Annotated in this window: 41 protein-coding genes and 4 pseudogenes (1 of these 45 cut by a window edge); 20 read left to right on the top strand and 25 right to left on the bottom strand. The window is 72.9% G+C overall.

All coding sequences use genetic code 11. The features are described 5' to 3' along the window. The 7 genes and pseudogenes from Srubr_RS08830 to Srubr_RS08800 form a co-directional block, all read left to right on the top strand. Positions 1-1053: pseudogene (locus Srubr_RS08830) on the top strand (extracellular solute-binding protein); the annotation flags it as partial. Between the two features lie 103 nt (positions 1054-1156). Further along, positions 1157-2157 (top strand): annotated as a pseudogene (locus tag Srubr_RS41830) (carbohydrate ABC transporter permease). A 19-nt stretch (positions 2158-2176) separates the two neighbouring features. Next, a pseudogene (locus tag Srubr_RS08820) lies at positions 2177-3081 on the top strand (sugar ABC transporter permease). A 119-nt stretch (positions 3082-3200) separates the two neighbouring features. Beyond that, positions 3201-4886: a glycoside hydrolase family 13 protein gene (locus Srubr_RS08815; RefSeq protein ID WP_189996455.1), complete on the top strand. Its 1686-nt coding sequence runs from the start codon at positions 3201-3203 to the stop codon at positions 4884-4886. Between the two features lie 180 nt (positions 4887-5066). After that, on the top strand, positions 5067-6443 hold the full coding sequence (locus Srubr_RS08810; RefSeq protein WP_189996456.1) for an alpha-amylase: 1377 nt from the start codon (positions 5067-5069) through the stop codon (positions 6441-6443). Between the two features lie 11 nt (positions 6444-6454). Then, positions 6455-11854: a pullulanase-type alpha-1,6-glucosidase gene (gene pulA, locus Srubr_RS08805; RefSeq protein ID WP_189996457.1), complete on the top strand. Its 5400-nt coding sequence runs from the start codon at positions 6455-6457 to the stop codon at positions 11852-11854. 31 nt (positions 11855-11885) lie between these two features. Continuing rightward, positions 11886-12248, top strand: a complete 363-nt coding sequence (locus Srubr_RS08800) for a 5-carboxymethyl-2-hydroxymuconate Delta-isomerase (protein ID WP_189996458.1) — start codon at positions 11886-11888, stop codon at positions 12246-12248. Positions 12249-12258: 10 nt separating this feature from the next. Here Srubr_RS08800 and Srubr_RS08795 read toward each other — a convergent pair whose 3' ends face one another. The 5 genes from Srubr_RS08795 to Srubr_RS08775 form a co-directional block, all read right to left on the bottom strand. Next, positions 12259-12948, bottom strand: a complete 690-nt coding sequence (locus Srubr_RS08795) for a TetR/AcrR family transcriptional regulator (protein WP_189996459.1) — start codon at positions 12946-12948, stop codon at positions 12259-12261. A 36-nt stretch (positions 12949-12984) separates the two neighbouring features. Beyond that, positions 12985-14043 (bottom strand): PDR/VanB family oxidoreductase, encoded by a 1059-nt coding sequence (locus Srubr_RS08790; RefSeq protein ID WP_189996460.1) that lies wholly within the window; start codon positions 14041-14043, stop codon positions 12985-12987. After that, positions 14043-14921, bottom strand: coding sequence for a metal-dependent hydrolase (locus Srubr_RS08785; protein WP_189996461.1), 879 nt, complete (start codon positions 14919-14921; stop codon positions 14043-14045). The genes Srubr_RS08790 and Srubr_RS08785 overlap by 1 nt, the downstream gene beginning before the upstream one ends. Before the next feature lie 121 nt (positions 14922-15042). Then, positions 15043-16995: a hypothetical protein gene (locus Srubr_RS08780; RefSeq protein ID WP_189996462.1), complete on the bottom strand. Its 1953-nt coding sequence runs from the start codon at positions 16993-16995 to the stop codon at positions 15043-15045. Positions 16996-17044: 49 nt separating this feature from the next. Continuing rightward, positions 17045-17563, bottom strand: coding sequence for a tetratricopeptide repeat protein (locus Srubr_RS08775; protein ID WP_189996720.1), 519 nt, complete (start codon positions 17561-17563; stop codon positions 17045-17047). Between the two features lie 97 nt (positions 17564-17660). On the opposite strand from Srubr_RS08775, the gene Srubr_RS08770 reads away from it, so the two are divergent. Next, positions 17661-18059, top strand: coding sequence for a hypothetical protein (locus tag Srubr_RS08770; RefSeq protein WP_189996463.1), 399 nt, complete (start codon positions 17661-17663; stop codon positions 18057-18059). A 75-nt stretch (positions 18060-18134) separates the two neighbouring features. On the opposite strand, the gene Srubr_RS08765 is transcribed toward Srubr_RS08770, so the two are convergent. The 7 genes and pseudogenes from Srubr_RS08765 to Srubr_RS08735 all read right to left on the bottom strand — a co-directional run bounded on the left by Srubr_RS08765 (position 18135) and on the right by Srubr_RS08735 (position 25577). Continuing rightward, on the bottom strand, positions 18135-19616 hold the full coding sequence (locus tag Srubr_RS08765) for a DUF1996 domain-containing protein (protein ID WP_189996464.1): 1482 nt from the start codon (positions 19614-19616) through the stop codon (positions 18135-18137). A gap of 138 nt (positions 19617-19754) precedes the next feature. Next, positions 19755-20409: pseudogene (locus Srubr_RS08760) on the bottom strand (LuxR C-terminal-related transcriptional regulator). Continuing rightward, positions 20394-21671: a sensor histidine kinase gene (locus tag Srubr_RS08755; protein WP_189996465.1), complete on the bottom strand. Its 1278-nt coding sequence runs from the start codon at positions 21669-21671 to the stop codon at positions 20394-20396. The pseudogene Srubr_RS08760 and the gene Srubr_RS08755 overlap by 16 nt, the downstream one beginning before the upstream one ends. Before the next feature lie 51 nt (positions 21672-21722). After that, the gene (locus tag Srubr_RS08750) at positions 21723-22745 is read right to left on the bottom strand and encodes an NAD-dependent epimerase/dehydratase family protein (RefSeq protein WP_189996466.1); all 1023 of its coding nucleotides are present in this window, start codon (positions 22743-22745) and stop codon (positions 21723-21725) included. A 61-nt stretch (positions 22746-22806) separates the two neighbouring features. Beyond that, positions 22807-23397, bottom strand: coding sequence for a winged helix-turn-helix domain-containing protein (locus tag Srubr_RS08745; protein ID WP_189996467.1), 591 nt, complete (start codon positions 23395-23397; stop codon positions 22807-22809). A gap of 527 nt (positions 23398-23924) precedes the next feature. Continuing rightward, entirely contained in the window at positions 23925-24956 is a 1032-nt protein-coding gene (glnII, locus tag Srubr_RS08740; protein ID WP_189996468.1) for a glutamine synthetase, read from the bottom strand. Positions 24957-25208: 252 nt separating this feature from the next. Continuing rightward, positions 25209-25577: an arsenate reductase family protein gene (locus Srubr_RS08735; protein ID WP_189996469.1), complete on the bottom strand. Its 369-nt coding sequence runs from the start codon at positions 25575-25577 to the stop codon at positions 25209-25211. 220 nt (positions 25578-25797) lie between these two features. Between Srubr_RS08735 and Srubr_RS08730 the strand changes: the two genes are divergently transcribed. Continuing rightward, positions 25798-26112 carry a hypothetical protein gene (locus Srubr_RS08730; protein ID WP_189996470.1) on the top strand — a complete coding sequence of 105 codons (315 nt, stop codon included), beginning with the start codon at positions 25798-25800 and terminating at the stop codon, positions 26110-26112. A 47-nt stretch (positions 26113-26159) separates the two neighbouring features. On the opposite strand, the gene Srubr_RS08725 is transcribed toward Srubr_RS08730, so the two are convergent. Then, complete coding sequence (locus Srubr_RS08725; protein WP_229926733.1) at positions 26160-26900, bottom strand: alpha/beta hydrolase; 741 nt, start codon at positions 26898-26900, stop codon at positions 26160-26162. Positions 26901-27073: 173 nt separating this feature from the next. On the opposite strand from Srubr_RS08725, the gene Srubr_RS08720 reads away from it, so the two are divergent. Next, positions 27074-27349, top strand: a complete 276-nt coding sequence (locus tag Srubr_RS08720; RefSeq protein ID WP_189996472.1) for a hypothetical protein — start codon at positions 27074-27076, stop codon at positions 27347-27349. Positions 27350-27458: 109 nt separating this feature from the next. Here the strand turns inward: Srubr_RS08720 and Srubr_RS08715 are convergent, their stop codons facing one another. Beyond that, complete coding sequence (locus Srubr_RS08715; protein WP_189996473.1) at positions 27459-27716, bottom strand: SCO2583/SCO2584 N-terminal domain-containing protein; 258 nt, start codon at positions 27714-27716, stop codon at positions 27459-27461. 151 nt (positions 27717-27867) lie between these two features. Then, positions 27868-29277, bottom strand: a complete 1410-nt coding sequence (glnA, locus tag Srubr_RS08710; protein WP_189752547.1) for a type I glutamate--ammonia ligase — start codon at positions 29275-29277, stop codon at positions 27868-27870. Between the two features lie 210 nt (positions 29278-29487). Between glnA and Srubr_RS08705 the strand changes: the two genes are divergently transcribed. Next, complete coding sequence (locus Srubr_RS08705) at positions 29488-29955, top strand: RDD family protein (protein WP_189996474.1); 468 nt, start codon at positions 29488-29490, stop codon at positions 29953-29955. 215 nt (positions 29956-30170) lie between these two features. Here the strand turns inward: Srubr_RS08705 and Srubr_RS08700 are convergent, their stop codons facing one another. Next, positions 30171-31829, bottom strand: a complete 1659-nt coding sequence (locus Srubr_RS08700) for an FAD-dependent oxidoreductase (RefSeq protein ID WP_189996475.1) — start codon at positions 31827-31829, stop codon at positions 30171-30173. 202 nt (positions 31830-32031) lie between these two features. Here Srubr_RS08700 and Srubr_RS08695 point away from each other — a divergent pair, with 202 nt between their 5' ends. The 7 genes from Srubr_RS08695 to Srubr_RS08665 are packed head-to-tail and all read left to right on the top strand — an operon-like array spanning position 32032 to position 37208. Next, entirely contained in the window at positions 32032-33114 is a 1083-nt protein-coding gene (locus Srubr_RS08695; protein ID WP_189996476.1) for a SchA/CurD-like domain-containing protein, read from the top strand. A 31-nt stretch (positions 33115-33145) separates the two neighbouring features. Beyond that, on the top strand, positions 33146-33586 hold the full coding sequence (locus tag Srubr_RS08690; RefSeq protein WP_229926734.1) for a cupin domain-containing protein: 441 nt from the start codon (positions 33146-33148) through the stop codon (positions 33584-33586). Next, positions 33583-34842 carry a beta-ketoacyl-[acyl-carrier-protein] synthase family protein gene (locus Srubr_RS08685; RefSeq protein WP_189996477.1) on the top strand — a complete coding sequence of 420 codons (1260 nt, stop codon included), beginning with the start codon at positions 33583-33585 and terminating at the stop codon, positions 34840-34842. Before Srubr_RS08690 ends, Srubr_RS08685 begins: the two co-directional genes overlap by 4 nt. Before the next feature lie 9 nt (positions 34843-34851). Next, positions 34852-36096 carry a ketosynthase chain-length factor gene (locus tag Srubr_RS08680; RefSeq protein ID WP_189996478.1) on the top strand — a complete coding sequence of 415 codons (1245 nt, stop codon included), beginning with the start codon at positions 34852-34854 and terminating at the stop codon, positions 36094-36096. Between the two features lie 22 nt (positions 36097-36118). After that, the gene (locus Srubr_RS08675) at positions 36119-36373 is read left to right on the top strand and encodes an acyl carrier protein (protein ID WP_030783119.1); all 255 of its coding nucleotides are present in this window, start codon (positions 36119-36121) and stop codon (positions 36371-36373) included. A 1-nt stretch (position 36374) separates the two neighbouring features. Further along, positions 36375-36854 (top strand): SRPBCC family protein, encoded by a 480-nt coding sequence (locus Srubr_RS08670; protein WP_189996479.1) that lies wholly within the window; start codon positions 36375-36377, stop codon positions 36852-36854. Positions 36855-36875: 21 nt separating this feature from the next. Continuing rightward, positions 36876-37208 (top strand): TcmI family type II polyketide cyclase, encoded by a 333-nt coding sequence (locus Srubr_RS08665; RefSeq protein WP_189996480.1) that lies wholly within the window; start codon positions 36876-36878, stop codon positions 37206-37208. A gap of 76 nt (positions 37209-37284) precedes the next feature. Here the strand turns inward: Srubr_RS08665 and Srubr_RS08660 are convergent, their stop codons facing one another. The 6 genes from Srubr_RS08660 to lipB all read right to left on the bottom strand — a co-directional run bounded on the left by Srubr_RS08660 (position 37285) and on the right by lipB (position 42719). After that, positions 37285-38280: a methyltransferase gene (locus Srubr_RS08660; RefSeq protein WP_189996722.1), complete on the bottom strand. Its 996-nt coding sequence runs from the start codon at positions 38278-38280 to the stop codon at positions 37285-37287. Positions 38281-38392: 112 nt separating this feature from the next. Next, complete coding sequence (locus Srubr_RS08655; protein WP_189996481.1) at positions 38393-39478, bottom strand: right-handed parallel beta-helix repeat-containing protein; 1086 nt, start codon at positions 39476-39478, stop codon at positions 38393-38395. 122 nt (positions 39479-39600) lie between these two features. Beyond that, complete coding sequence (locus Srubr_RS08650; protein WP_189996482.1) at positions 39601-40305, bottom strand: DUF4191 domain-containing protein; 705 nt, start codon at positions 40303-40305, stop codon at positions 39601-39603. A gap of 80 nt (positions 40306-40385) precedes the next feature. Beyond that, positions 40386-40586, bottom strand: a complete 201-nt coding sequence (locus Srubr_RS08645) for an SCO2195 family GlnR-regulated protein (RefSeq protein ID WP_030616762.1) — start codon at positions 40584-40586, stop codon at positions 40386-40388. A 255-nt stretch (positions 40587-40841) separates the two neighbouring features. Then, positions 40842-41807, bottom strand: coding sequence for a lipoyl synthase (gene lipA, locus Srubr_RS08640; RefSeq protein WP_189996483.1), 966 nt, complete (start codon positions 41805-41807; stop codon positions 40842-40844). Between the two features lie 114 nt (positions 41808-41921). Continuing rightward, positions 41922-42719, bottom strand: coding sequence for a lipoyl(octanoyl) transferase LipB (gene lipB / locus Srubr_RS08635; RefSeq protein WP_189996484.1), 798 nt, complete (start codon positions 42717-42719; stop codon positions 41922-41924). 238 nt (positions 42720-42957) lie between these two features. On the opposite strand from lipB, the gene Srubr_RS08630 reads away from it, so the two are divergent. Further along, positions 42958-44223, top strand: a complete 1266-nt coding sequence (locus Srubr_RS08630; protein WP_203854918.1) for a regulator — start codon at positions 42958-42960, stop codon at positions 44221-44223. 25 nt (positions 44224-44248) lie between these two features. On the opposite strand, the gene Srubr_RS08625 is transcribed toward Srubr_RS08630, so the two are convergent. Together Srubr_RS08625 and Srubr_RS08620 are read right to left on the bottom strand one after the other, a co-directional pair. Continuing rightward, complete coding sequence (locus tag Srubr_RS08625) at positions 44249-45700, bottom strand: NAD(P)/FAD-dependent oxidoreductase (protein ID WP_189996486.1); 1452 nt, start codon at positions 45698-45700, stop codon at positions 44249-44251. Positions 45701-45882: 182 nt separating this feature from the next. Next, on the bottom strand, positions 45883-46776 hold the full coding sequence (locus tag Srubr_RS08620) for a TIGR01777 family oxidoreductase (protein ID WP_189996487.1): 894 nt from the start codon (positions 46774-46776) through the stop codon (positions 45883-45885). Positions 46777-46850: 74 nt separating this feature from the next. Between Srubr_RS08620 and Srubr_RS08615 the strand changes: the two genes are divergently transcribed. Then, complete coding sequence (locus Srubr_RS08615; protein WP_189996488.1) at positions 46851-47339, top strand: GNAT family N-acetyltransferase; 489 nt, start codon at positions 46851-46853, stop codon at positions 47337-47339. Positions 47340-47367: 28 nt separating this feature from the next. Here Srubr_RS08615 and Srubr_RS08610 read toward each other — a convergent pair whose 3' ends face one another. Continuing rightward, a protein-coding gene (locus Srubr_RS08610; RefSeq protein ID WP_189996489.1) for a MarP family serine protease crosses the window boundary here: on the bottom strand, positions 47368-48119 show its 3' portion. The gene runs 430 nt beyond the window's last position; the window shows 752 of its 1182 coding nt (coding positions 431-1182); its start codon lies off the right edge, out of view; it ends in the stop codon at positions 47368-47370.

Genomic DNA, 48119 nt, shown 5'->3' with positions numbered 1-48119 from the left:
GTACGTCAACGTGCCCTTCGACCAGGCGCAGAACAAGTTCGACACCGCGGCCGGCGCCACCGGCGCCCCGGACGTGCTGCGCTCCGAGGTCGGCTGGACCCCGCCTTCGCCAAGAAGGGCTTCTTCCTGCCGCTGGACGGCACCGAGGCCCTCGCCGACCAGGCGAAGTTCCAGCCGAGCCTGATCAAGCAGGCCCAGTACGGAGGCAAGACCTACGGCGTCCCGCTGGTCACCGACACCTCGCGCTGGTCTACAACAAGGCCCTGTTCCAGAAGGCCGGCCTCACCGAGGCCCGGGGGACCTGGACGAGCTGAAGGCCGCCGCCGCGAAGATCAAGGACAAGACCGGGGCCGACGGCTACTGGGGCTCCGTCCAGGCCTACTACGCCCCGCCATTCCTCTACGGCGAGGGCACCGACACCGTCGACGCCCGCCGCCAAGAAGATCACCGTGACCTCGGCCGCCGCCAAGAAGGGCTACGGCACCTGGCAGAGCCTGTTCTCCGGCAAGGGCCTGCACAAGGCCGACACCACCGCCGACGCCTACGCCCACTCCAGGACGCGTTCGTCAACGGCAAGGTCCCGCGATCATCCAGGGCCCTGGGAGATCACGAACTTCTACAAGGGCAGCGCCTTCAAGGACAAGAAGAACCTGGGCATCGCCACCGTCCCGGCCGGCTCCACCGGCAAGGCGGGCGCCCCGACCGGCGGCCACAACCTGTCGGTGTACGCCGGCTCGGACAAGGCCCACAGGCGCGGCCCTGAAGTTCGTGAACTTCATGACCTCCGCCAGGCGCAGGAGACCATCGCCCTGAAGAACTCACCCTGCCCACCCGCTCCGACGCCTACACCGCGCAGGTCAAGGCCGACCCGGCATCGCCGGCTACCAGGGCGTCCTGGCCGCCGCCCAGCCCCGCCGGCACTGCCGAGTACAGCTCCCTGTGGGTCCCGCTCGACACCGAGCGGCCAATGTCGCCGGCGGCAAGGAGTCGCTGGACAAGGGCCTGGGCACGCCGACTGGCCTCTCCGAGCTGCTGGACGGCTTCGGCAAGTGAGCCCGGGTGGCCGTCGGCCGCTCCCGCCGCGCGCGTGGGAGGAGACCGGCGGCCACCGCCCTGTGCCCGGCCCGCCCCCCTGATCCAATGAAGGTGTCGAACCATGACAGTCGCCATCGACCGAGCCACCGGCAAGCGCCGCGGGGACCGCGCGCCTCGTCCCGGCTGGGGCAGCGCGTCAAGAACGGCCTCCAGAAGTACTGGTACGCCTACGCGATGATCGCCCCGGTGGTCATCGTGCTCGGCGTCCTCGTCGGCTACCCGCGGCCCGCGGCTTCTACCTCACCCTCACCGACGCACACAGCCTCAACTCGGCGCGGACGATCGGCGTCAACCACATCGACGCCACCTACGAGTTCATCGGCCTGGACAACTACCAGGACTCCTGTTCGGCCCGACGGCCTACGACCGGTTCTGGTCGCACTTCCTGTGGACCGTCTTCTGGACGGCCGCCTGCGTCGCCCTGCACTACGCCCTCGGGCTCGGCCTCGCGCTCATGCTGCACCAGAAGCTGCGCGGCCGCACCGTCTACCGGCTGCTGCTCGTCCTGCCCTGGCCGTGCCGACCTTCGTCACCGTCTTCTCCTGGCGGGATCATGCTCGCCGACTCCGGCGCGCTCAACCAGCTCCTCGGCGCCCTCCACCTGCCCCAGCCGGCCTGGCTGGAGGACACCTTCTGGCAGCGGTTCGCCGCGATCATGGTGAACACCTGGTGCGGTGTGCCGTTCATGATGCTCTCGCTGCTCGGCGGGCTGCAGTCCATCGACTCCACGCTCTACGAGGCCGCCGAGATGGACGGCGCGAGCGCCTGGCAGCGCTTCCGCCACGTCACCTTGCCCGGACTGCGCGCGGTCAGCTCCACCGTGGTCCTGCTCGGCGTCATCTGGACCTTCAACCAGTTCGTCATCATCTTCCTGCTGTTCGGCAAGAACTCCGCCCCGGACGCCCAGATCCTCGTCACCTGGGCCTACCAGCTGGCTTCGGCCAGCAGCCGCGCGACTTCGCCCAGTCCGCCGCCTACGGCGTGCTGCTGCTGTCGATCCTCACCGTCTTCACCTCCTTCTACTTCCGCTGGCTGAAGCGCAATGACCAACTCGCCGTCTGACGCCGCAGGAGCCGCCGCCATGAGCACCACGACCCTGGACACCACGAAGACCGCGCCGGCCCCCGCCGCCGTACCCGTCCGCCGCACCCGCCGGCGCGGCGAGCGCGGACCGCTCGGCACCGCCCTGCTGCACGGCGGCCTCGCCCTGGCCAGCCTGATCGCCCTCGCCCCGGTGGCCTGGCTGTGCTACCTGTCCCTCGGCCCGGACAAGGACGACTACCTCCACCCGGGCGGCATCGCGGGCAAGCTGACCTTCTCCAACTACAGCTTCGTGCTCCAGCACACCGGCTTCCTCGACTGGTTCAAGTCGACGCTGATCGTGGCCCTCGGCACCACCGTGATCGGTGTCCTCGTCGCCGCCACCACCGGCTACGCGGTCTCCCGGATGCGCTTCTCCGGCTACAAGCAGCTGATGTGGGTCCTGCTGCTCACCCAGGCCTTCCCGATCGCCATCCTGATCGTGCCGATGTACGAGATCTTCAGCGAGCTCGGCCTCATCGACACCTACTGGGCGCTGATCGCCATCAACTGCTCCACCGCCGTGGCCGTACAGCGCCTGGCTGCTGAAGGGCTACTTCGACACCATCCCGTTCGAGATCGACGAGGCCGGGCTGGTGGACGGCTCAGCCCTTCGGCACCTTCTTCCGGCTGATCCTGCCGCTGGCCCGCCCGGGGCTGGCCGTCGCCGCGTTCTACACCTTCATCACCGCCGTCGGCGAGGTCGCCTTCGCGACGACCTTCCTGCTGGACGACTCCAAGTACACCTTCGCCGTCGGCCTGCAGACCTTCGTCAGCGAGCACGACGCCCAGTGGAACTACATGGCCGCCACCGCGGTGCTGATCGCGATACCGGTGACGGTGTTCTTCTACCTCGTGCAGAAGAACCTGGTCACCGGCCTCACCGCCGGCGGCACCAAGGGCTGACGCCCGCACCGGCCGGGCGGGCCGCGGTGGCCCAACCGACCCCGCCGCCACCGCGGCCCGCCTCGTACTCCGGCCATCAACGACCGCCCACCATGCACCAGTTACGTATCAAGGACGCCATGAGCCAGCAGCACTCCGCCGCACCGGCCCGCCACTCCAGCGCCGTCACCGTCGCCGACCGCCGCGACTGGTGGCGGGACGCGGTCATCTACCAGGTCTACCCGCGCAGCTTCGCCGACGGCAACGGCGACGGCATGGGCGACCTGGAGGGCGTACGCTCCCGCCTGCCGTACCTGCGCGACCTCGGCGTGGACGCGGTGTGGCTCAGCCCCTTCTACGCCTCCCCGCAGGCCGACGCCGGCTACGACGTCGCCGACTACCGCGCCGTCGACCCGATGTTCGGCTCCCTGCTGGACGCCGACGCGCTGATCCGCGACGCCCACGCGCACGGCCTGCGCGTCATCGTGGACCTGGTCCCCAACCACTCCTCCGACCGGCACGAGTGGTTCAAGCGCGCCCTCGCCGAGGGTCCCGGCTCCCCGCTGCGCGAGCGCTACCACTTCCGCCCCGGCAAGGGAGACAACGGCGAACTGCCGCCCAACGACTGGGAGTCCATCTTCGGCGGACCGGCCTGGACCCGGGTGACCGAGCCGGACGGCACCCCCGGCGAGTGGTACCTGCACCTGTTCGCCCCCGAGCAGCCCGACTTCAACTGGGAACACCCGGCCGTCGGCGACGAGTTCCGCTCGATCCTGCGCTTCTGGCTGGACATGGGCGTGGACGGCTTCCGCATCGACGTCGCCCACGGCCTGGTCAAGGCGGCGGGCCTGCCCGACCTCGGCACTCACGACCAGGTCAAGCTGCTGGGCAATGACGTCATGCCGTTCTTCGACCAGGACGGCGTGCACGCCATCTACCGCCAGTGGCGCCGCATCCTCGACGAGTACTCGGGTGACCGCATCTTCGTGGCCGAGGCGTGGACCCCGACCGTCGAGCGCACCGCGAACTACGTGCGCCCCGACGAACTCCACCAGGCGTTCAACTTCCAGTACCTGGGCACGGCCTGGGACGCCGAGGAGCTGCGCACGGTCATCGACCGCACCCTGGACGCGATGCGCCCCGTCGGCGCCCCCGCCACCTGGGTGCTGTCCAACCACGACGTCACCCGGCACGCCACCCGCTTCGCCAACCCGCCCGGCCTCGGCACCCAGATCCGCACGGCCGGCGACCGCGAGCTGGGCCTGCGCCGGGCCCGCGCCGCCACCCTGCTGATGCTCGCCCTGCCCGGCTCGGCCTACCTCTACCAGGGCGAGGAACTGGGCCTGCCGGACGTCGTGGACCTGCCCGACGAGGTCCGCCAGGACCCGGCGTACTTCCGCGGCGCGGGCCAGGACGGCTTCCGCGACGGCTGCCGGGTGCCGATCCCGTGGACCCGTACGGGCTCCTCCTACGGCTTCGGCGACGGCGGAAGCTGGCTGCCCCAGCCGCCGGCCTGGGCCGAGCTGAGCGTGGAGGCGCAGACCGGGACCCCCGGCTCCACGCTGGAGCTGTACCGGTCGGCGCTGCGGGTCCGCCGGGAGCGGCCGGACCTGGGCGCGGGCGAGTCGGTGGAGTGGCTGCGCGCGCCGGAGGGCGTCCTGGCCTTCCGGCGGGGCGACTTCGTGTGCGTGGCCAACACCACCGGCGAGTCCGTGACGATGCCGTCCCACGGCCGGGTGCTGCTCGCCAGCGGCGAGGTCACCGAGGCGGACGGCGAGACGAAGGTGCCCGCCGACACCACGGTCTGGTGGTCCGCGGAGCGCTGACGCCCGCACCGGAGCGGCCCCCTGACGCTCCGTCGGAGAACTTTCCCGCATCACCTTCACTCCGGCCCGCTGCCTTCCGGGCAGCGGGCCTTTACCATCTGCGTCACCGCAAGCTTGCTGAAAAGTTTCAGCAAACCGCTTCAGCGGCCCCCACCCCCTTCACCGTCGAAGGAACCCCACATGGCACGCAGCGCACTCCCCACGGCGGTCGCCCTCACCGCCGCCGCCCTGATGGGCATGACCCCGACTACCGCAGAGGCCGCCCCGCCCGGCACCAAGGACGTCACCGCCGTCCTCTTCGAGTGGAACTACGACTCCGTGGCCAGGGAGTGCACCACCGCCCTCGGCCCCGCCGGCTACGGATACGTCCAGGTCTCCCCGCCCGCCGAGCACATACAGGGCGCCCAGTGGTGGACGTCGTACCAGCCGGTGTCGTACAAGATCGCCGGCCGGCTCGGCGACCGCACGGCGTTCCGGAACATGGTGGACACCTGCCACGCGGCCGGGGTGAAGGTCGTCGCCGACGCCGTCGTCAACCACATGTCGGCCGGCTCGGGCACCGGCACCGGCGGCTCGTCGTACACCAAGTACGCCTACCCGGGCCTGTACTCGTCCTACGACTTCGACGACTGCACCGCCCAGATCTCGGACTACTCCGACCGCTGGAACGTCCAGCACTGCGAACTCCTCGGCCTGGCCGACCTGGACACCGGCGAGGAGTACGTCCGCAAGGCGATCGCCGGTTATCTGAACGACCTGCTGAGCCTGGGCGTGGACGGCTTCCGGATCGACGGGGCCAAGCACATACCGGCCGCGGACCTGGCGGACATCAAGAGCCGGCTGACCAACCCGTCGGTCCACTGGAAGCAGGAGGTCATCCACGGCGCGGGCGAGGCCGTCCAGCCCTCCGAGTACACCGGCAACGGAGACGTCCAGGAGTTCCGCTACGCCTACGACCTCAAGCGGGTCTTCACCGCCGAGAAGCTGGCGTACCTGAAGAACTACGGCGAGGGCTGGGGCTACCTGAGCGGCTCGGCCGCGGGCGTCTTCGTGGACAACCACGACACCGAGCGCAACGGCAGCACGCTCTCCTACAAGAGCGGCGCGAACTACACCCTGGCCAACGTCTTCATGCTGGCCTGGCCGTACGGCGCCCCCGACGTCAACTCCGGCTACGAGTGGTCGGACGCCGACGCCGGCCCGCCGAACGGCGGCCGGGTGGACGCCTGTTGGCAAAGCGGCTGGAAGTGCCAGCATGCCTGGCCGGAGATCAAGTCCATGGTCGCCTTCCGCAACGCGACCCGGGGCCAGGCGGTCACGAACTGGTGGGACAACGGCAACGACTGGGTCGCCTTCGGCCGGGGCGCCAAGGGATACGTGGCCATCAACCACGAGCCGGGCAGCATGACCCGCACCTACCAGACCTCCCTGCCCGCCGGGACCTACTGCGACGTGCAGGGCAACAGGCCGGTGACGGTGAATGCCGGCGGTCAGTTCACCGCCACCCTGGCCCCCGACACCGCCCTGGCGCTGTACGCCGGCAAGCCGGACTGCTGAGGAGCCACCCAGTGACACCACGATGGCCGGCGCCGCCCAGGCGCCGTACCCGGCGGCGCGCCGGTGCCGCGGCCGTCAGCGCCGCGGCCCTCGCCGCCACGCTGCTGTCGCCCCTGGCCGCCCACGCGGCCGGCCCGCCCGCGCCTCCCTCGGACGCGAAGCTGGCCGCCGCACCCGCCCGGCACGACGCCACCCGCGAGCAGTTCTACTTCGTCCTGCCGGACCGCTTCGCCAACGGTGACCCGTCCAACGACCGCGGTGGTCTGACCGGTTCGCGGCTGCGCACCGGCTACGACCCCACGGACAAGGGCTTCTACCAGGGCGGCGACCTCAAGGGCCTGACGCAGCGGCTGGACTACATCAAGGGGCTCGGCACCACGGCCATCTGGCTGGCGCCGATCTTCAAGAACCGCCCCGTGCAGGGCACCGGAAGCAACGCTTCGGCGGGCTACCACGGGTACTGGATCACCGACTTCACCCAGGTCGACCCCCACTTCGGCACCGACCAGGACCTGAAGAACCTCATCTCCAAGGCCCACGCCAAGGGCATGAAGGTCTTCTTCGACGTCATCACCAACCACACCGCCGACGTCGTCGACTACGACGAGAAGACCTACGACTACCTCTCCAAGGGCGCCTTCCCCTACCTCACCGAGGACGGCCGCCCCTTCGACGACGCCGACCACGCCGACGGCACGGGGAAGTTCCCGCCCGTCGGCACCGGCTCCTTTCCCCACACCCCGAGGGCGACCAGCCAGGCCAAGGTCCCGGCCTGGCTCAACGACCCGGCGATGTACCACAACCGGGGCGACTCCACGTACACCGGCGAGTCCACCACCTACGGCGACTTCTCCGGCCTGGACGACCTGTGGACCGAGCGCCCCGAGGTCGTCCGCGGGATGGAGCGGATCTACCAGCGCTGGGTGCGGGACTTCGCCGTCGACGGCTTCCGGATCGACACCGTCAAGCACGTGAACATGGAGTTCTGGACCCAGTGGGCCACCGCGCTGGACCGCTACGCGGCCGAGCGCGGCCGGAAGGACTTCTTCATGTTCGGCGAGGTCTACTCCGCCGACCCCGCCGTCACCGCCCCGTACGTCACCCGGGGCCGGCTCGACGCCACCCTCGACTTCCCCTTCCAGGACGCGGCCCGCGCCTACGCCTCCCAGGGCGGCAGCGCCCGGAAGCTGGCGGCCGTCTTCGGCGCCGACCACAAGTACACGACTGACAAGGCCAACGCCTACGAACAGGTCACCTTCCTCGGCAACCACGACATGGGCCGCATCGGAACCTTCCTGAAGCAGGACAACCCGAACGCGACCGACGCCGAGATCCTGGCCAAGGACCGGCTCGCCAACGAGCTGATGTTCCTCAGCCGGGGCAACCCGGTCGTCTACTACGGCGACGAGCAGGGCTTCACCGGCTCCGGCGGCGACAAGGACGCCCGCCAGACCATGTTCGCCTCCAAGGTCGCCGACTACCTGGACGACGACGAGATCGGCACCGACCGCACCCACGCGAGCGCCGCCTACGACACCGGCGCCCCGCTGTACCGGCGGATCGCGGACCTGGCCCGGCTCCGCAAGGCCGAGCCGGCCCTGACGGACGGGGTGCAGACCGAGCGGTACGCGGCCGACGGCCCCGGGATCTACGCCTTCACCCGCACCGACGCCGCGTCCGGCCAGGAGTACGTCGTGGCCTTCAACAACGCCGGCTCGGAGCGGACGGCGACCTTCGCGACCGGGTCGCCGGACATGACGTACCGGGGGATCCACGGCGCCACCGGCCCGGTGCGCTCCGACGGCGACCGGCGGCTCACCGTCACCGTCCCGGCCGGGTCCGCCGTCGTCTACAAGGCGGCCGGAAAGCTCGCCGAGCCCACCGCCGAGCCCACGATCACCCTGACCGCCCCGGCCGCCGGAGCCACCGGAACGGTCGACCTCAGGGCCGACGTCGATGGGGGACAGCTCAACCGGGTCGTCTTCGCCGCCCAGGTCGGCAACGGGAAGTGGCGGACGCTCGGCTCCGCCGACCACGCCCCCTACCAGGTCACCCAGACCCTCGGCACCGACGTGCCCGCCGGGACCGCCCTGCGCTACAAGGCCGTCGTCATCGACTCGGCCGGGCACACCGCGAGCGCCACGGCGAGCAGCACCACCGGCACCCCGCCCGCGCCCGAGGTCCCCAGGGCCTCCTCCCGGGACTACGCGATCGTGCACTACAAGCGCCCCGACGGCGACTACGACGGCTGGGGCCTGTACGCCTGGGGCGACCTGGCCGACGGCGAGGCCACCACCTGGCCGGCCGGCCACCCCTTCATCGGCCGGGACGCCTACGGCGCCTTCGCCTACGTCAAGCTCCGGCCGGGCGCCTCGAACGTCGGGTTCCTGGTCGTCGACAAGGACGGGAACAAGGACATCTCCGCCGACCGGTTCATCGACGTCACCCGCACCGGCGAGGTGTGGATCGAACAGGGCGAGGCCGACGTGCGCACCGAGCGGCCGGACCACCCCGCCCAGGACCCGGCCAAGGCCGTCCTGCACTACCACCGCGCCGACGGGGACTACGACGGCTGGGGCCTGCACGTCTGGACGGGCGCCGCGCACCCCACCGACTGGTCGCGGCCGCTGGAGCCGGTGAAGACTGATGCCTATGGCGCGGTCTTCGAGGTGCCCCTCACCGCGGGTGCCACCAGTCTCGGCTACATCATCCACAAGGGCGACGAGAAGGACCTCCCGGCCGACCGGAGCCTTGACCTCACGGCCGACGGCCACGAGGTGTGGCTGGTGAGCGGCCAGGAGAAGCACCTGCTGCCGCAGCCGGCCGGCACCGCCGCCGCGCTCGACCTCACCACCGCCGAGGCGGTGTGGATCGACCGGGACACCGTCGCCTGGAACGGCGTGGCGGGTGCCGCCTCCACCCAGTTGCTGTACTCCCTCGACGGCTCCCTGACCGTCCGGGACGGGACCCTGAGCAGCGACGACGAGCGCTGGATCAGGCTGGGGAAGACGGCCCTGACCGACGCGCAGAAGGCGAAGTTCCCCCACCTGAAGGACTACGCCGCCTGGTCCGTGGACCCGCGCGACCGGGACCGGGTGCGTGAAGCGGTCAAGGGGCAGCTGGTCGTCTCGCAGCGGGCGGAGAACGGGGCCGTGCTGGCGGCGACCGGTGTGCAGACCGCCGGTGTGCTGGACGACCTCTACCCCGGTGCCACGAAGGCGCACCTCGGACCGGTGTTCCGCGACGGAAGGCCCACGCTGTCCGTGTGGGCCCCGACGGCGCGGAGCGTGTCGCTGGAGCTGGACGGTTCGGTCAGGAGCATGCGGCGGGACGACTCCACGGGCGTGTGGTCCGTGACGGGGCCGGCGTCCTGGAAGGGCAAGCCGTACCGGTACGTGGTGAAGGTGTGGGCGCCCAGCGCGGGCAAGGTGGTCACCAACAAGGTCACCGACCCGTACTCGCTCGCGCTCACCGCGGACTCCGAGCGCAGCCTGGTCGTGGACCTGGACGACAGGTCCCTGGCCCCGGCGGGCTGGTCGGACCTGCGCAAGCCGAAGGCCGTGCCGCTGCGGGACGCGCGGATCCAGGAGCTGCACATCAGGGACTTCTCCGTCGAGGACCGCACCTCCAGGCACCCGGGCACCTACCTGGCGTTCACCGACAAGGACAGCGACGGTTCCCGGCACCTGAGGAAGCTGGCCGAGTCGGGGACGTCGTACGTGCACCTGCTGCCCGCCTTCGACATCGCCACGATCCCCGAGCGCAAGGCGCACCAGGCGGTCCCGGACTGCGACCTGGCCGCGTTCCCGGCGGACTCCGAGCGGCAGCAGGAGTGCGTGGCCGAGGCGGCCGCGAAGGACGCGTACAACTGGGGATACGACCCGTACCACTACACCGTCCCCGAGGGCTCCTACGCCACCGACCCCGACGGTACGGCCCGGACGGTCGAGTTCCGCCGGATGGTGCGGGCGCTGAACCAGGCCGGGCTGCGCGTGGTGATGGACGTGGTGTACAACCACACGGCGGCGAGCGGGCAGGCGGACACCTCCGTACTGGACCGGATCGTGCCGGGCTACTACCAGCGTCTGCTGGCGGACGGGTCGGTGGCGAACAGCACCTGCTGCGCCAACACCGCGCCGGAGCACGCGATGATGGGCAAGCTGGTGGTGGACTCGGTCGTCACCTGGGCCAGGCAGTACAAGGTCGACGGGTTCCGGTTCGACCTCATGGGCCACCATCCCAAGGCCAACATCCTGGCCGTCCGCAAGGCCCTGGACGCGCTGACCCTCGCCAAGGACGGCGTGGACGGCAAGGAGATCATTCTGTACGGGGAGGGGTGGAACTTCGGCGAGGTCGCCGACGACGCCCGGTTCGTACAGGCCACGCAGAAGAACATGGCCGGAACCGGCATCGCCACCTTCTCCGACCGGGCCCGGGACGCGGTGCGCGGCGGTGGCCCCTTCGACGCCGACCCCGGCGTGCAGGGCTTCGCCTCGGGGCTGTACACCGACCCCAACACCTCCGCCGCCAACGGCACGAAGGAGGAACAGCGGGCCCGGCTGCTGCACTACCAGGACCTGATCAAGGTCGGGCTCACCGGGAACCTCGCCGGGTTCCGTTTCACGGACACCGTGGGCAGGCGGGTCACGGGCGCGGAGGTGGACTACAACGGCTCACCCGCCGGGTACGCCGACGCCCCCGGCGACGCCCTGGCCTACGCGGACGCGCACGACAACGAGTCGCTGTTCGACGCGCTGGCCTACAAGCTGCCCCAGGGCACGTCCGCCGGTGACCGGGCCCGGATGCAGGTCCTGGCCATGGCCACGGCCGCCCTCTCCCAGGGGCCGGCGCTGTCGCAGGCGGGCAGCGACCTGCTGCGCTCGAAGTCCCTGGACCGCAACTCCTTCGACAGCGGGGACTGGTTCAACGCCATCCACTGGGACTGCGCCGACGGCAACGGCTCCGGCCGCGGGCTGCCCCCGGCGGCCGACAACCGGTCCAAGTGGGACTACGCCAGGCCGCTGCTCCGCACGGTCCGGGTCGGCTGCCCGGAGATCACCGGGGCCTCGGCCGCCTACCGGGACCTGCTGCGCATCCGGACCACCGAGCGGGCCTTCTCCCTGGCCACCACCGCCGAGGTCCAGGACCGGCTCTCCTTCCCGCTGTCCGGCAGCAACGAGACCCCGGGTGTGATCACCATGAAGCTCGGCAACCTGGTCGTGGTCTTCAACGCCACCCCCGAACGGCAGGACCAGCGCGTCGGCGCCCTCGCCGGCACCTCCTACACCCTCCACCCCGTGCAGGCCACCGGCGCGGACGACACCGTGAAGTCCTCGTCCTACGCGGAGGGTTCGGGCACGTTCACCGTCCCGGCGCGGACCGTCGCGGTGTTCACCCGGGCGGGGAACTAGGGTGAGGCCGTTGCCTAGGACAGGAGTGCGCATGCCGCAGATCACCATCGACTACTCCGGCCTCATGGAGGACGCCTTCGACCGCGCGGGGTTCGCGCGGGCGCTGCACGAGGCCGTCGTGGAGATCGCGGCGGCGAAGCCGGAGGCGTGCAAGACGCAGTTCCGGCCGAGCGCGTTCACGGCGTTCGGGTACGAGGACCCCGGGGCGCGCGGGCACGCCGTCGCGCACGTGACCATCGGGCTGCTCGCCGGGCGCCCCGACGAGACGAAGGCACGGCTGACGCAGCGGGCCGTGGAGCTGCTGCGGGAGCATGTGGCGGGCGGGGCGTTCACCCTGCACGCCTCCGCGGAGATCCGCGACCTCGACCCGTCGTACCGGAAGGCCGACGCGTAGGGCGCCCCGCTCAGGAACCGAGCGCGATGAGCCGGCCGGCCAGCACCGCGAAGGGGCCGTCGGCCGGCTCGTCCTTCACCAGCGTGCGCACCAGCTCGGCCATGCCCTCGTCGTGGGCGGCGCTGACGGCGGCCAGCGCGGCGAAGTCGTGCACGAGCTGCGCCTCCAGCTCGGCGCGCGGCACCCGCCTGCCCTCCAGCCAGATCAGGGCCGTGGACTCGGCGAGCGAGATCCAGGAGCGGACCACCAGCTCCAGCCGCGGCGACGCCTCGGTCACGCCCAGGTGCGACAGGATCTGGTCGTAGGCGGCCTGCCGTACGGAGTCGATGAGCGCGTTGGTCGCCGACGAGCCGACCGCCGGGCCACCGCGCAGCAGCGCCGAGAAACCGGGGCCGTGCTCGTCCACGAAGTCGAAGTAGCGGCCCATCACCCGCAGCAGCCGGGCGCCGAGCGGTCCCTCGCGCGGCTCGTCGAAGCGGCTCGCCAGATCCTCCGCCGCCCGCTTCAACGCCGCCTCGTACAGGCTGAGTTTGCCCGGGAAGTAGTGGTACACCAGCGGACGGGAGATGCCCGCCGCCGCGGCTATCTCGTCGATCGAGACCTCGTCGGGCGAGCGTTGGCTGAACAGCTCCAGGGCGACGCCGATCAGCTGCTGCCGACGCTCCTCGACGCCCATCCTGCGGCGAACCCCGGTCCTCATGCGAACACCTTACCGAGCGGATTCGGCCGCCGGTGATCACATGTCGAGCACCAGCCGGTCGCCGCGGGCCCGGGACACGCAGATCAGCATCGAGTCGTGCCGTTCGGCATCCGTCAGCAACTCGTCCCGGTGCTCGACCTCGCCCTCCAGCACCCGCTGCTGACAGGTGCCGCAGAAGCCCTGCTCGCAGGAGTACGCGGTGCCGGGCAGTTCCCGGCGTACGGCGGCCAGCACGCTGGAATCCGCCGGGACCGTCACCGTGCGTCCGCTCCGGCGCAGTTCCACCTCGAAGGCGGCGTCCGGGCCGGCCGCCGTACGCGGCGCGAACCGCTCCAGGTGCAGGGTGGCCCCCTCCGGCAGCGCCCGCTCCACGGCCGCCATCAGGCCCTCGGGGCCGCAGCAGTACACCGCCGTGCCCTCGGCCGTCCCCGCGAACAGCGCGGCCAGGTCCGGCCGCCCCTCCTCGTCCTCGGCGACGACCGTCAGCCGGTCGCCCGCGAGCTTCGCCACCTCGTCCAGGAACGGCATCGAGGCCCGCGTCCGCCCGCCGTACAGCAGCCGCCACTCGGTGCCGTCCGGCAGGGCCCGCAGCATCGGCAGGACGGGGGTGATGCCGATGCCGCCGGCGACGAAGACGTAGGCGGGCGCCGCGACCAGGGGGAAACGATTCCGCGGTCCGCGCACCTCCAGCTCCATGCCCTCGGTGAGCTGCTCGTGCACCTCGCGGGAGCCGCCCCGGCCGTCCGGCACCAGCCGGGTGGCGAGGGTGTACGCGGAGGTGTCCCCGGGGTCCCCGCACAGGGAGTACTGCCGGACGAGCCCCGAGGGCAGCACCAGGTCGACGTGCGCCCCCGGCTCCCAGCGCGGCAGCCCGCGGCCCTCCAGGCGCAGCCGTACCACCCCGTCGGCGATGGTCTCGTGCGCGGTGAGCAGCAGCCGCGGGGGCCGGGTCCGGGCCTGGCCGGAGACCGGCGGGTCCAGGGCGGGCAGCGGCCACAGCGGCGAGGCGCTCACCCGGCGGCGCAGCGCCCGCCGGGTGAGCAGGGCGGCGGCCGTGGCGCCCGCGACGAGCGCGGCGGTGCGCGGCTTCGGCATCACGCGGCCCTCCGTTCCGCCGCCGTGGCCGCGGGGGAGACGGCCAGGTAGGCGAGGGCCTGCGCGGTGTCGCCCTCCCGCGCGGGGTGGTAGGCGCGGCTCAGATAGCGGGGTATGGACCGCAGCATGTCCCCGGTGCCGGGCAGCAGGCCCCGCTTGCCCCGGTCGTGGAAGTCCTTGAGCGTGGCCCTGCCATCGGTGAGGGTCGGGTCGTTCGCCATGAAGAACCGCGCCCCGCGCTGCCACAGGAACACCAGTGCCGTGAAGGCGGTGGCCCAGGTCCGCACCCGTCGGCGGTAGCTTCCGTCGAGGTGCGTGAACAGCTCGAAGGCGACCGAGCGGTGCTCCACCTCCTCCGCGCCGTGCCAGCGCAGCAGGTCCAGCATGACCGGGTCGGCGCCGCGCCGGTCCAGCTCCCCGGCGTTCAGCACCCAGTTCCCGAGGAACGCCGTGTAGTGCTCGATGGCCGCGATCAGCGCCACCCGCTCCAGCAGCCACCATCTGCGCGGCCTGCCCGGCGGCAGGGTCCGGTCGCCGAGCAGCTTCTCGAAGAACCAGTCGACCTGCGCGGTGTACGGCGTCGGGTCGAGCCCCAGCTCCTTCAGGCGGGGCAGCACCTCGTCGTGCGCCTGGGAGTGCACGGCCTCCTGCCCGATGAAGCCGATGACGTCCTCGCGGAGCCGGTCGTCCCGGATCAGCGGCAGCGCCTGCTGGTACACCCGCACGAACCAGCGCTCCCCGGCGGGCAGCAGCAGGTGCAGCACATTGATGGTGTGCGTGGTGAAGGGATCGCCCGGCACCCAGTGCAGCGGCGTGCCGTCCCAGGAGAAGGACACCTGGCGTGCCTTGAGCGGCACCCGGGCCTGCGTATTAGACATGGCGTCAATGTACTGACGGGTAGCGCGGCTGAGAACCCCCCGCGCCCCACCTTCGCGGCTGCGAATCCCCGCGCCCCCCTTGTCGACGCCGGTGCCGCTACGGCAGACCTCGCCGACGTCGCTACCGCAGGCCGCTGATCTCCCGGCCGTCCGCCGACACGCCCTTCAGCTCGGCCCGCGCCCCCTGCTCGGCCCGCGCCACCAGCAGCGGCCCCGGCCCGGACGCGGTGACCCCGCCCGTGGCCTCGATCGACGCCGTGTCCTTGCTGCCCGCCGCCAGCAGGTACCAGTTCCCGGCCGCCGACTTCCACAGCACCCCGGCCAGCACCCGGGGGTCACGCGGCCCGCAGGCCGGCACGTCCGCGCCCTTGGCGACGACCGCCCCGGCCGCCCCGCCCGGAGCCCGGAACTGGGCCAGCGCGATCGTGCCGTCCCCGCGCCAGGTCTCCGCCCGGGTGCACACCCAGGTAGCGGACCCTCCCCCACCCTCCGGGCGGGGGGACCCCCATCTCGCTTCGCTCGCGTCGGGCAGCGGCTGCTCGGCGAACACCCAGGCGTTCACGCTGCGCACGCCCGCGGAGCGCTCGGCCGCCAGCGAGCAGGCGAACGGCGCCCAGGTGCGCAGCCCCCGCGGACTAGAGGCGTCCTCGGCCGCGCCGGGCCGCCCGGCCGTCAGCCGGGCCGGGACCAGCTCGCCGAGGTCGGTGCCCAGGTGCGTGCCGGAGGCGTCGGTCAGCTGGAGCACGGTCCACGAGGCGCAGCCGCCGGACTGGAGGGCGGGGCCGGCCAGCGGCCCGGTCACGCCGTCGGCGAGGGGGAGCGGGACGGCGGCCGAGTCCGGTTTCGTCAGGTCCCGCTGGGCCGCCTTCGTCACCCAAGGAGCGGTCAGATAGCGGACGTTGGCGTCGGAGCGGCCCAGCACCAGCGCGCTCGCCTCCGCACCCGTCGCGCCGTCGACCCGGGCGAAGTCCAGGGCCGCGCCCTGCGTGCCGTCCTTCGGCTCGGCGTAACGGGCGATGCGCAGGCCGTCGTGGAGGAGCACCACGCGGGCGGCGTCGACCTCGCCGGCGTACAGCAGCTGCGGCGGGCCGGCCGGGCCGCCGGTCGGGGTGCCGGGGGTCGCCGAGACCCGGACGCTCCTGCCGGGGCGGGCCCACACGGCCAGGGCACGGCGCAGCAGCTCCTGGTCACCGGTGAGCGGGCCGCGCGCGGGCCACACGGAGAAGTCGGTGCGGTCCGCCGTCCGCCAGGCGTCGGGGGCGGCCCGGGTCAGCCGGCCCGGGTCGAGGGCGGCCTCGGCGGCGGGGTTCTGGGCGTACACGGGCGCGGCGGCGCCGTCCGGGCCCCAGCCGCCGCCCGGCAGGGCCACCAGCGCGCCGCAGATCGCGAGCGCGGCGGCGGCGGCGAGGGCGGCCTTGGTGTGCTGGCGGCGGCGCACCAGATCGGTGGGCCGGGCCTGGAGCGTGCACGGGTCGAACTCGGGGGAGGAGAGCAGCCCCGGATGCGCGGGCACACCGTTCGCCGAGGCCAGCGCGCCTCCCGGATCGGACACCCCGGCTGCCTTCAGCAGCTTGCGGATGTCCGCGTCGGGCAACTGCTCCAGGCCGCGCAGCACATAGGCGGCGCGGGCCGGGCCGGAGAGGGCGGACAGCCGCTGGTCCAAGGCGAGTTCGTCGGCGCCGCCGGAACGCGGGAACAGCCTGAGCCCCCACACCTGCGGCAGCGGCGGCGGCAGCTGGGCCAGGCGGGGCAGGCCCCGGCGGGGACGGGCCGCCGCCAGGGCCATGCGCAGCACCCGCTCGCGCAGATAGGCGTACCCCGGGTCGTCCGCCCGGCCGCCGCCCTGGGCCGGGATCGGGGCCGGCTGCTTGCGGCCCCGGGGCAGCGCGCGCTGGGCGAGGGCGTGTGCGGTCAGCACGCGGCGGCCGCGGCCGAGGCCCGGTGGCAGCACGAGGTAGGCGAGCCGGACCAGCCGGGGGTAGTGCTCGGCGAGCACGGCCTCGGCCTGCTCGGCGTCGACCGGCCCGGGACCGGCGGAGGGTGCGTGGCGCTGGGAGAGATCCTGTGACTGCACGCCCGGAAGAACGAGCGAGCCGGTGGACGGTCACCGCCGCGCGCCCGGTTCAGACCTCCGGATCGACCAGGGCGCGCGCATAGTTGGCCATCGACCGCTGGTAGCGCGGCAGATGCGGGGCGAGCGCGCCGAGCACCAGGGACAGGCCCTCGCGGTCGCGGCCGAGGCTGGACAGGCACAGGGCGAGGACCGCCCGTACCGCGTCGTCCAACTCGTCCGACGGGGCGTCGAGTTCGGGGGTGAGCAGCTTGACGCCCTCCTCCGGCTGCCCGATGTTCCGCAGCGAGCTGGACAGTTGGATCTTCGCTTGGCGGCGCTCGGAGCCCGTGAGGCCGCGGGCCAGCGCCTCCCGGTACAGCGGTACCGCCTTGTCCGAGTGCCCGGTCGAGTCCCAGGCGCAGGCCCGCTCGAACGGGCCGAGCGGGCTGTCGGCGGGCAGTTCGGCGACGAGGGTGTCGATCAGCGCGCGGAACTCGTGCGCCCGCTCCGGCGGATAGTCGTCGAACGAGCCCCAGGCGGCGGCCACGCGGTCTTCCCAGTCTTGGTTCACCGCGCCACCCTCGCACACGCGTGCGTGCCCGGTCACCGGTTTTGAGCGCACCGGGCCCGGGGGCCGTATCCGTGGGGGCCGGGGCCTGCCCGGTACACCAGGACCGGAGGGACAGATGAGGGTGACGCGACTCGCGCCCGTCGCGGCCGTACTGCTGGCGCTGGCGTCGGCGGGCTGCGGCTCGGGCGAGGACACCGGCCGGGTGCCGCCCGCCGCGACCGGCAGCCTGGAGGAACTGGCCGCCGAGGTGGAGTGCGAGCCGGACGTGCAGACCGACGCCGACGAGATCCGCCAGGCCGTCTGCAGCACGGCGGAAGGGCGGTTCGTCCTCGCCACCTTCGCCACCGACCGGGGCCGGCGCGAGTGGACCGACGCAGCCGAGGACTACGGCGGCCACTATCTGGTCGGCCGCAAGTGGGTCGCCGTCGGCGACGAAAGGGTGGTCCGGGCGCTGCGCGGCACGCTGGGCGGTGAGCTGGAGGCGGGCGCCGGCCACCACGCGCACGGCGGCTGAGCCGGTAGCGGGCAGGGCGAAGGCCGGTGACGAGGGGGACGTCACCGGCCTTCGGTCAGCTGCCCGCGGTGGGGGTCACGCGCAGCTGAGACCGCGGTTGAGGCAGTCGGCGATCCTGTCGGCCAGTCCGTTCTTGGTGACGCTGATGAAGTCGTCGTGGTCCGTGGCCGCCTTGTGCAGCTGCTCGGGGAAGCCGTCCACCGCATAGGCGTTCCTCACCCGTCCGTTCCGGATCACCGGCGGGGGAACGGCGTACACGAGCCGCATGGTCAGCTGCGGGATCGCCGTGAACCCGTCCGGGCAGGCGCCACTGGCCGGGTCGGCGAAGGCCACGTGCGTACGGTGGTTGGCGCTGTCGGTGTTCCGCCCGTCCCAGCAGCTCTGGAAGGCGAAGGAGCGCACCACCTCGCTGCCCCGCGGACAGATCGGGTACCGGTCGGTGAGCTGCACCTTGTCCTCGAAGCCGGTGCAGCTCCAGTGCGCGTTGGCGTTGGCCGGGCCGTTGGTGGTGGCCTTGGCGTCACCGGTGATGACGCGCAGGAACCGCGGCATCGCGACGACCTTGCCCACCGGGCTGCCGACGTACTTGATCTCGGCCCGGACCGGGGTCAGGATGCGGCCGACGTTGCCCTCCTTGCCGCCGCCGTCGGCGTTCTGGTCGAAGTCCCGGGTGCCGTCCTGGACGCGGACCACCGGCCAGTAGTACGACGACAGGTCAGCGCGGTTGCGGCAGCTGGTCCCGCCACGCAGGAGCGTCCGATCGCTCGCGAAGGCGTCGACCTTCTGGTTGCCGACGTAGTCGTGCAGGTGGTGCGCGCCGTTGGTGACACCGGGGGCCACGATCACGTTGTCGGTGTTGTGGTTCTTGTTGGCGTTCACCCCGCAGCGGGTGGTGAACGTGCCGGTCGAGGCGTTGCCGGTCCGGCGCGGTCCGCCCCGGACGTTCGGTGCGACCTCGGTGATGTCCACGAAGTCCGCCGCGACGGGGCCGTTGCCGGCCTGCCCGCCGATGCCTCCCCGCTGCCCGCCGTCGTCCCGCCGCCCCCCGTCTCGCGGCCCGCCGGCCGCGTCGGTCCGGTTCGTGCTCCGCGTCGTGCAGGGGGCGAGCCGTTCCAGCGCGGTGTCGAAGGACCCGCCGGCCCGCTGGATGCCGGTCCGGATCCGGTCGATCGTCGCCGCGCGTTTCTCGCCGAGAGGACCGACGATCGCGTTCCGCACGAACCCGGGGTCCTTCGCCTGTGCGTCCCGGGTGCCGGCGAGCCGGGCGTACGCCTCGGTGATCTGCCGGTCCAGGGTGGCCAGTTCACGGGCGACGCCCTGCCGGGCCGGCTCCGGCACGTCCGTCAGCCGCTGGCCGACGTCCGGGCAGGAGACGGTCGCGACCCGGGCCGTGGCGGCCTTGGTCCGGTTGTCGCCCCAGGCCCGCTGGTCCGGCTCGTGCGCCGAGGCGTGGACGTTCGCCCAGACCAGCCCGCCCCCGCCGAGCGCCAGGGCCGCCACCGCGGCGAGGGCCTTGGCGGCCGGCGGCGTACGGCGTTTTCGAGTGTTGCGTCCCATGGAACTCCTCTGACGTCCTTCTGGGGGCGGCACCGAGGCGCCCGGCAGGAGTGAAGCGGCGCCCTTCCATACGGACGCCGCCCCAGAGGTGTTCACCGGTCTCGTGAATTCCCCGACGAATCAGCGGGGGCCGGCGGATCAGCGGTCCCGGTCCAGATAGGCGAGCACCGCCAGGACGCGCCGGTTGTCGTCGTCCGAGACCTCCAGGCCCAGCTTGGCGAAGATGTTGGAGGTGTGCTTGGCGATCGCCCGTTCCGTCACCACGAGCTGGGCCGCGATGCCCGCGTTGGACCGGCCCTGGGCCATCAGCTCCAGCACCTCCCGCTCCCGCGGGGTCAGCCGGGCCAGCGGCCGGTCGTCGGCCGACCGCCGGGACAGCAACTGCTGGATCACCTGCGGGTCCATGGCCGTACCGCCCGCCGCCACCCGTCGTACCGCGTCCACGAACTGCTCCGCGTCGAACACCCGGTCCTTGAGCAGATAGCCCGATCGCCCCGGCGCCGTCGGCGAGCAGCTCGCGCGCGTACAGCTGCTCCACGTGCTGGGAGAGCACCAGCACCGGCAGCCCGGGCCGCGTCCGGCGGGCGGCGAGCGCGCACTGCAGGCCCTCGTCGGTGTGCGTGGGCGGCAGCCGTACGTCCACCACGGCCACGTCCGGCGTCAACTCCTCCAACGCCTCGGCGAGTTCGGGACCGGTCTCCACGGCCGCGGCGATCTCGAAGCCGTAGGCCGTCAGCATCCGCACCAGCCCGTCGCGCAGCAGGAAGAGGTCTTCGGCTAGGACAACACGCACGGGATCTCCATGGTCACCATGGTGGGGCCGCCGGCGGGGCTGCTGACGGCCAGGACGCCGTCGAATGTACCGAGCCGGCGCTCCACCCCCGCGAGCCCCGAGCCGGCCCCCACCACCGCGCCGCCCCGCCCGTCGTCGGTGACGGTGAGCCGCAGCCGGCCGTCGGTGTGGTGCACGTCGATCCAGACCCGGTCGGCTCCGGAGTGCTTGACCGCGTTGGTCAGCACCTCGTTGACCGCGAAGTAGGCGGCCGACTCCACCGGCGCCTCCGCCCGGCCGGACAGCTCCACGCTCACCTCGGCCGGCAGCGGCAGCCGCAGCGCCAACGCCCGTACCGCGTCGCCCAGTCCGCGCTCGGCGAGGACCGGCGGATGGATGCCGCGCACCAGGTCGCGCAGCTCCTCCAGGGCCTCGGCGGAGTTCCGGCGGGCCTGCGCGATCAGCTTCTTCGCCGCGGCCGGGTCCCGTTCGACCAGCATCTCGATGGTGCCGAGGTCCATGCCCATGGCGACCAGCCGGGCCTGCGCGCCGTCGTGCAGGTCCCGTTCGATCCGGCGCAGCTCGGCGGCCGAGGTGTCCACCGCGTCCCGCCGGGTCTCGGTCAGCACCCGCACCCGCTCGGTGAGGTCGCCCCGGCCGCCGCCGAGCACGGCCCGGGTGAGCCGGAAGTGCGCGGTGAGCAGCCGCGGGGTGAAGCGGTGGGCGACCACCAGCAGCACGGCCGCGAGGGCGGCGGCGAGCAGCGCGGTCGCCTGCCCGGTGACCGGCACGAACGCGTACCAGTAGATGTCGCCCGGTTCCCGCACGTACGCCCGCCACAGCCCGGCCGCCACCAGGAACCCCTGGACGGGGAAGAACAGCAGCACGGCCGGGAGCAGCGCGGTGACCGTGCCCGCGGTCATGTCGGTGAGCAGCCACAGCAGGTCCCGCCAGGTCTGCGGGTCCCGGAGCAGGGTGACCGTGCGCGTCCACGGGCCCGCCCCCGGCGGCACCGGCCGGTACACCACCGGTATCACCACCCCGCCCCACTCGGCGGCCAGTTGCCGCCGCACCTGCGCGTACCTGCGGACCGCGCCGAGCACCGGAGGCACCAGGAACAGGCCGAGGCCGAGCGGGAGGAGTTCGAGGGACATGACGGTGAAGGCGAAGCACAGCACCGTCACCGGCGGCATCGCCAGGGCCAGGACCAGCCCCTGTACGGCGGCCAGCACCGCCTGCCGGGTGCGGGCGCGGAAGTCGTCCCGCTGGACGTCGGTGTTCATGGCGCCAGTCTGGCCGGTCCGCCGGGCCCGGTCACGGGGCGGAGCCCCACGTCAGGGGGTGGTGCCAGGTACACCCCCGGCCAGGCCCAGCACCTTCGCCTCCACCTCGGGGTCCAGGCCCGGACGGGTGCGGTCGGTACGCAGCGGCCCGGTGCCGCCGAGCCCGCTCAGCCAGCGCCAGGTGTCCTCGACCGTCTGTGCCACCGGGCGGCACACCAGCCCGGTCGCCACCGCCCGCGACACGTCCGCGCCGTGCACGGCGCCGTGTGTCTCGCCGCCCGGCGGCACCCACACCGGCAGCTCGGTCCACGGCTCGATCCCGGCGGCCAGGATCGCCTCCGGAGCGGTCCAGCGCAGCTCCGCGTCCGCGCCGGTCGCCCGTACACAGGTGGCGAGCAGCTCGCCCATGGTGGTGTGGCCGGGCGGGCTCACCAGGTTGTACGGCCCGCCCAGGCCGCGTTCCAGGGCGCCGAGCAGCCAGTCGGCGAGGTCCCGGGCGTCGATGTACTGGAGGGGCAGCTCGCGCGGGCCGGGCGCCAGGACCGGGCCGCCGCGCGCGATCCGGGTCAGCCACCAGGGCAGCCGGCCCACGTTCTCGTACGGGCCGAGGATCAGCCCGGCCCGCACCAGCAGCGCGTCCGCCGCGCCGAAGGCGCCGACGACGGCCAGTTCCCCGCCGCGCTTGTCGGCCGCGTAGTCCGTGGCCCCGGCGTCGGCGGCGCCCTCGACCAGCGGGGCGTCCTCGGCGGCGCCGGGCGGCCAGGGCCACACGTACACCGACCGGCTGGAGACGTACGCGTACCGCCCGGCCCGGCCGCGCAGCAGCCGGGCCGCCTCGTGCACGGCGCGCGGGGCGGCCGACCAGGTGTCCACCACGGCGTCCCAGCCGGCCCGCTCCGCGGCGAGCGCGGCGAGGCCGTCGGGCGCGGTGCGGTCGCCGTGCAACGACCGCGCTCCGGGCGGCGGTTGGTGACGTCCCCGGTGGAAGACGGTCACCTCCCAGCCGCGCCCGAGCGCGGCCTGGACGACGGCCCGCCCCACGAACTCCGTACCGCCCAGCACGAGAAGTCTCATGCCGGTGATCCTGCCCGGTCCGGGGCCGTGGGCGCGCGGGGCTCTGCCGAGGGCAGAACGGTCAGCGGGCGGTCGCCGGGGTGTACTTGTAGCCGACCCGGCGCACGGTCTGGATCGACTTGCGGTGCCGGTCGCCCAGCTTGCGGCGCAGCCGGGCGATGTGCACGTCCACGGTGCGGCCGTCGCCGACGTGCCCGTAGCCCCATACCGTGGTGACGAGCTGGTCGCGGGTGTGCACCCGGTGCGGGTGCGCCACCAGGTGGGCCAGCAGCTCGAACTCCAGGTAGGTCAGGTCGAGTTCGCGGCCCTCGACGCTGGCGGTGCGCCGCACCGGGTCGATCCGCACCAGCGGCTCGGCGCCGGGGTCCGGCTCGGTGCGCCCGGCCTGGTCCTCCGGCTGGTCGGGGACGGCGACCGGCGGGAACGGGGGCCGCTGGTCGGCGGGGACCAGCACCAGGTAGCCGACCATCGGCGGCCGGCCCGGCAGGGTGGGCAGGGTGTGCTGCGGCGCGGGCAGCCAGGTGGCGCCCGGCGGCAGGAAGTCCGCCACGTGGACCGCCTCGTCCCGGTCTACGGCGCGCAGCCGGTGCCGGGTGCCGTTCGGGGCGGGGGCGGGCAGGGTGGCGGTGGAGAGGGATCGGGTGGTCGCCATGAGAGGTCAGCTCTTTCGCGCGAGGAGTTCGTCGGGAGGGTGCGGCGGCCCGGTTCGTGGTCGGGCGTCGCCGGCGGACGTACGTCGTTTCGCGCTGGCCGAAGGCCGGGGGTACGGCTTTAGAGGGCCCGCGCGTTCATCGCGGGGCGACACACACGGTCGAAGTCGTGGTGCTGACGGGAAGGCCAGAACGGCTGGAGGTCGTAGCGACCCGTCGCGGTGCTCTGCTGGATGCCGGCCATGCTCTTATTGAAGCAGAGCCGTGCGGCGGGCAGGAGCCTCCTCTCACTGCTTGGACGCTTCCTTGGTGTGACATTGACGTGACAAACGCGCCGGACCCCGGATTACGGGCCTGTTCAGCGGCCTGGAGCGGGCCGGGGGAGTCCGGGAGGCCGTCTCACATTCCGGACGGCGCCGAGGGTCGGCCACCGTGGCACGGGGTCAACGGCCGCCCCCCGAGGCGGCTTACGGGATACGCGACGGGGGCGCCCGCCGTCACGGCGGGCGCCCCCGAGGTGCGGGACGGATCAGACCTGGCCGGCCTTCTCCAGCGCGGTGCAGCAGGTGTCCACCAGCAGGCGGGTCACCACGTACGGGTCGACGTTCGCGTTCGGGCGGCGGTCCTCGATGTAGCCCTTGCCGTCCTTCTCGACCTGCCACGGGATGCGCACCGAGGCACCCCGGTCGGAGACGCCGTAGGAGAACTTGTCCCACGGGGCCGTCTCGTGCAGGCCGGTCAGGCGCTCGTCGATGCCGGCGCCGTAGTTCTTCACGTGGTCCAGCGGCTTCGAGCCCTCGCCGAGCGACTCGCAGGCGGTGATGATGGCGTCGTAGCCCTCGCGCATGGCCTTGGTGGAGAAGTTGGTGTGCGCGCCCGCGCCGTTCCAGTCGCCCTTGACCGGCTTGGGGTCCAGGGTCGCGGAGACACCGAAGTCCTCGGCGGTGCGGTACAGCAGCCAGCGGGCCACCCACAGCTGGTCGGAGACCTCCAGCGGGGACAGCGGGCCGACCTGGAACTCCCACTGGCCGGGCATGACCTCGGCGTTGATGCCGGAGATGCCGAGGCCCGCCTTCAGGCAGTTGTCGAGGTGGGCCTCGACGACGTCCCGGCCGAAGATCTCGTCGGCTCCGACACCGCAGTAGTAGCCGCCCTGCGGGGCCGGGAAGCCGCCCTCGGGGAAGCCCAGCGGACGGGAGCCGGCGAAGAAGGTGTACTCCTGCTCGATGCCGAAGATCGGCTCCTGCGCGGCGAACCGCTCGGCCACCTCGGCCAGCGTCGCGCGGGTGTTGGTCGGGTGCGGGGTCAGGTCGGTGTCCAGCACCTCGCACAGCACCAGGATGTCGTCGCCGCCGCGGATCGGGTCCGGGCAGGTGAAGACCGGCCTGAGCACGCAGTCCGAGGAGTTGCCCGCGGCCTGGTTGGTGGAGGAGCCGTCGAAGCCCCACAGCGGCAGCGTGTCGAGACCGGCCGGGGCGCCCGTGATGACCTTCGTCTTGGAACGGAGCTTGGCCGTCGGCGAGGTGCCGTCGATCCAGATGTACTCAGCCTTGAAGGTCACGGGGGCCACATCCTTCGGGGTGGGTCGGGCGCATCCGCCTGGGCGGTTGCCGCGGCGCTGCGGCACTGGGGCGCCGCTCGAACTGCGGGCAGCCTGTCAACAGGCGGTTTCCCGGCCATTGCCCGAATGTGAACGCCGTGTTACCCGACGCCTGTGTGCCGAGGCTCACGTCGTGGGACCACGCGGTGAGAGGGAGCGGTCCCGGCCGTGCGGATTGCGTACGACCGGGGTTCCCCGGCACGACGGCAGGGGTCAGTGCTCGCTGCGGGCCAGGGCCTCCCGTACGGCCTCCTCGCTGCGGGCCACCAGCGCCGTCCCGTCGTCCGCGGTGATGATCGGCCGCTGGATGAGCTTGGGGTGCCCGGCGAGCGCGGCGATCCAGCGGTCCCGGGAGCCCGCGTCGCGCGGCCACTCCTTGAGCCCCAGCTCCTTGGCCGCCGCCTCCTGGGTGCGGGTGATGTCCCACGGTTCGAGACCCAGCCGGTCCAGCACGGCCCTGATCTCGTCCTCGCCCGGCACGTCCTCCAGGTACCGCCGCACGGTGTACTCGGCCCCCTCGGCGTCGAGCAGGGTCAGCGCGCTACGGCACTTCGAGCAGGCGGGATTGATCCAGATCTCCATGCGCGACACGGTACGCGGTACCGGCTCTGTTCGAATTCACGACACCTCGGCAGCCCCATCCCCACCACCGGTGACGGAACGCCAATTTCCCATGTGAGCTGCGGATTCACTCGCTTCCGTGACCGACCGATTGTCAGTGGCCGCCGGTAGACTGGAAGCAGTGTTCGAGACCGGGCGCCGGGTCGCCGGCGACCGGTCTGACCGCGACAGGAGGATGCCTGTGCCCGCTGCCGCCCTCAAGCCGAAGCCGTTGCCGACCCAGTCCACCGCCCAGCACCCCGTGCTGTTCGACTCGCCCTACCAGCCCGAGGTGAAGCGACCGCTGCCGGCCGGACGGCCGCGCCAGTGGTATGTCACGCACAACCGGCGCCTGAAGGCCATGCGCCTCGCCATAGCCCTGCTCGACTCCGGGATCTACCTGCCGGAGCAGGCGCGGAACGAGACGATCCGCGGGACGGCCGAGCGGATCGGCATGCGGCCGCCCTCCGACACCACGTGTCACATGGTGCGGACGCTGATGCGCTACTCGCGGTGAGCCGTGTGCCGGGTGCCCTCGCGCAGACGCGGGGGCACCCGGCACCGTCACCGAAGGGGCGCCTCCGAGTGCCCGTCCAGGCCCGCCAGCAGCCGCGTCACGAACTCCCGCCGGTCCTCGGCGTGGTCGCGGAACCACAGGCCCAGCATGTGTTCGGCGTCCGGGAGGTCGAAGCGGGAGAACCGGGCCCGCTCCGACAGCGCCTCCTGTATGGCCTCGGTGACCGCCGCAGGGATGACCGTGTCGTGGCCCGGCACCGCCAGCACCGCCCGGCCCGCGTACGCGCGGAACACCTCCAGGGCGGGGGAGTCCCGCCAGCTGTCCGGCGTGCGGATCAGCTCCGAGAAGCGGCTGTCGCCGTTGCCGAACGGCACGTCCCAGGCGTCCTGGCCGTACACGGCGGGCGCGCACAGCCCCACGGCCGCGACCCGGCGCCCGTAGTGCCGCATGAGATCGGCGACCGTCTGCCCGCTCATGCTGAAGCCGACGATGACCAGCGGATCGCCCGCCGGAGCGTGCGCGTCGAGCACCGCCACCGCCTGCTCGTACCGGCGGCGCAGACTCAACTCCGCCAGCTCGCCCGTGCTTTCACCGTGCCCGGAGAAGTCGAGGGCGAGGGCGCGGCAGCCTTGGCCGGCGAAGTCGGCGAGGAACGGCAGCAGCCGCTCCTTGCTGCCGTTGCCCGCGCCGTGGAGCAGCAGCGCCGTGGCCCGGCCGGCCGGTCCGGCACCGGCCCCGCTGAGCCGTTCACCGTCGTACGCGTGCGTGAAGGGGGAGATTCGGTCCATGCGGGCCATTCACTCACGGCGCCCCGCCGCGCCCGCGCGAACCCCTCGCACACCGCCCCAGGGGCGCGCGGAAAACGGGATGCGCCGGTGATCGCGCCCTTCCTACGCTGTACGTACGGAGACGGCACAGACACGCTCCGCTTCCCCCCCAACTCACCCCACGGAGGTCCGTCATGCGTGGCATTCTCGCGACCGGGACCGTGGTCCTGGTGATCCTCGGAATCGGAAACCATCTCTGGTGGCTCGCCGCGGTGGCGCTGCTGTACCTGTACGCGACACACGGCCGCGGCTCCCCCGGCACGACCCCGCCCGCCCCCACCTCCAGCGCTCTGCCCGACACCTACCGGGCGTACCGCGAGCGCCGCGACCGCCAGGCCCGCTGGGAGCGCCGCTACCGCCGCGAGCGCCCTTTCGAGGCCCGCCGGCAGGAGCGGGAGAAGACCCGGTAACCCGGTGGTCGGGGCTGCCACCGGCCGGCACAGGCCGGCGGCGCCCCAGGCGCCCCGCTGTCCGGTGCGCACCCCCGGCCCCCGTGGCCCTCGTGGCCCCGTGGGGAGATCAGTAGCCGGACCGCAGCTGCGCGTACCCCAGCAGCACGATCACCGCGGCCACGCACCCGAGCACCACGGCCGTCGACACCCAGGAGGACCGGCGTGGCCCCACCGGGTCCGGGTCGGCACGGAAGGGCGCCGGCTCCGGCGGGTTCTCCTTCCACCGCGCGGCGAGCATCCGGGCCCGCGCGGAGGGCTCCTTGTGCTCGGCCGAGTTCACCCACGCGTGATCGAACTCGCGCTCCCAGTCGTCCTGTTCCGCCATCCCCGTGCAACCTCTCTCGTCCGGCACTGCGGAGGCATGATCCTCCGACAATAGGAAGTTCGAGAAGCGAGAAAGGTTGCACAGCCATGGAAAGCCCGAGGCCCCGCCGCTCACGGGGAGCGGCGGGGCCTCGGGTGTGGTGCGGGGGCCGTCACACGTCGAAGTACAGCTCGAACTCGTGCGGGTGCGGGCGGAGCTGGAGGGGGGCGATCTCGTTGGTGCGCTTGAAGTCGATCCACGTCTCGATCAGGTCGGACGTGAACACGTCGCCCTGGAGGAGGAACTCGTGGTCGGCCTCCAGCGCGTCGAGGACGGCGTTCAGCGAGGTCGGGACCTGGGCGACGTTCGCGTGCTCCTCGGGAGCCAGCTCGTACAGGTCCTTGTCGATCGGCTCGGCCGGCTCGATCTTGTTCTTGATGCCGTCCAGGCCCGCGAGCAGCAGCGCCGAGAAGGCGAGGTACGGGTTGCCGGAGGAGTCGGGCGCGCGGAACTCGACGCGCTTGGCCTTCGGGTTGGAGCCCGTGATCGGGATGCGCATCGCGGCCGAGCGGTTGCGCTGCGAGTACACCAGGTTGATCGGCGCCTCGAAGCCCGGCACCAGACGGTGGTACGAGTTCACCGTCGGGTTGGTGAAGGCCAGCAGCGACGGAGCGTGCTTGAGGATGCCGCCGATGTAGTAGCGGGCCATGTCCGACAGGCCCGCGTACCCGGCCTCGTCGTAGAACAGCGGGTCGCCGTTGCTCCACAGCGACTGGTGCACGTGCATGCCCGAGCCGTTGTCGCCGAAGATCGGCTTCGGCATGAAGGTCGCGGTCTTGCCGTTGCGCCAGGCCACGTTCTTCACGATGTACTTGAAGAGCTGGAGGTCGTCGGCGGCGGCCAGCAGCGTGTTGAACTTGTAGTTGATCTCCGCCTGGCCGGCGGTGCCCACCTCGTGGTGCTGGCGCTCGACCTTCAGGCCCTGCTTGTCCAGCTCCAGGGAGATCTCGGCGCGCAGGTCGGCGAAGTGGTCGACCGGCGGGACCGGGAAGTAGCCGCCCTTGTAGCGGACCTTGTAGCCGCGGTTGTTCTCCAGGGCGCCGGTGTTCCAGGCACCCGCCTCGGAGTCGATGTGGTAGAAGGACTCGTTCGCCGAGGTGGCGAAGCGCACGCTGTCGAAGACGTAGAACTCGGCCTCGGGACCGAAGTACGCGGTGTCGGCGATGCCCGTCGACGCCAGGTACGCCTCCGCCTTCTTCGCCACGTTGCGCGGGTCACGGGAGTACTGCTCGCCGGTGATCGGGTCGTGGATGAAGAAGTTGATGTTGAGGGTCTTGTCCCGGCGGAACGGGTCGACACGGGCCGTGGACAGGTCGGCACGCAGAGCCATGTCGGACTCGTGGATGGCCTGGAAACCGCGGATCGACGATCCGTCGAAGGCCAGCTCCTCGTCCGGGTCGAACGCCTCGACGGGCACCGTGAAGTGCTGCATGACGCCCGGCAGGTCGCAGAAGCGGACGTCGACGAACTTGACGTCCTCGTCCGCGATGAACTTCTTGGCCTCGTCGGCGTTCTGGAACATCCAGCTCCTCCTACTCCCGACCGTCCTCGCCGGGGTGGTAGATCGTTCGTGCGGCCAGTGCGGTGGCACACGGTGGTCTCGACCCTAGGGACGGGTGATTTCTCGGGCGTGACCCGTTTGTTTCGCAGACGTTAACCGGCCACGTGTCCACCGTAGCCCCCGTTCACCCCTGCGCGTAGTGTCCGAAACCGGGCGCAGTACCGTGGACGCGTGGACAACAGGCAGGCAATCGGATCGTGGCTCTCCGGCCCGCGCGCGGCCATGGAAGAGGCGGGCGCCGACTTCGGCTACCGGGGCGAGCAGCTCGGGCTCCCGGAGCACGGGCCCAACTCGATCGCACGGCCCGGACGGCGGCTCGGCGCGCTCGCCGTGGACTGGGCGCTGTGCGTCCTGATCGCATACGGCCTGATCACGCACGGCAACGGAGCGCTCACGAGCAACTGGGCGCTCGGCGTGTTCTTCGTGCTGAGCGCGCTCACCGTCGGCACGGTCGGCTGCACCCCCGGCAAGCGGCTCTTCGGCATCCGGGTGGTCGCCCTCGGCACCGGCACGGTCAGCCCGGGCCGCGCCCTGCTGCGCACGGTGCTGCTGTGCCTGGCGATCCCCGCGCTGGTCTGGGACCGCGACGGCCGCGGCCTGCACGACCGCCTCGCCAAGACCGTCGAGGTCCGCATCTGACAGCGCCCCGGCGGATGCGCCGGAGGGACCGCCCGCGCCACCGGTACGGGTGATCCTTCCGGCGTGCCGTTCCGTCGGCCTACCTCTTGCGTAGCACCGCCCGTGCCACCGGTACGGGTGATCCTTCCGGCGTGCCGTTCCGTCGGCCTTCCCCTTGCGTAGCACCGCCGGCGCCACCGGTACGGGTGATCCTTCCGGCGTGCCGTTCCGTCGGCCTACCCCTTGCGCAGCACCGCCCGCACCACCCGCCGCAGCTCGGCCTCCGGGTCCGCCGCGGCGCCGGGCGCGCGCCAGGCCACGAAGCCGTCGGGGCGGACCAGCACCGCGCCGTCGGCCGTCGTGCCGTGCAGGCCCGCCCAGTCGGTGCCGCCGCCGGGGCCCTCGCCGTCGTAGGCGAGGTCGGCGTCCGGGCCGGTGCCGACGCGGTACGCCTCCAGCCGTACCCCGTCCGTGGCCGCGACGCGCCGCGCCGCGGCCTGCCAGGCCGCGCCCGCCGCCGAGCCGGCGTCGCTGAGGAGGACCAGCGAGCGCTCGTAGAGGTCGATCGTGGAGAGCCGTTCGCCCGCCCGGCGCAGCCACAGGTGGGGGGCCCGGCTGCCGGGGTCCGCGGTCAGCCGCACCCCGTCGGGTACGACCGGCTGGGCCGGGTCGGCGTCCAGGACGGCGCCCTCCAGATAGCGGTAGGCGAGGACCACCGGGAGGATGCCGCTGCGCGGGCCGCCGCCGACGCCCGGGGTCGGGGCGAAACCGGGGTGGCTGTGCTCCACGGAGCGCGCCGAGGCGCGGGCGCTGGTGGCCAGGGCGACCGGCCGGCGCTCGGTGTCGTAGGTCTCCAGCAGCTCGGGCCCGGCCCAGCCGTCGAGCACGGCGGCCAGCTTCCAGGCCAGGTTGTGCGCGTCCTGGATGCCGGTGTTGGAGCCGAACGCGCCGGTCGGTGACATCTCGTGGGCCGAGTCCCCGGCGAGCAGCACCCGGCCGGCCGTGTACCGCTCGGCGACCCGTTCCGCCGCGCGCCAGGACGCCTTCCCGGTGACCTCGATGTCGAGGTCCGGCACCCCGACGGCCAGCCGGATGTGCCGCTGGAGGCGTTCCTCGGTGAACTCCTCCAGCCGCTCGCCGTGCTCGGGGTGCCAGGGCGCGTGGAAGACCCAGTGCTCCTTGTTGTCGACCGGCAGCAGCGCGCCGTCGGCCTCCGGGTTGGTGAGGTAGCAGCAGATGAAGTGCCGGTCGCCGACGGTCTCGGCGAGCAGCTTGGACCGGAAGGTGACGCTGACGTTGGCGAACAGGTCGCCGGGGCCGCTCTGCCCGATGCCGAGCCGGCGCCGCACGGGGCTGCGCGGGCCGTCGCAGGCCGCCAGGTAGTCGGCGCGGACCGTGTAGAGCTCGTCGCTGTCGCGGTCCCGGACGAACGCCGTCACTCCTTCGGGGTCCTGGGAGAAGGACTCCAGCTCGTGGTAGTAGCGCAGGTCGCCACCGAGCGCCCGGGCCCCCTTCAGCAGTACCGGCTCCAGATCGTTCTGGCTGCACAGGCACCACGTGGTGGGACTGAACTTGGCCAGCCCGCCGCCCGGGTCGATGTGCCGGAACAGCCATTCCCCGGCGTCGCCCGCCAGCGTGGGCGTCTGCAGGATGCCGTGGTTGTCCGCGAGCAGCGAGGCCGCCGCCTTGATGTCCGGCTCGATGCCGGCCACCCGGAACAGTTCCATCGTGCGCAGGTTGTTGCCGCGGCCACGCGGGTGGATCGAGGTCCCGGAGTGCCGCTCGACGAGCATGTGCGGTACGCCGAGACGGCCCAGGAACAGGGAGAGGGACAGGCCCACCAGGGAGCCGCCCACGATGAGGACGGGCACCCGGTGATCGGCTTTCTGCTGCATCAGGGCTCCAGAGGCGAAGGTTCGGGATGCGGGGCGCATTGGTGTTTGTGTGCCCTCTGGGACGGCTTTCGCGTGCTCAATCACCCGCGTGGTTCACGCGAGTCGCGCGACCCGGCACGAGCGGCACAGGATCAAGAAGCGCTGACGTCGCGTCATCGGCGGCCGGCGTTGCCTCTGCCCCCGTGAAGGAGATGTGCGCAGCATGACCACCTTGTCGGAAAAGCCCTCGGCCCCCTCGACGCGCCAGGTGTCGAAGCGGGTCTCCCAGTCGGTGTTCGACGGCTCCCGCCTGCGGGTCGTCCTCCTGGTGGACGTCCACGACGGCGCCCAGCAGCAGTTTCTGGAGGCCTACGAACAGCTGTGCAACCAGGTGGCGCAGGTCCCCGGTCACGTCAGCGACCAGCTGTGCCAGTCCATCGAGAATCCCTCCCAATGGCTCATCACCAGCGAGTGGGAGAGCGCCCCGCCGTTCCTCACCTGGGTGAACAGCGAGGAGCACGTGCGGATGGTGGAACCGCTGCACAGCTGCGTGCGGGACACCCGGTCGCTGCGCTTCCACGTCGTCCGCGAGACCGGGGGAGCGGCCGCCGACTCCGCCGAGCGCCGCCGGCTCCAGACGTCCCCCCGGATCGGTGACGGGGTGATCCGGCACGCGCTCACCTTCACGGTGCGGCCCGGCAGCGAGGCGGAGGTGAAGCGGATCCTGGCGGACTACGCCTCGCCCCGGGCCCGGGTCGACGAGACCACCCGGCTGTGCCGGACCTCCCTGTTCATGCACGGCAACCGGGTGGTGCGGGCCATCGAGGTGCGCGGCGACCTGCTCGCGGCGCTGCGCCACGTCGCCCGGCAGCCCGAGGTGCGGGCCGTGGAGGAGGCCATCAACCCCTATCTGGAGCAGGAGCGGGACCTGAACGACCAGGAGTCCGCGCGGGTCTTCTTCACCCGGGCGGCGCTGCCCGCCGTGCACCACGTCACCGCGGACGAGCTGACCGAGGGCGAGCGGCTGGCCCGCTACTACCCGGCCCGGCCGGGCAGCGGGATGCGGCTGGCGGAACTGCTCGCCCAGCGGGACGAGGCGGCGGCGGACGACCCGGACAGCCCCGTGCTGCGCAGCACGATCTTCCAGCGCGACGACGTGGTCGTCCGGCTGCTCGACGTACGCCCCGGCCTCGGCGCCCAGGCCGCCCTGGCGGAGCCCGGGCACCTGGCCGGGCTGGAGGCACTGCTGGACGGCGAGCCCGTCGGCATGGACCTCGTCACCGACCGCCGTTCGCCCGACGCCTGACCCGGGCCGGCCCAACCAACGGAGGAACACCGTGATCAAACCCCTTCCGAAGATCGTGGACCTGAGCGAGATCGAGCCCAACACCCGGCGCGGCGGTGATCTGCGCGCCATGCTCACCCCCAGCACGGTGGGCGCCACCAGCGGTTTCATGGGGGTGGCCATCGTCCAGCCCGGCGACCGCATCGGCGAGCACTACCACCCCTACTCCGAGGAGTTCGTCTACGTCCTGTGCGGGCAGCTGGAGGTGGACCTGGACGGCGAGCCGCACCCGCTGCGGCCCGAGCAGGGGCTGATGATCCCCATCAACATGCGCCACCGGTTCCGCAACGTCGGCAACGTGGAGGCGCGGCTCGTCTTCCACCTGGGCCCGCTCGCCCCGCGGCCGGCCCTCGGCCACGTCGACACCGAGGAGACGGCGCAGCCGCTGGCCGCCGTCGCCGAGCCCGCCGGCCGGGAACAGGTCCGCTCATGACCCGGCGCGTGGCGGTCACCGGCATAGGCGTCGTCGCTCCGGGCGGGATCGGCGTACCGGCGTTCTGGGACCTGCTGGCCGAAGGCCGTACCGCGACGCGGGGCATCACGTTCTTCGACCCGGCCGGGCTCAGGTCCCGGATCGCCGCCGAGTGCGACTTCGATCCCGCCGCGCACGGCCTGGACGCGGAACAGGTCCAGCGGGCGGACCGGTACATACAGTTCGCGCTGGTCGCCGGGGCGGAGGCGGTCCGGGACTCCGGTCTCGACCTGGCCCGGGAGGACCCCTGGCGGGTCGGCGTCTCCCTGGGCACCGCCGTCGGCGGCACCACCCGCCTGGAGCACGACTACGTCCTGGTCAGCCACCGCGGGCAGCGCTGGGACGTCGACCACACCGAGGCGGAGCCGCAGCTGCACCGGGCGTTCTCGCCGAGCACCGTGGCCTCCGCGGTGGCGGAACGTTTCGGCGCACGGGGTCCGGTGCAGACCGTCTCCACCGGCTGCACCTCCGGACTGGACGCCGTCGGATACGCCTTCCACACCGTCCAGGAGGGGCGGGCCGACATATGCGTGGCCGGGGCCTCGGACTCCCCGATATCCCCGATCACCATGGCCTGCTTCGACGCGATCAAGGCCACGTCCCCGAACAACGACGACCCCGCGCACGCCTCCCGGCCCTTCGACAACAACCGTGACGGCTTCGTCATGGGCGAGGGCGGCGCGGTGCTGGTCCTGGAGGAGCTGGAGCACGCCCGGGCCCGCGGTGCCCATGTGTACTGCGAGTTCGGCGGCTACGCCACCTTCGGCAACGCCTACCACATGACCGGCCTGACCAAGGAGGGCCTGGAGATGGCGCGGGCCATCGAGACCGCCCTCGGCCAGGCACGGCTCGACCCCACGGCGATCGACTACGTCAACGCGCACGGCTCCGGCACCCGGCAGAACGACCGCCACGAGACGGCGGCCGTGAAGCGGGCGCTCGGCCACCACGCCTACGACACCCCGATGAGCTCCATCAAGTCCATGGTGGGGCACTCCCTCGGGGCGATCGGCGCCATCGAACTGGTCGCCTGTGTGCTGGCCCTCGCCAAGCAGGTCGTACCGCCGACCGCGAACTACGAGATCCCCGACCCGGAGTGCGACCTGGACTACGTCCCGCGCGTCGCCCGCGAACGCAAGCTGACCAGCGTGCTGTCCGTGGGCAGCGGGTTCGGGGGCTTCCAGTCCGCGGTGATCCTGACCCGGCCGAGGGAGTGAGGACACACGATGAGCGAACCGAAGGACCGGCAGGCGGCCATCACCGGCATCGGGGTGGTCGCGCCCAACGGCACCAGCACCGACACCTTCTGGAAGGCCACCCAGGAGGGCCTCAGCGTCCTCGGCCGGGTCACCCGCGAGGGCTGCGAGCACCTTCCCCTGAAGGTGGCCGGTGAGGTCCGCGCCTTCGACCCGGCGGCCACCATCGAGGAGCGCTTCCTCGTCCAGACCGACCGGTTCACGCACTACGCCATGGCCGCGGCCGACTTCGCGCTGGACGACGCCCGGCTCGGGCCGTCCGGCATCCCGGACGCGCCGTACTCCATCGGCGTGGTCACCGCCGCCGGCTCCGGCGGCGGCGAGTTCGGCCAGCGCGAACTGCAGCGACTGTGGGGCAAGGGCAGCCGGTTCGTCGGGCCGTACCAGTCCATCGCCTGGTTCTACGCCGCCAGCACCGGCCAGGTCTCCATCCGCCGCGGCTTCAAGGGGCCCTGCTCCGTCGTCGCCTCCGACGAGGCCGGCGGACTGGACGCCCTCGCCCACGCGGCCCGGGCGGTGCGCCGCGGCACCGACGTGATCGTGGCCGGCTCCACCGAGGCGCCGCTCGCGCCGTACTCGATGGTCTGCCAGCTCGGCTACGCGGAACTGAGCCGGGAGACCGACCCGGCCCGGGCCTACCTCCCCTTCACCGAGGAGGCGCGCGGGTTCGTGCCGGCCGAGGGCGGCGCCATGCTCGTCATCGAGGCGGCGGGCACCGCCGAGGACCGCGGCGCCGCCGTCCGGGCCGTCGTCGCGGGCCACGGGGCCACCTTCACCGGCGCCTCCCGCTGGGCGGAGTCCCGCGACGGCCTCGCGCACGCCGTCCGGCAGGCCCTGGCGGAGGCCCGGTGCGCACCCGAGGAGATCGACGTCGTCTTCGCCGACGCCCTCGGGGTGCCGGAGGCCGACCGGGCCGAGGCCCTGGCGCTCGCCGACGCCCTCGGCCCGCACGCCGCACGGGTCCCGGTCACCGCGCCGAAGACCGGGATCGGCCGCGGCTACTGCGCGGCCCCCGTGCTGGACACCGCCGCGGCCGTGCTGGCGATGGAGCACGGCCTGATCCCGCCGACGCCGAACGTCTTCGACGTCTGCCACGACCTCGACCTCGTGACCGGCCACGCCCGCGTCGCCGAACCGCGCACCGCCCTGGTGCTCAGCCGCGGACTCATGGGGTCGAACTCGGCGCTGGTGCTGCGAGCCGGCACCAGGCAGTGAGCACAGCAAAGGAGGAAAGCACATGCCGCAGATCACCGTGGAAGAACTCGCCGCGCTGATGAAGAAGGCCGCCGGGGTCACCGTCAGCCCGGAGCAGCTGATGGAGAAGCCGGACACCGGCTTCGACGTCCTCGGCGTCGACTCGCTCGGCCTGCTCGGCATCGTCGGCGAGCTGGAGAACACCCACGGCACCCCGATGCCGGTGGACGCCGAACGCTGCAAGACGCCGCAGCAGTTCCTCAACCTCGTCAACACCACCCTGATGGCAGGAGCCTGACATGGCAGGACACACCCAGAACGAGATCACCATCGCCGCCCCGCTGGACCTGGTCTGGGACATGACCAACGACCTGGAGCGCTGGCCGCAGCTGTTCAGCGAGTACGCGTCGGTGGAGGTCCTCAAGCGGGAGGGCGCCAAGACCACGTTCCGGCTGACCATGCACCCGGACGAGAACGGCACCGTCTGGAGCTGGGTCTCCGAGCGCGAGCCGGACCGCGACTCCCGCACCGTCACGGCCCGCCGGGTGGAGACCGGCCCCTTCGCCCACATGGACATCCACTGGAGCTACGAGGAGGTCCCGGCCGGCACCCGGATGGTGTGGACCCAGGACTTCGCGATGAAGCCGGACGCGCCGGTCGACGACGACTGGATGACCGACAACATCAACAAGAACTCCAAGGTCCAGCTCGCCCTGATCCGGGACAAGATCGAGCAGGCGGCGGCCGGCCGGCGCCCCGCCCCGGCCCTGGCCGACTGAGCCGGAGAGCAGGAGACGACCGTGCACCAGGCCCTGATCGTCGCCCGCATGGCCCCGGGCTCCGCGCCGGACATCGCCAAGGTGTTCGCGGAGTCCGACCGCGGGGAGCTGCCGCACCTCGTCGGGGTGGTCCGGCGCAGCCTCTTCCAGTTCGGCGATGTGTACATGCACCTCATCGAGTCCGAGCGCGAGCCCGGACCGGCCATCGCCAAGGTCACCTCGCACCCCGAGTTCAGGGAGGTCAGCGAGCGGCTGTCGGCGTACGTCAGCGCGTACGACCCCGAGACCTGGCGGTCCCCGAAGGACGCCATGGCCCAGCGCTTCTACGTCTGGGAGCGCGACGCCGGAGTCTGAGATCCCCGTCCGGAGCACCGGTGCCGGGCCCGCGTCGCACGCGGACCCGGCACCGGTGTGCCGTGGGGGAGCGGTCTCAGCCGCGGACCGTGCAGTCGAACGCGTGCAGGAACGGGTTGACCGGGCGGACGTCGCCGACCTCCAGGCCCGCCGCCCGCAGCCGGCCGGTCATGCTGGCGGTGGTGTGCTTGGCCCCGCCCACGTTGAGCAGCAGCAGCAGGTCCATGGCGGTGCTGAACCGCATGGACGGCGTGTCGTCCACCAGGTTCTCGATCACGACGACCCGGGCGCCGGGACCGCCCGCCTCGACCACGTTGCGCAGCAGCCGGGCGGTGGACTCGTCGTCCCACTCCAGGATGTTCTTGATGATGTAGACATCGGCCCTGACCGGGACGGCCTCGCGGATGTCGCCCGGCACGATCCGGGTCCGGCCGGCCAGGTCGCCGCCCGCGCGCAGCCGGGGCAGCGCGTTGTCCACGACCCGCGGCAGGTCCAGCAGATAGCCCAGCATCGCCGGGTACTTGTCCAGCAGGCTGGCCACCACGTGCCCCTGCCCGCCGCCGAGGTCGGCGACCGAGTCGCTGCCGGACAGGTCGAGCAGCGCGGCGACCTCCCGGGCCGACTGCTCGCTGGAGCGGGTCATCGCCCGGTTGAAGACGTCGGCGGACTCCGGGGCGTCCTCGTTGAGGTACTCGAAGAACTCCTTGCCGTACAGGTCCTGTACGACGTTGTGGCCGGTGCGCACCGCCCGGTCCAGCCGGGGCCAGGCGTCCCAGGTCCACGGCTCGGTGCACCACAGGGCGATGGCGCGCAGGCTGTCGGGGGCGTCCTCGCGCAGCAGCCGGGACATCTCGGTGTGGGCGAACGTGCCGTCGGGCCGCTCGGCGAAGACGCCGTAGCAGGACAGGGCGCGCAGCAGCCGGCGCAGCGGCCCGGGCTCGGTGTGCACGGCCGCCGCCAGGCTCTGGGCGGTCATGGGGGCGTCGCCGAGGGCGTCGGCGACCCCGAGCCGGGCGGCGGCGCGGACGGCGGCGGCGCAGGCCGCCCCGAACACGAGCTCGCGCAGCCGCATCGACGGCGGCGGGGTGGGGGGTGCCCCGGGCTCCGGCGCGGTGGAGAGCGCGGGGGATGGTGCGGTCATGTGCCGCCTTCCTTCCTTGCGTGGGTCGGGTACGGCCGTCCGGTCAGCACAGGCCCGCGGGCCTGGAGGCGCGGCAGGAGTTGCGGCTGAAGGCGTTGCCGCTCTTCGCCGCCTCCTGGTTGACCAGGTCCGCCGGGGAGTTGGCCGACAGGTGGTTGCCGGTGATCCGGTTCCGCTCGCTGGTGACGCCGACGAAGCTCTTGAACAGGACGATGCCGCCCGACAGCGGGGACTTGCCCGAGTGGCCGGTGACGGTGTTCCGGGCGACCAGGGCCTGCTCGGTGCCGGTCAGCACGATGCCGGAGCCCTGGAGGTGGGGCAGCCGGGCGGTCTTCGGGCAGTACTTGTTGTTCCGCTCGACCAGGTTGGCGCGCACGGTCAGCGCGCCCGCCCGGGGCTTGTTCTCGTCGCCCACGACGAACACGCCGGCGCAGTTGCCGGTGACGTGGTTGCGCCGGACGGTGAGGTTGCGCAGCCGGCGCACGGTGAGGCCGATCCGGTTGCCCTCCAGCAGGGTGCGCTCGACCACCGCGCCCTTGCTGTCCTTGGCGCCCTGCTCGGCCTTGACGCTGTTGGCGAGGAACAGTCCGGCGTCGCCGTTGCGCCGGGCGGTGTCACGGCGGAAGACGCCCCGGGTGGAGTGCTCCTGGGCGATGCCCCACTGGCCGTTGTCGTCGGCGGTCACGCCGGTCACGGTCAGGTGGTCGGTGCCCATGGACCACAGGCCGACCTTGGCGAACCCGGTCACCTTCAGGTCGGCGACGGTGACGTCCCGCAGGGCCTTGTTCTTCCCGCCGACCACGCAGATGCCGTTGCCGGCGCCGAGGCAGGTGGGGGTGGCGCCCTTGGCGGGCGGTCGGGCCTCGGCACGGGCGGGCGGCCGGATGACGGTGCTCGGGCCCACGCCCCGCAGGGTCAGCGCGGCCGTCCTGAGCGTGACGCTCTCACGGTAGGTACCGGCCAGCACCAGCACGGTGTCGCCGGGCCGGGCGGCGTTCACCGCCTTCTGGATGGATTGTCCCGGGTGCACCACGAGGGTCCGGTGGGCCGCCGACGCCGGGGCGGCGCCGGCGAACGCACCGACGAAAGCCGTGGCGCATGCGAGGTACGTAATATGGCGTTTTGTCACATCCCGAAGGCTAAAAGCGGATGAGCCGATAACCGGCTGGATGCTCCGTTCGGTGGCGTGTCAACGAAGCCCCGCACCCAGAAGAGGGTGCGGGGCTTCGTCGATGGCGTACGAGTGCGGGGTCAGCGCCCTCGGGGGCCGCCGCCCTTCGGGAGGCGCATCCCCTTCGGCATAGGGCCCTTCGGCAATGGCATGTTGCTCATCAGGTCGCCGAGCGCGCGCAGCCGGTCGTTGGTGGTGGTCACCTGGGGGCCGGTCAGCACCCGCGGGAACTTCAGCAGGGTCGTGCGCAGCTTCTTCAGCTCCACCTGGCCCTCGCCGGTGCCCACGATCACATCGTGCACCGGCACGTCCGCGACGATCCGGTTCATCTTCTTCTTCTCGGCGGCCAGCAGGGTCTTCACCCGGTTCGGGTTGCCCTCGCCGACCAGCACGATGCCGGCCTTGCCGACGGCCCGGTGCACCACGTCCTGGTTGCGGTTCATCGCCACCGCCGGGGTCGTCGTCCAGCCCCGGCCGATGTTGTCCAGCACGGCCGCGGCGGCGCCCGGCTGGCCCTCCATCTGGCCGAAGGCGGCCCGCTCGGCCCGGCGGCCGAACACGATGGCCGTCGCCAGCAGGGCGATCAGCAGACCGAAGATGCCCAGGTAGACCGGGTGCCCGATCAAGAAGCCGATCGCGAGGAAGACACCGAGCGTGCCGATGCCGACGGCCGCGAGTACCAGGCCGATCGTCTTGTCGGCCTTGCGGGTCATCCGGTACGTGAGGGCGATCTGCTTCAGTCGCCCGGCATTCGCGGCGTCCGCCGCGGTTTCCTTCCTCGCCATGCCACGAAGTCTACGTGGCCCCGGGAGCGCCTACGACGGCAGTGCCCGGCGGGGCCGGTCAGGGGTCGGGGCAGGTGGGATCAGGAGCGGCCGGCGGCGGCCCGCTCCAGGAACCGCTGGGCCTCGACCCGGTCCTTGGCCCGGCGCCGGTCCTCCAGGACGGAGGTCCAGGCGTTGCGGCGGGCGGTGCGCTGGCCGCCGCTCAGCAGCAGGGACTCGACGCGGCGCAGCGCGTCGGTGAAGGACGGGATGGCGGTGGCGCGCACGGGTGGTGCCTGCATGGTCGGGATCCCCCTCGAGACGGTGGAGTCAGGGGCGTGACACCAGGGTCACTGTCTGGTGTTACCAGGGCGTGACCGGCCGGTCAAACAGTGGTGAACCCTCGCCGCGGGGGCCGTGACGAACGGCGCGGCCCCGGCGCCGCCCTCATCAGCGAGGACGGCCGGGGCCGCGTCGACCCGGCCATTACCGGCCGGTAGCGATTTGTGCGACGATTCACACGCGCGGCTCACACCGCGCGCCCGGGGCCGCGGGGCTCACACCGCCTGGGCGGCGACGAACGCACCCCGCTTCTCGACGGCCATCTGGTACAGCCGCCCGGCGCGGTAGGAGGAGCGCACCAGCGGGCCGGACATGACACCGGAGAAGCCGATCTGCTCGGCCTCCTCCTTCAGCTCCACGAACTCCTGCGGCTTCACCCAGCGCTCCACCGGGTGGTGCCGGACGGAGGGGCGCAGGTACTGGGTGATGGTGACCAGCTCGCAGCCCGCCTCGTGCAGCTGCTTCAGCGCCTCGCTGACCTCCTCGCGGGTCTCGCCCATGCCGAGGATCAGGTTCGACTTGGTGACCAGGCCGAAGTCGCGGGCCTCGGTGATCACCTTCAGGGAGCGCTCGTAGCGGAAGCCGGGGCGGATCCGCTTGAAGATCCGGGGGACCGTCTCGACGTTGTGCGCGAAGACCTCGGGGCGGGACTCGAACACCTCCGCCAGCTGCTCGGGCACCGCGTTGAAGTCGGGGGCCAGCAGCTCCACCTTGGTCCGGCCGCCCTCGCGGTCCGCCGTCTGGGCGTGGATCTGGCGCACGGTCTCGGCGTACAGCCAGGCGCCGCCGTCCGGCAGGTCGTCGCGGGCCACGCCGGTGATGGTGGCGTAGTTCAGGTCCATCGTCACCACGGACTCGCCCACCCGGCGCGGCTCGTCGCGGTCGAGCGCCTCGGGCTTGCCGGTGTCGATCTGGCAGAAGTCGCAGCGCCGGGTGCACTGGTCGCCGCCGATGAGGAAGGTCGCCTCGCGGTCCTCCCAGCACTCGTAGATGTTCGGGCAGCCGGCTTCCTGGCACACCGTGTGCAGGCCCTCGCTCTTCACGAGGTTCTGCATCTTCGTGTATTCGGGGCCCATTTTCGCCCGGGTCTTGATCCACTCGGGCTTGCGCTCGATGGGGGTCTGGCTGTTGCGGACCTCCAGGCGCAGCATCTTGCGTCCGTCGGGTGAGACTGCGGACACGTCGGCTCCCTGTGACTTCGATTCTTCGGCGTACACCAGGGTACGCCCGTGCTCATTGCGCCCTGCCGGTGAGACCAACCCCCCGACCGCAGGGCACATTCCCGGTGCCGACGGTCAGGCGGACGCCTTCTCGATCTCCCGGGGCCTGAGGACCGCGTTCTCCAGGACGTCCCTGAGGTGCTTCTCCACCACCGGCACGACCTCCTCGACCGTGATCTCGCGGCCCAGCTCGCCCGCGAGGGAGGCCACGCCCGCGTCGCGGATGCCGCACGGGATGATCCGGTCGAACCACTTCATGTCCGGGTTCACGTTGAACGAGAAGCCGTGCATCGTGACGCCCTTGGCCACCCGGATGCCGATCTGCGCGATCTTGCGGTCCTCGCGCCGCTGGCCCGCGTTGGACGGGGCGTACTCGGGGCCGTTGAGCCGGGGGTCGAACTCCTCGTCGGTCAGGCGCGGGTCGAAGTCCAGGGACAGCCCCCCGAGGGCCGGCCGCTGCTCGACCGGGTCGCCGAGCACCCATACGCCGCTGCGGCCCTCGACCCGGGTGGTCTCCAGGCCGAACTCGGCGCAGGTGCGGATGAGCGCCTCCTCCAGCCGCCGTACGTGCGCGACCACGTCCACCGGGCGGGGCAGCTTCTGGATCGGGTAGCCCACCAGCTGGCCCGGGCCGTGCCAGGTGATCTTGCCGCCGCGGTCCACGTCGATGACCGGGGTGCCGTCCAGCGGGCGCTCGCTGTCCTCGGTGCGCCGGCCGGCCGTGTACACCGGGGGGTGCTCCAGCAGGAGGACGGTGTCGGGGACCTCGTCGGCGAACCGGGCCGCGTGGATCCCGCGCTGCTCGTCCCAGGCCACCTGGTAGTCGACGGCATCGGCACCGAATCCCCTGCGGACGAACCGCAACTCACTCACGGCAAGCGCCTCCCTCGGCGATGTGTGTCAGGCATGTATCGCGCCCACGCCACTGTACGTCCGGGCCGCACGCGTCAGCCCGGCGGGCATTCCTCACACGATCGGATGAAGGTGGCGCAAAGTGTGTGATCGTCTGCTCACTCTCCGCTACATTCGCGCCGTTCGTGAGGCCATAAGGGCTGCTCAAAGGCAATCCGGGCACGCCCACCGGCCCGGAAGGCAGGAGACCGCACCGCAGATGACGGACCGACCCGCGCAGCGCACCCCCAACCGCCAGCTCGCCGCGCTCATCGCAGAAGCGGGGTTCTCCAACGCGGGTCTGGCGCGTCGCGTCGATCAGCTCGGTCTGGAACACGGGCTGGACCTCAGATACGACAAGACGTCGGTCACCCGCTGGCTGCGCGGGCAGCAGCCGCGCGGCACGACCCCCGCCCTCATCGCCGAGGTCTTCACCCGCCGGCTAGGGCGCCGGCTCACCGCCCAGGATCTCGGCCTGGACTCCTGCGCGCCGGTGTACGCCGGGCTGGAGTTCGCGGCCACCCCGGAGGAGGCCGTCGACATCGTCAGCGGCCTGTGGCGCAAGGACTCCGGCAGCCACGCCGAGCTGCGCAAGATCGCCTTCACCCCGGCGGGCCTGGTCGTGCCCAGCCGGGACTGGCTGATCGGCAAGCCCGACGACCGGGTGGCCCGCGAGCCGGGGCCCCGGGTGCCGCAGCAGGGCCGGCCCGGCGCGGCCAGGTCCCCGCTCCCGCCCGGGGTGGCGGCAGCGGCCCGCGCCCGCGCGAGTGCCGAACGCGCCCCCGGCCACCGGGTCACCGCCGGCGACATCGCCGCGCACGGGCTCGCCCAGCGCTACTTCGTGCAGGCCCTGCGGCTCGCCCAGGCCGCCGGCGACCGGGCCTACGGCTCCTACGTCCTGGTCACCATGAGCCGCCAGGCCGTCTACCTCGGGCACGGCAGGGAGGCCGTGCAGCTGACCCGGGTCGCCCAGCAGGGCGTCGGCACCGGCGCCCCGCCCGTCGTGCAGTCGCTGCTGCACGCCTCCGAGGCGCGGGCGCACGCCGTCCTCGGCGAGGTACGCGCGTGCACCGCGGCGCTGGTGCGCGCCGAGCGCGCGCTGGAGGCGGCCCGGCCCGGGGACGAGGTGCCGTACTGGGCCCGGTTCTTCGACGAGGGACAGCTCGCCGACGAGTTCGCGCACTGCCACCGGGACCTGCAGCAGTTCCGGGCCGCCGCGCAGCACGCCGAGCGCGCCCTCCAGCTGCGGGCGCCCGCCTTCGCCCGCAGCCGGCTGTTCTGCCGGGTCGTTCTCGCCACCGCGCGGCTCGGCCTCGGCGAACTCGACCAGGCGTGCGCGCTCGCCGCGGAGGCCGCGGGGCAGGCCGCCGAGATGCGGTCCGCCCGCGCGGTGGAGTACGTCAAGGACTTCGAACGCCGGCTGGAGCCCTACCGGGACGCGGCGCCGGTACGCGGCTACCGGGAGAAGGTCGCGTCGCTGGGGTAGGGCCGCGCGAAGCCGCGCCCTGGGGCTAGGCCGCCCTCGGCAGCACCGGGGCCGGGTCCGCGCGGTGCATCGAGCCCGTCGCGCCGAGGTCCGTCAGGATGGCCGACGTCGCCCGGCGGGCGGAGTGCAGTGCGCCCTGGACCGTGCTGGTGTCGCGGTGGTCGCCGCAGACGTACAGGCCCGCCAGGAGGCGCACCGGGCGGCGCGGGTCGTGCGGGGGGCGCATGGCCGGGACCGCCTCGGGGATGTGGTGCACGGCCAGCGTCTCCCAGCGGCGCGTGGAGGTGCCGTAGAGCCGGGCGAGGTGGATGCGCACGGCGGTGTCGACGCCCTCCGGCGGCGGGCCCAGCACGGTCGAGGAGATCAGCACCCGGCCGGCCGGCGCCCGGCTCGGGTCCACGGCGCTGAGCACCGCCGTGTGCGCCACCGGCCCGCCCCGGTCCGCGTCCAGCAGCAGCGAGGCGCCGGTCGGAAGGGCCTCCGCGGGTTCGTCTGTGGTGTGGTGGACCACCGTCACCGGATGGAAGTCCGGCACCCTCAGGCCGGGCAGCAGCTCCGCCGCGGCCCGCGCGTCGGTGGCCAGCAGCACCGCCCGGCAGCGGATCTCACCGTGCTCGGCGGTGGCCACCGAGGTCGTGGACACCGAGGTGACCCGCACCCCGGTGTGCACCGTGCCCGGCGGCAGCGCGCGCGCCAGCAGCTCCGGCAGGGCCTCCGCGCCGCCCTCCGGCACGCACAGCCGGCCGCTCGCGAAGGCGCGCAGCGCCAGGTCGGCGCACCGGCTGGACGTGGTCAGCTCCGGGTCGCACAGCAGCGCGGCCAGCAGCGGGCGCAGGAAGCCGTCGATGGTGCGGGCCGGCACCCCGCGCCGGGCCAGGGCCTGGGCGGCGGGCAGCTCGGGGCGGGCCAGGACGCGCTCGACGGGGGTCGCCGCGAGCCGGCCGAGCGCGGCGCCCAGCCGGGCCTGGTCCACCGCGCCGCCCACCGGCGCGGCGCCGGTCCGGCCGGGCGTGACCGTCGTACCCCGGCCGGTCGTGGCCCGGGCCGCCGTGGCCCTGGCGACCGTGCCCCCGAGGGCCGTGCCCCTGTGGGCCGTGCCCCTGGGCGTCCCGGCGAGGGCGCGCACCGCGTGGAGTGCGCCCCGTGCGCCCCTCGCGCTCCCGCCAAGCGCCGGGGCGCCCGCGCGCTGGAGGCGCCCGTCGCGGTGCAGCAGCACACCCGGCGCGAAGCGGCGCACGGCCAGCTCGGCCAGGCCCGGGGTCAGCCGGAGTTCGGGGTAGGACGTGGACAGCAGCTGTCCGGCGCGGTCGAGCCGGAAGCCGTCGACCTTCTCGGTCGACATGCGACCGCCGACGTACGGGGCGGCCTCCAGGACCGCGGTGGTGATTCCGGCGCTGGTCAGCCGGTGAGCGGCCGAGAGGCCGGCGATGCCGGCCCCCACGATGACGACGTCCACCTGGTACGCGGGCTCAAGCACGAGGCCCCTCCTGTGGTTACGCGGCCGGTGGAGGAGCCATGCCTCCGACTGGCGCCACGGATACCCGAGTTCGGATCGAGGTTAGGGCGGTGATCGGTCAGGAGGAGTCGCGCATCAACAGGGCACGGTCGCATGGAGGTCGCATACGGTCACTTTTGTTCGCCCGTGTTGCAATCGGCTCATCACGCCGCGCGGATCGCCTCCTCGATGCCGGGAAACGCGAACCGGAAGCCCGACTCCAGCAGCCGCTTGGGCACCACCCGCTGACTGCCCAGCACATCCCCGGCCATCTCCCCGAGGACCGCGCGCAGCACCGCGCCGGGCACCGCGCACACCGCCGGCCGGTGCAGCACCCGGCCCATCGCCGCGGTGATCTCCCGGTTCGTCAGCGGCTGCGGGGCGGTCAGGTTGAACGGGCCGGACAGGTCCTCCCGGTCGACGAGATGCCGGATCGCGGCCACCTCGTCGTGCAGCGCGATGTACGACCAGTACTGCCGCCCGTCGCCCAGCCGTCCCCCGAGCCCCGCCCGGAACAGCGGGAACAGCCGCCCCCAGGCCCCGCCGCCCCGGGCCACCACCAGACCCGTGCGCAGGAACACCGTCCGCACCCCGGCCTCCTCGGCGGGCGCCGCCGCCTCCTCCCACTCCACGCACAGCCGGGCCAGGAAACCGTCGCCGGGAGGCGCGTGCTCGTCCACGACCCGCCCGCCGGTGTCGCCGTAGAAACCGATCGCGCTGCCGTTCACGAACACCCGGGGCGGCTCGGGCAGCGAGGCCACCGCCTCGGCGAGCGCGGCCGTGCCCAGCACCCGGCTGTCCCGCAGCACCCGCTTGTACTGAGGGGTCCAGCGCCGGTCGCCCACCCCGGCCGCCGCCAGATTGACCACCACATCGCACCCGGTCAGCCCGACCGCGTCGACCCGGCCCCGCTCCGGGTCCCAGTGGACCTCGTCCGGGCTCTCGGGCGCCCGGCGCACCAGCCGCACCACCTCGTGCCCGTCGGCGGCCAGGGACCGCACCAGGGCACCGCCGATGAGACCGGACGCGCCGGCCACCGCGATACGTGAACGTTCCATGGCCCCAAGCATGACCCCACCCGCACCCCGGAAACCCGTTGGACGCCCGGACGGCGCGGCCTAGGGTGATCGCCATGCCCGACCCCCGCATACGCACCGCCCAGGCCCGCGACGAGGAGGAACTCGCCCTCCTCGACCGGGCCACCTGGTCCACCCTGCACGCCGTCACACCCCGGCCGGCGCCGCCGTACCCGCCGTTCTTCGACGACAGGCACCCCCCGGAGGACTTCCTCGTAGCCGAGGACGGCGGACGCCTGCTCGGCTACGTCCGCCTCGCCCGCCCCACCCCGCTCGCCTCCAACGCGCACGTCCTGCAGATCCAGGGGTTCGCCGTCGCCGGCGAGGCGCGCGGCCGGGGCGTCGGGCGCGCGCTGATCCGGGCCGCCGTCGACACCGCGCGCGAGCGCGGCGCCCGCCGGCTGACCCTGCGGGTGCTCGGGCACAACACCCCGGCCCGGACGCTGTACGAGTCCGAGGGCTTCGCCGTCGAGGGCGTGCTGCCGGGGGAGTTCTTCCTCGACGGCCGCTACGTCGACGACGTGTGCATGGGCCGGGCCCTGTGAACACAGGGGACACCAAGCCCCGGTGGCGCTACGCGGCGACCAGTTCCCCGGTGTCCACCCGCGCCGTCGCCGTGGCCGCCCGCCGGGCGTCGCCCGTCAGCTCGGCCGCCGTCAGCACATACCCCGTCCCCGCGTCCGAGGCGGACCGGGCGAAGACCATCCCGAGCACCCGGCCGTCCCGGGTCAGCAGCGGGCCCCCGGAATTGCCCGGCAGGACCTCGGAGCGGATCGTGTACACGTCCCGGGTGAGGGTGCGCTCGTCGTAGATGTCCGGGCCGACCGCCCGCACCCGGCCCGTGACCGACGCCGTCCGCAGGTCCAGGCCCCCGTCCTCCGGGTAGCCCGCCACCACCGCCGCTTCCCCGCGCCCGGCGTCCGGGGCGAACCGCAGCGCCGGAGCGCGCAGCCCGGGCACGTACAGCACCGCCACGTCCCGGCCCGGGTCGAACAGCACCACCCGGGCCGGGTACGACCGCCCGGCCCCGCCGACCCGCACGCCCGGCCGGTCGATGCCGGCCACCACGTGCGCGTTGGTCAGCACCCGCCCGGACGCGTAGACGAACCCGCTGCCCTCGCGGCCCTCGGCGCCCGCGAACCCCTCGATCTTGACCGTGCTGCGCCGGGCCGCCCGGGTCGCGGCCGGGGTGACACCGTCGCTTCCCGGCCGGGCCGCCGGGGCCGCCGACTCGGACCCGAACGGGCCGGACACCCGTGGGAGGCCCGCCCCGGACAGCGCGGACGTGGCCCGCGCGAACCAGGCGGGCGTGGTCTCGGGCATCC

Origin of the sequence: Streptomyces rubradiris, assembly GCF_016860525.1 — a bacterium.
GTDB lineage: Bacteria > Actinomycetota > Actinomycetes > Streptomycetales > Streptomycetaceae > Streptomyces > Streptomyces rubradiris.
This window is presented reverse-complemented; position numbering and strand designations above follow the sequence as displayed.

Excerpts from the sequence above, each read along its gene's own strand:
- Srubr_RS08815 (WP_189996455.1), top strand. The coding sequence starts at position 3,201 with ATGAGCCAGCAGCACTCCGCCGCACCGGCCCGCCACTCCAGCGCCGTC.
- Srubr_RS08810 (WP_189996456.1), top strand. The coding sequence starts at position 5,067 with ATGGCACGCAGCGCACTCCCCACGGCGGTCGCCCTCACCGCCGCCGCC.
- Srubr_RS08800 (WP_189996458.1), top strand. The coding sequence starts at position 11,886 with ATGCCGCAGATCACCATCGACTACTCCGGCCTCATGGAGGACGCCTTC.
- Srubr_RS08795 (WP_189996459.1), bottom strand. The coding sequence starts at position 12,948 with ATGAGGACCGGGGTTCGCCGCAGGATGGGCGTCGAGGAGCGTCGGCAG.
- Srubr_RS08790 (WP_189996460.1), bottom strand. The coding sequence starts at position 14,043 with ATGCCGAAGCCGCGCACCGCCGCGCTCGTCGCGGGCGCCACGGCCGCC.
- Srubr_RS08785 (WP_189996461.1), bottom strand. The coding sequence starts at position 14,921 with ATGTCTAATACGCAGGCCCGGGTGCCGCTCAAGGCACGCCAGGTGTCC.
- Srubr_RS08770 (WP_189996463.1), top strand. The coding sequence starts at position 17,661 with ATGAGGGTGACGCGACTCGCGCCCGTCGCGGCCGTACTGCTGGCGCTG.
- Srubr_RS08765 (WP_189996464.1), bottom strand. The coding sequence starts at position 19,616 with ATGGGACGCAACACTCGAAAACGCCGTACGCCGCCGGCCGCCAAGGCC.
- Srubr_RS08755 (WP_189996465.1), bottom strand. The coding sequence starts at position 21,671 with ATGAACACCGACGTCCAGCGGGACGACTTCCGCGCCCGCACCCGGCAG.
- Srubr_RS08750 (WP_189996466.1), bottom strand. The coding sequence starts at position 22,745 with ATGAGACTTCTCGTGCTGGGCGGTACGGAGTTCGTGGGGCGGGCCGTC.
- Srubr_RS08745 (WP_189996467.1), bottom strand. The coding sequence starts at position 23,397 with ATGGCGACCACCCGATCCCTCTCCACCGCCACCCTGCCCGCCCCCGCC.
- Srubr_RS08735 (WP_189996469.1), bottom strand. The coding sequence starts at position 25,577 with ATGGAGATCTGGATCAATCCCGCCTGCTCGAAGTGCCGTAGCGCGCTG.
- Srubr_RS08725 (WP_229926733.1), bottom strand. The coding sequence starts at position 26,900 with ATGGACCGAATCTCCCCCTTCACGCACGCGTACGACGGTGAACGGCTC.
- Srubr_RS08720 (WP_189996472.1), top strand. The coding sequence starts at position 27,074 with ATGCGTGGCATTCTCGCGACCGGGACCGTGGTCCTGGTGATCCTCGGA.
- Srubr_RS08715 (WP_189996473.1), bottom strand. The coding sequence starts at position 27,716 with ATGGCGGAACAGGACGACTGGGAGCGCGAGTTCGATCACGCGTGGGTG.
- glnA (WP_189752547.1), bottom strand. The coding sequence starts at position 29,277 with ATGTTCCAGAACGCCGACGAGGCCAAGAAGTTCATCGCGGACGAGGAC.
- Srubr_RS08700 (WP_189996475.1), bottom strand. The coding sequence starts at position 31,829 with ATGCAGCAGAAAGCCGATCACCGGGTGCCCGTCCTCATCGTGGGCGGC.
- Srubr_RS08695 (WP_189996476.1), top strand. The coding sequence starts at position 32,032 with ATGACCACCTTGTCGGAAAAGCCCTCGGCCCCCTCGACGCGCCAGGTG.
- Srubr_RS08685 (WP_189996477.1), top strand. The coding sequence starts at position 33,583 with ATGACCCGGCGCGTGGCGGTCACCGGCATAGGCGTCGTCGCTCCGGGC.
- Srubr_RS08680 (WP_189996478.1), top strand. The coding sequence starts at position 34,852 with ATGAGCGAACCGAAGGACCGGCAGGCGGCCATCACCGGCATCGGGGTG.
- Srubr_RS08675 (WP_030783119.1), top strand. The coding sequence starts at position 36,119 with ATGCCGCAGATCACCGTGGAAGAACTCGCCGCGCTGATGAAGAAGGCC.
- Srubr_RS08670 (WP_189996479.1), top strand. The coding sequence starts at position 36,375 with ATGGCAGGACACACCCAGAACGAGATCACCATCGCCGCCCCGCTGGAC.
- Srubr_RS08660 (WP_189996722.1), bottom strand. The coding sequence starts at position 38,280 with ATGCGGCTGCGCGAGCTCGTGTTCGGGGCGGCCTGCGCCGCCGCCGTC.
- Srubr_RS08650 (WP_189996482.1), bottom strand. The coding sequence starts at position 40,305 with ATGGCGAGGAAGGAAACCGCGGCGGACGCCGCGAATGCCGGGCGACTG.
- Srubr_RS08645 (WP_030616762.1), bottom strand. The coding sequence starts at position 40,586 with ATGCAGGCACCACCCGTGCGCGCCACCGCCATCCCGTCCTTCACCGAC.
- Srubr_RS08630 (WP_203854918.1), top strand. The coding sequence starts at position 42,958 with ATGACGGACCGACCCGCGCAGCGCACCCCCAACCGCCAGCTCGCCGCG.
- Srubr_RS08620 (WP_189996487.1), bottom strand. The coding sequence starts at position 46,776 with ATGGAACGTTCACGTATCGCGGTGGCCGGCGCGTCCGGTCTCATCGGC.
- Srubr_RS08615 (WP_189996488.1), top strand. The coding sequence starts at position 46,851 with ATGCCCGACCCCCGCATACGCACCGCCCAGGCCCGCGACGAGGAGGAA.